This is a genomic window from Actinoplanes sp. NPDC051388 (assembly GCF_055586225.1).
In genome coordinates this window covers 1-55,301 of sequence record NZ_JBVJIP010000004.1, presented here as the reverse complement: position 1 = coordinate 55,301, position 55,301 = coordinate 1, and the positions used below count along the sequence as shown (strand labels likewise).

Genomic DNA, 55,301 nt, shown 5'->3' with positions numbered 1-55,301 from the left:
GGTGCCGTCCGGGGTGAGCCGCGACCGCAGGAACTCCCGGTACGCGTCCGGCAGCGTGCGCCAGCGCACCTGCAGGGAAACCGTGGCGCCGCACAGCGATCCGCGCAGCACGGGATCGTGCACCTGACGAACGGTGACCTGCGGATTGCGGGCGAGGATGCGTTGCGCGAGCCGGGTTCCCCAGTCCATCGCCGCGATCCAGTTCCCGGCCCCGCCGCCCGGCCACCGGACGCTCAGCGTGAAGGACGTGGGCAGCCAGGCCGCGCCGCAGGCGGCCGCCAGGTGCACGGCCGCCCCGTGCGGGGAGCCGAGGATCACCGCCGGGTAGGTGGGATCCGGGTAGTGCTGCACGATCCAGCGGGCGACCGCCTCGGCGTCGATCCGATCGACCTGCGCCAGCGGCACCGCGTCGCCGGTGGCGTGGGCCGCCAGCACCTCGCGGCGGCGTTCGTCCGGCAGGTCCCCACGACGGCCCAGCAGCGGGACCCGGCTGAGCGCGTCGCCGGTGCGCCGGTCCGGCGGCACCGCCATCGCGAGCAGCGTTCGGCCCGTGCTCTCGGGGCACATCACCCGGTCCACCGGCGTGGCGGCGTCGAGGTTGGAGGTCATGCAGCAGCACCGCCGTACGTCTGGAGAAGGCCGGGATCGTCACCGCGGGCCGCCTACCCGCTGTCCCTGCGGGCAAACGGAACCGACCTGTCGTGGTCTCAGTTCGCGGCGCTGCTCGCGTCCACATAGCGCAGGACCGCGCCGACGCCGTGCTCCAGGGCGCCTCGCCGGGTCCGATCAGGACCAGGCTCGCCCCGGTGCCGGCGATCGCACGCACCAGTGCGGCGTCGGCCCGGAGCTGCTGGCACCAGTGGGGGCCGCCCAGGGTGCGCGCCGCTTCTTGACGCCCGATCGATGCGCCTCTCGGAGGCGCGAACGGGCTGTACCCGGTCTGCCGGGTGATACACGAATCGCACGATGTCGATCACTGGTGGTCGCCTCTTCGAGTCAGAGCAGCCGGGGCGTCGAGTCCGGGCGGGCGAGCGCGGGAGCCGAGGCGCGCCGCAGCCGGCGGTCGCGGAGCAGGGGGACCGACCACACCGCGGTGATCGCGGCGGCCAGCAGGCCGGTGGCCAGGTCCGCGCGACCGTTGAGCATCAGTGCGAGCAGGTAGGCCGCGGTCACGGCGGTCCGGGCGAGCAGTGCGATGGACATGGCGATGATCCTTTCGCGGGTGGGCGTCGGTCGATCGGGGGTTGCCAGGGGTCAACGGCGAGGCCGGGCCAGGGTCACCTCGACGGCCACCCCTCGCGGGGCCAGCCGGCGGGCGCGGATGGTGCCACCGTTGGCGGCGACGAGTTGGCGCACCACCCACAGCCCCAGACCCTTCTCGCCGGCCGGGGGGACGGACCGGCGCAGCGATCGGGTCAGGTCCGGGGTCAGGGTGCCGGCGTCGGTGACGGTCAGCTTCAGCCGGCGCCGATGGGTGTCGGCCTCCAGGTGGATCGGCTCGCCGGGCGGGCTGTGCCGATCGGCGTTGGTCAGCAGATTGATCAGGATCTGACCGGCGTGCTGCCGGTGCACCGGATGCTCGCCGGCGGTCCGGCCGACCCGGATGACGAGGCGGTCGGCGGGGACGACCGCCGCCACCATCGGCAGGATCCGGTGGAACGCGACCGGCGGGGTGGTGGCGCCGGTCAGGCCGTACGCGGCCGCGGCGGCCTGCCGGAGGACCGCCTCCGCGTAGGCGACGTGTTCGCCGGCCAGCCGTGCCAGGTCCGCGCGGGCCGGCTCGGACGGGTGCGTCCCCAGCGCCTGCATCAGTGAGGTGAGTGTGGACACCGGAGGCCTCAACTCGTGACAGACACTGCGCAGCAGGAGCAGGCCGGGGTCGGCCGGCCGCGGCCGGTGCGTCATCCGCCATCGCCGGCTCAGAAGGGACATGGCGTGCTCCGGATCGGGCAAGTAGCGAACATGCTGAACGGTCGTGCCGTCGGAGTCGCCCTGGTCGATGACCACCCGTTGTTCGTCCGCGGGCTCGAACTGCTGCTTCCCGAGGTGAGCGGCGGGCAGTTCACCGTGGTCGCCTCGACCGGGGACGCCTCGGCTGCGGCGAGCATGGTCCGGCGCGTGGTGCCCGACCTGGTGCTGGTGGACCTGCACATGCCGCCGCCCGGCGGGGTGCGGGCGGTGGCCGCCATCCGGCACGCCGCGCCCCGCGTGCGAATCGTGGCGATGTCCGGCGACGACGACCCGCGGCCGGCGCTCGCGGCGTTGCGGGCAGGCGCCGAGGGCTTCCTGCCGAAGAGCAGCGAGGCCGCGGACCTGCTGCAACCGTTGCTCGCGGTGCTGGGCGGCTGGTCGGTCCTGCCGTCCGGCCTGCTCGCCACGCTCCTCGCACCGGCCCGGGGAACCCGCCCGGCGCCCGCGGACCTCGACGAGTCGGAACGCCGCCTGCTGCATCTCATCGCGGCCGGTGCGACCACCGGCACCATCGCGGCCGAGCTGCACGTCTCGGAACGTACGGTCAAGCGGCTGACCGCGACGCTGCTGCGCAAGCTGCGGGTGTCGAGCCGGACGGAGGCCGCGGCGCTGGCCGGGAGCGCCGGGATCCTCTGAGATCGGCGGATCGTCGTCATCTCACTCCTTCGATGCCTGCGGAGCCCGGCGACTTCCCGCACATCGCCGGACCAAACCGTCATCCGGCGACGGTGTGCAGGACCAGCACGACGTTCAGCGCGATGATCAGTGCCGCCACGGCGGTGGCGGTCGCGGTCACCGCCGGGCTGTTCGTGTGCTCGCCCATCACGTCGCGGCGCCGGGTCAGCCAGATCAGCGGGACGAGCGCGAACGGGACTCCGAAGGACAGCGCCACCTGGGACCACACCAGTGCCTCGGTCGGGTCGACGCCGAGCAGCAGCACGATCATCGCCGGCGCCATCGTGAGGATGCGGCGCACCGACAGCGGGATGCTGCGCCCGATGAAGCCCTGCATGACGACCTGTCCGGCATAGGTTCCGACACTCGAGGACGCCAGGCCGGAGGCGAGCAGGGCGACGGCGAACGCCAGTGCGGCGTACCGGTCGAGGGTCATCCCCAGGCCGGCGTGGATGCCGTCCAGGGTGTCGGTGCCGGGGATGCGGGTTCCGAAGAAGAGCTGGGCGGCGATGACCAGCATGGCCAGATTGACCAGCCCGGCGGCGCCGAGCGCGACGAGGGTGTCGACCCGCTGGCAGCGCAGTGCCCGCCGGCGCTCGTCCGGGCCGGCGGCCATGACCGTCCGCGACTTGGTCAGCGCCGAGTGCAGGTAGATGACGTGCGGCATGACGGTCGCGCCGAGAATGCCGGTGGCCAGCACCAGGCTGTCCGTCCCGGACAGGGAGGGGACCATGCCGGTGGCGAGCGCGCCGGTGTCGACGCCCGCGCGCAGAGTGTCGTACAGGAAGCCGAGCAGGATGACGCCCAGCAGCCCGGCGATCACCGTCTCGAAGCGGCGCACCCCACGGCGCTGAAGGGTCAGCAGCGCGAACGCGACCACGCACGTGATCAGGCCACCGATCGGCAGCGGGACCTGGAACAGCAGGTTCAGCGCCAGAGCGCCACCGATGATCTCGGCGAGGTCGGTGGCCATGGCCACGAGCTCCGCCTGCACCCACAGGGCCCGGTTGAGCGGACGGGGAAAGCGGGCCCGGCAGAGCTGCGGCAGGTCGAGGCCGGTGACGAAGCCGAGCTTGGCGGACAGCGACTGGATCAGCATGGCCATCAGGTTGGCGGCGACGATCACCCAGACCAGCTGGTAGCCGAAGGTGGCGCCGCCGGTGAAGTTGGTGGCGAAGTTGCCCGGGTCGGCGTAGGCGATCGCGGCCACGAAGGCCGGACCGAACCACGGCGCCATCCGGGCGATGCGCCGCCGCAGGGGTGGCGACACCGCGACCGGTGCGGGTGTGTCGACGGCCATGAGTCTCTCCCCGGGTGCGCGCGGCGATGCTGCCGGACACATGCCCGCGGCGGTGACCTGGCCGGGCCATCGCTGGCCCGCCGGGGCCACGACGCCGGGTAGCCCACCGTCGTGCCCATCCCGTCAGCATGGAGGCTCTGATGTTCAAGCACGTCGATTACCTGCAGTTCCAGGCCAAGCCGGAGAAGCCGGACGCCCTGCTCGCCGCGAAGATGCAAGAGCTCGTCGGCGGTCAGTTCGGGGAGATGACCGTGATGATGCAGTACCTGTGGCAGGGCTGGTCGTGCCGGGTCCCGGGCAAGTACAAGGACATGATCATGGACATCGCGACCGAGGAGATCGGCCACGTCGAGATGCTCACGACCATGCTGGCCCGGCTGCTCGAGGGCGCGCCCGGAGAGGCGACCGAGAAGGCAGCGGCCGCGAACCCGCTGCTGGCCGCCGTGCTCGGCGGCATGAACCCGCAGCACGCCATCGTCACCGGCGGCGGCGCGCTGCCGCGCGACGCGGCGGGTGTGCCGTGGAACGCCGGCTACATCGTCGCCAGCGGGAACCTGCTGAGCGACTTCCGGTCCAACGTCGCCGCCGAGGCGCAGAGCCGGCTGATGACCAGCCGGGTCTACAACATGACCGACGACCGCGGGGTCAAGGACATGCTGCAGTTCAACCTGGCCCGGGACACCTGGCACCAGCAGCAGTGGCTGCTCGGCATCGAGCAGCTGATCGCCGACGGCTTCACCGAGACCGGCATCGAGGACTCCAACGGCGAGGACGAGAACCAGGACGCCAACCACACCTTCTACAGCTTCGATCCGGAGAGCACGGCGGGTGAGGGCCGCTGGGCGCAGGGCCCGACCCTGGTCGGTGGCAAGGAGATCGTGTACGTGCCGGACGCGCAGCCGCTGACCGACGACAAGCCACTCGGGCCGGCGCCGGACCCCAAGTTGTTCGTGACCTACGACGGCGCGATGGGCAAGGGCAAGCCGGGCACCGGGGCGGGAGCCCACGCCCAGGGCGTCGCCAACGTCGTCAACAAGATCAAGGGCGCGCTCGACTGACGATCATCGCGCTCGGGAGCGAGGCCGGCCCCGCTCCCGAGCGCGCCGCAGGTGGTTGCAGATCTCGATGGACAGCGGCCGGTCCGGGACGCCGACGTGGACGCGGCTCTGCCCGCGCACCGACTCGGGGAGGGCGCCCAGCACCTTGCCGGCCAGCGGCGCGTTCTCGCCGCCGGCCGGATCGAGGAGCAGGAACTCCTCCTCGACGCCCAGGGTGTGGCCGCTGACCTGCCCCGGAGCGCTCACTGCGGACGGGTCGCGGTCAGCACCACGATCGCGACCCGTTCGGCGTGCTGGTAGGCGTCGTCCAACTCCTCGCTGTACACGTCGGGATCCACCTCGCGGTAGGTCCACGTCAGACCGGTGCCGGCCAGCCGGCGCTGTGCGGCTTCGCGGAGCGGATCCCGTCCTTCGACGACGCCCGTTCCGCTGAACAGCACCAGCGAACCGCCCGGCGCCAGCCGCTGCGTCGCGGCGTCGAGGACCGCGAGGGAGAGTGCGTTCCCGTGCGGTCCGCCGCCGTCGCGGTAGGTGCGCCGGGCCGGGTCGATCATGAACGGTGGGTTGGAGATGATCAGGTCGAAGGCGCCGTCCACGCCGTCCAGCAGGTCGCTGTGGCAGAGCCGGACCTGCCCGGCGCCGGCCAGCTCGGCGTTGATCCGGGCGTACCGCAGGGCGGTGTCGTTGATGTCGACACCGATGACCTCGGCCTGCGGCGCCCGCTTGGCGACGGCGATCGCCCCGGCCGCGGTGCCGCAACCGATGTCCACGGCCCGGCGGACCGGCGTCGCCCGCGCTCTGACGTGCGCGACCGCGGCGTCGGCCATCCGGTACGTGTCCGGGCCGAGGAAGACGGCGTCGGCGGCTGCCGTGGGGAAGGCGGAGTGCAGGAACAGCTCGTCGTCGTAGGAGGAGAACCGGACCCGGCTCCGCCAGCCGTCACCGTGGCGCTCGAGGGCGCCGGCGTCGTCGAGCAAGGTCATCAGGTCGTCCGGCAGCACTCCGGCCCGGAACGGCCGGCTCCAGCCGAGGACGTCGCGCACGTCGGTCGCCCAGGCGTTCTCGGGACGCCGGTTGATTCGCTCGTGGGTGGCCGGGGTGACCGTGGTGAACCGGTAGCCGAGATCCTGAAGTGCCCGGCCGAGTCGAAGAAGTGCCTGGTCGGCCGGGGCTTCGAGCTGCGCGGATGCGGCCGGTGCGGCCGTGCCGGTCGTCGTCATGGCGGCCGCTTTCCCCGCCGCACGCCGCCTATTCGTCATCCATCAGAAATCGGTGGAACGCCGCTGCGACGACCACGCCGCACGGCTGGAACCGTTCGCGCGCAGATATCCCTCCTCGAGGTCGTCATCACCTGCGAGGGCGAGACCGCGCTGCAGCTCGACTGGTTGCGCACGCGGATGAAGCAGGCCGCTCCGCAGGCCCTGGTCGTGGCCGACTGAGCTCACATTGGCAGGTCCGACCGCGCTTAGCGGCGCCGTGGCGGGGTAGGCGGCGGTTACCACCGAGAGAAAGGAAGGCTGACCGATGACCACCGCCCGCGAGATCATGAGCACCGATGTCACCTGCGTGGGGGAGAAGGAGACTCTGGCCGATGCGAGCCGGAAGATGGCCGACCTGGACGTCGGGTCGCTGCCGATCTGCGGCGAGGACAACCGGCTCAAGGGGATGATCACCGACCGCGACATCGTGCTGAAGGCGGTCGCCCAGGGTCGTGACCCCGGCCAGGTGACGGCCGCCGAGCTGGCACAGGGCAAGCCGGTCACGATCGGCGCCGACGACGAGGTCGCCGAGGTCCTCAGCACCATGTCCAAGCACCAGGTGCGCCGCCTGCCGGTGATCGACGGACATCAGCTCGTCGGCATCGTCGCCCTCGCCGATGTGGCCAAGGCCCTGCCGGACCGGCCGGTCGGCGACCTGATCGACGCCCTCACCCGCTGATCGTGGTGAACGCGGCCGCGCTCGTGCTGGCCGCCGGTGGGACGGCCGCGCTCCTCGTCCGGCTGGCGCATTCGCGCCATCGCCGGTCGCTGCACCCCGACGGTCGCTCGTTCGCCGGCGAGTTGCGGGTGGACGGCCTCGACGTGCCGGTCGGCTCGGACCTGATCGACCGGCCCGGCCGTTATCCGGTCACCGTCCGGGTCTCCAAGGGGATCGGAACCCGGCCGGGCCGCCGGGACATCCGGGGAGTGGCGATCCGGGTGGACGGCGCGGATCTGCTGCTGTCCAGTGTGGGCGGCGGTCGCCTCACCTCCTATCTGCCCGCGCCGCGGAGCAGCTTCGACACGCGGTACGGCACGATCACCGCCTACCGCACGGGCACCGGCCGCAAGGTGCGCCTCGCGGCCGGTCCGGATCCGGGCGGGGTGCCGCTCGGCCGGACACTCGAATCCGTCGTGGCCGCGGCCGGGACCGGACGCGGGCGGCTGGTGCTGTACGCCGAGCACGACGGCACCACCCGCGCGTTCGGCCTTGTCGTCCTGGGATCCGCCCTCCCGCCCGCGGAGGACGCCGCGCTGGCCTTCGACCCGGTCCGCCGCTCGACGCCGGGGCTGCATCCGAGCGGCGCGGTCCACGGCGTCCGGGCGTTCGCCTATCGGCTCAGCCAGCGATGGCGGGGAGCGACGCCGGCCCCACCCGATCCGGCCGCGGTGGCCCGCACGGTGGAGCACCGCTGACCTCCCGGCGGCCGGGAAGTAGACGTCACCAGCCGGTCGGCGGGGCCTGCAGGTGCACGGCCTTCGTGACGGTCAGTTCGTCGAGCAGCTCGGGCCCGTACCCGAAGCCGTCTCCGCTGCCGCGACGCGGCTGCGCGGCACCACCCGGAGCGCCGCCGAAGACCGCGTTGATCTTCACGGTCCCCACCGGCAGCTCCCGCCAGGCCTGCTGGGCGTGGCTCATCGAGGCGGTGAGCACGGTCGCGGCCAGGCCGAACGGGGAGTCCGTGGCCCGGCTCAGAGCCTCCTCGAAGGACTCCACCACCACGACCGGCGCCACCGGGCCGAACGTCTCCTCGCGGACCACCCGCATCGCGTCCGTGCAGCCCGTGAGGACCGTCGGCGGGTAGTGCGCGCCGGGCCCGTCCGGAACCGTGCCACCGGTCAGCGCCGTCGCCCCCGCGTCGATCGCCTCGCCGACCTGGGCGTGCACCTCGTCGCGCAGCCGCCGGTCGACCAGCGGGCCGATGTCCGTGGCCCACTTCTCCGCCTCGGTGACCAGCGCGGCCAGGAACGGTTCGGCGAGGTCACGGTGCACGTAGACGCGTTCCACCGACGTGCAGATCTGGCCGGAGTTCGCATAGGCGCCCAGCGCGGTCTGCTGAGCCGCCCAGGCCGGGTCGACGTCGGCGTCCACGATCAGCGCGTCGCTTCCGCCGTTCTCGAGGAGCGCCTTCGCCCCGGTGCGCGCGCAGGCCGCCGCGATCGCCCGGCCGGTCGCCGTCGAACCGACGTGCGCGACGACGTCCACCTCGGCGCCGGCCAGCGCCGCACCCACCTCGCCGTCGCCGCTGAGCAGCGAAAACACCCCGTCCGGAAAATGCGGGGCGAGGATCTGCGCGAGACGCCACCCGGTGCCGGGGGTACGCTCCGACGGCTTCGACACGACGGTGTTGCCGGTGACCAGTGCCGCGCCCAGCAGCCCGCAGGAGACGGCGACGGGGTCGTTCCACGGGGTGATCACCGCGACGACGCCCCGCGGGCCGAACGCCATCAGGTCCACCGCCTCGTGATCCCCGGCCAGGGCCTGGCCGCGATGCACCGGGCCTAGTTCGGCGTACTGGCGCAGGGTGCCGACGCCGGCGGCGATCGAGCCGGCCGCCTCGTCGACCGGCTTGCCCATCTCGGCGGACATCACCGCGGCCAGATCGTCGGTGGCCGCCTCGACGGCGTCCGCCGCCGCGCGCAGACAGGCCCCGCGTGCTCCCGGAGCGGTCCGCGCCCAGCCGGGCAGCGCGGCTCGCGCACCCGCTACGGCGGCGGTCACGTCGGCCGCCGAGGCGATGGAGACGCGGCTCACATCCGCGCCGTCCGACGGGTCCAAAATGGTCAGGTGACGGTCGCCGGAGCCCGTCGTCCAGGCCCCGGCAATGAGGTGTCCCACTTCCAGCATGGCGCGTAGTTTCCCCCCGGCAAGGACCGCAAACGCGCCCGCCGGACGTCAATAGCCGCAGTTCAGCGAGCCTTCTGAAGAAGTCCTATAGAAGTCGGTGATCTTTAGAATAAGACGTTGATCGTCGGGTACTCGGCCCGCCATGCGAGTCCTCGGTATCAATGCGATCTTCCACGATCCGGCCGCCGCACTGGTCGTCGACGGGCGCGTCGTGGCCGCCGCGGAAGAGGAGCGGTTCAGCCGCCGCAAGCACGGCAAGCGGCCGGTCGCGTTCTCCGCGTGGGAGCTGCCCGAACTGGCCGCCGCCTGGTGTCTCGAGTCCGCCGGACTGAGCCCCGGCGACCTGGACGCGGTCGCCTACTCCTTCGACCCGGCGCTCTGCCAGACCGCCGCTGAGCTGGGGCTCGGCGACCCCTGGGACCACCTGCGCGTCGACTACGCGCGCCGTGCCCCGCAGTTCCTCGCCACCGCGCTGCCCGGGCTCGACCCGGCACAGGTCCGCTTCGTCCCGCACCACGTCGCCCATGCCGCGTCCGCGGGCCTGGCGGTCGGCACCGACGCCGCCGTGCTGGTCCTCGACGGCCGCGGCGAGGCGGCCAGCCATCTGTCCGGCGTCTATCGCGACGGCGCCCTGGAGATCCTGGCCGGGCAGCGGCTGCCGCACTCGCTCGGGCTGCTCTATGAAGATCTGACCCGCCACCTGGGCTTTCAGCATTCGAGTGACGAATACAAGGTAATGGCGCTCGCCTCGTACGGAACGCCCCGATTCCTCGGCATGATGCGGGATCTGGTCCGGGCCGGCGAGGACGGCGGATTCACCGTCGAGCGCATCGACTGGGGCGCGCTGGCCAAGCCGCGCAGCGCCGACGGCGAGATGACCGAGGCGCACATGGACCTCGCCGCGAGCGTCCAGGTGCGGCTCGAGGAGGTGCTGCTGGACCTGGCGCGCTGGACGTACGCCGCCGCCGACGGGCCGTCGGTGCTGACGATGGCCGGCGGCACGGCGCTGAACTGCGTGGCCAACGCCCGCATCGCCGCCGAGGGACCGTTCGACCGGGTCTGGGTGCAGCCCGCCGCCGGGGACTCCGGCACGGCCCTCGGTGCCGCGCTGCACGTCGCCCGCACGGCCGGGCCGCTGACCCCGTTCGCCGGCGCCGACCTGGGCCGCGGGTGGAGCGACGACGAACTGGAGGCCGAGCTGCGCCGGGCCGCCCTGCCGTACACGCGGCCGGAGTCGATCGCCGCCGAGGCGGCCCGGGTGCTCGCCGCGAACGGCATCGTGGCCTGGTATCAGGGCCGCAGCGAGTACGGCCCGCGGGCGCTGGGCCACCGTTCGCTGCTGGCCCACCCCGGTGACCCGGACACCACCGCGCGGATGAACGACGTCAAGGGCCGCGAACAGTTCCGCCCGATCGCGCCGATGGTCCGCGCGGAACGCTTCGCCGACGTCTTCGACGGGGTCTACCCGAGCCCGTACATGCTCTTCGTGCACACCGTGAAGCCGGGCTGGCGCGACCGCATCCCGGCCGTCGTGCACGTCGACGGCACCGCGCGGGTGCAGACCGTGCACGCGGACACCGAGCCGCTGGTCGCAGCGATGCTCGGCGAGTTCGAGCGGCTCACCGGCCTGCCCGTGGTGGTCAACACGTCGCTGAACACGGCGGGGCGGCCGATGGTCGACACCCCGCGCGAGGCGATGGAGCTCTTCGGCTCGGCGCCGGTCGATCTGCTCGCGATCGGGCCGTTCGCCGTGCACCGCGCGAACGCGTTCGGCGGTGACCGGTGACGGCGCCGGGCATCTCGATCGTCATCCCCACGCTCGGCCGGCCCAGCCTGTTCGCCCTGCTCGACGTCCTGCTGGCGGGCCCGCGCCCGGCCGCTCCGGTCGAGGTTCTGGTCGTGGACGACCGCGGCGCCGAGCTGCATCTGCCCGCCGGTGTCCGACTGCTGGCGGGCCGCGCGGCGGGGCCGGCCGCCGCCCGCAACGTCGGCTGGCGTGCCGCCCGATACGACTGGGTGGCCTTCCTCGACGACGACGTGCTGCCGGACCCGGACTGGCTGCTCCGGCTGGCCGACGACCTGGCCGCGACGAGCTCCGGTGGGGTGCAGGGCAACCTGCGGGTGCCGCTGCCGCCGGGACGCCGCCCGACGGACTGGGAGCGGGCCACCGCCGCGCTGGCCGACGGCGAATGGATCACCGCCGACATGGCATATCGGCGAACGGCTCTGGCGGCGGCCGGCGGATTCGACGAACGGCTGCCGCGGGCCTTTCGCGAGGACGCCGAGCTGGCCTACCGCGTACGCCGGGCCGGCTGGTCGTTGGAACGGGGGACCCGGACCGTCACGCACCCGGTCCGGCCGGAGAGCCGCTGGGTCAGCGTCCGCACACAGCGGGGCAACGCCGACGACGCCCTGTTGCGGCGGATCTACGGCCCGGACTGGCGCCGCAAGCTCGGCGTGCCGGCCGGTCGGCGGCATCGCCACGCGGCCGTCACGCTCGCCGCGGCGGTCGCTGCCGGATGCGTCGCCACGGCGGGCCTGACCGGACGCCGGGGCTGGCTCGGCGCCGGGGCGGTCGCGGCAGCGCTCTGGGCGCTGGGCACCGCCGAGTTCGCCGCGGCCCGGATCGCCCCCGGACCGCGGGACCGGCGCGAGGTGACGACGATGCTGCTGACCAGCGCCGCCATTCCGCCGCTGGCGACCGCGCACTGGCTGCGGGGCCGGCTCCGGGCGCTCGACGGCAACGCACCCCGGCCGCAGTCCGGGCGGTTGCTCGCCGAGGTCGCCCGGTGACGCGTCTCTTCGATGCGGTGCTCTTCGACCGGGACGGCACCCTCATCGCGGACGTTCCCTACAACGGGGATCCGGCCTTGGTCACCGCGATGCCCGGGGCCCGGGGGGCACTCGACCGGCTGCGGGCCGCCGGGCTGCGCCTGGGCGTCGTCACAAACCAGTCGGGCCTGGCCCGCGGCAGGTTCACGGCGGACCAGCTGACCCGGGTCGACGCCCGGGTCGAAGAGCTGCTCGGCCCGTTCGACACCTGGCAGATCTGCCCGCACGACGACACCGCCGGCTGCGCCTGCCGCAAACCGGCGCCGGGGCTGATCGTGGCCGCGGCGACCGCGCTCGGGACGGCCCCGCACCGGTGTGTCGTGGTCGGCGACATCGGGCGCGACATGGTCGCCGCCGCCGCTGCCGGAGCCGACGGCGTCCTGGTGCCGACCCCGGTGACCCGGCCGGCGGAGGTGGCCGCCGCCGCGACGGTCGCCGGCGACCTGACCGCGGCCGTCGACGTGATCCTGGGCCGGGAGAGCCTGGTCGCCGCCGGGCCCCGCCCGCGGGCCGGCACGGTCCTGGTCGCCCGGTCCGATTCGATGGGCGACGTCCTGCTCGCCGGGCCGGCCGTCCGGGCGGTGGCGGCCGGCGCCGACCGGGTGGTCCTGCTGTGCGGCCCGCGCGGCCGGGCGGCCGCCGAACTGCTGCCCGGCGTCGACCGGGTGCTGTCCTGGCCGCTGCCGTGGATCGACGCCCGTCCGGCCGCGGTCGACGCCGCCGACATCCACGCCCTGACCGCCGCTCTGTCCGAGGTGGAGGCCGACGAGGCGGTCGTCCTCACCTCGTTCCATCAGTCGCCGCTGCCGCTCGCCCTGCTGCTGCGCCTGGCCGGGGTGCCCCGGATCACGGCGATCAGCGAGGACTACCCCGGGTCGTTGCTCGACGTGCGGCACCGGGTGCCGCCGGGTCTGCCCGAGGCTGAACGGGCGCGCAGTGTGGCCGCGGCGGCGGGCTTCGCTCTGCCGCCCGGTGACGACGGGCGGATGCGGGTCGACGCGCGCCCGTCCCGGCTCGGTGGCTACGTCGTCGTCCATCCCGGCGGGGCCGCGCCGGCCCGCACCTGCCCACCGGAACTGGTCCGCCGGATCGTCTCGGCGCTGACCGCGTCCGGGCATCGGGTGCTGGTCACGACCGGGCCGGACGACCCCGCACCGGGCGTCGGCGGCGAACCGGCCGGTCCGACCACGCTGGCCGGCCTGGCCGCGCTGATCGCCGGCGCCGACTGCCTGATCACCGGCAACACCGGCCCGGCGCACCTGGCGGCCGCGGTCGGCACGCCGGTGGTCAGCCTCTACGCGCCGACCGTCCCGTTCGGACAGTGGGGGCCCTATCGGGTGCCGCACGTCCGGCTGGGCGACGCCGCCGCGCCCTGCCGGGACAGCCGCGCGACGACCTGTCCCGTGCCCGGGCACCCGTGCCTGTCCGCCATCGATCCCGCCGAGGTCGTCGCCGCGGTCCGCCTGCTCGGCGGCGCCGCCCCGGCCCTGACCCAGGAGTACGCCGCGTGAACATCCTGCTGTGGCACGTCCACGGTTCCTGGACGACGTCGTTCGTGCAGGGCAAGCACCGCTATCTCGTGCCGGTGAACGCGCAGCGCGACACCTGGGGGAGAGGCCGCGCCCGCACCTTCGACTGGCCACCCACCGTCGAGGAGGTCGACCTGGCGCAGGTGCGGGACGTCGACGTGGTGATCCTGCAACGACCCGAGGAACTCGACCGGGTCGGCGGCATCCGGGCGCCGAAGATCTACGTCGAGCACAACACCCCGCGCGGCGACGTGCCGGACACCCGGCACCCGCTCGCCGACCGCGACGACGTGATCATCGCGCACGTCACCCACTTCAACGACCTGTTCTGGGACGTCGGCGCGACCCGGACCACGGTGATCGAGCACGGCATCGTCGCGCCGGCGGCCCGCTGGACCGGCGAACTCGACCGGCTCGCGGTGGTCACCAACGAACCGGTGCGCCGCGGCCGGGTCACCGGCACCGATCTGTTCCCCCGGTTCGCCGCGGTAGCCCCGCTGGACGTCTTCGGGATGGGCGTGACCGGCCTGGCGAGCGACCGGATCACCGTGCACGACGACCCACCGCAGGCGGCCATGCACGCCGAGGTCGCCCGGCGCCGCGCCTACCTGCACCTGTGCCGGTGGACCTCGCTCGGGCTGAGCCTGATCGAGGCCATGCAGATGGGCATGCCCGTCATCGGCCTGGCCACCACGGAGGCCGTCGCCGCCGTACCGGACGACGCCGGGGTGCTCGCCACCCGCACCGAAACCCTCGTCGAAGCAGCCCGCTGGCTGATCGACGATCCCGCATCCGCCCGCAGCCTCGGCGAACGGGCCCGTCAGGTCGCCCTGGCCCGCTACGGCCTGGACCGGTTCCTCGCGGACTGGGACCGCTTGTTGGAGGACGAGACATGCGCATCGCGATGATCTCCGAGCACGCCAGCCCCCTGGCCGCGCTCGGCAGCACCGACGCCGGAGGCCAGAACGTGCACGTCGCGGAGCTGTCCGCGGCGCTCGCCGCGCAGGGCCACGACGTGCGGGTCTACACCCGGCGCGACGACCCGGCGCCGGCGGTCACCGTCCGGACCGGCGACTACCTGGTCGTCAACGTCCCGGCCGGGCCACCCGAGCCCGTGCCCCGCGACGAGCTTCTTCCGTACATGGAGGCGTTCGGCACGTGGGTCGCCGGTGAGTGGTCGCGCGGCTGGCGGCCCGAGGTGGTGCACGCACACTTCTGGATGAGCGGGCTCGCCGCGGTCAGCGCCGTCCGCGATCTCGACATCCCGATCGTGCAGACCTTCCACGCGCTCGGCTCGGTGAAACGGCGCCACCAGGGCGCCGCCGACACCAGCCCGGAGCACCGCGTCGGATACGAGCGGGCGCTGGGCCGGCGGGTCGACCGGGTCATCGTGCAGTGCCAGGACGAGATCGGCGAGTTGCTGCGGCTCGGCGTGCCGCGGTCCGCCATGACGCTGGTGCCCTCCGGCGTCGACAGCGAGCGGTTCACCCCCGACGGCGACGCCGAACCCCGGTCCGGCCGGCGGCGCATCCTCAGTGTCGGCCGGCTGGTCGAGCGCAAGGGCTTCGAGGACCTGATCGCGGCGCTGCCGCTCGTTCCCGACGCCGAGTGCGTCATCGTCGGCGGCGGGGCGCAGGACGAGCCGTACGCCCGGCGCCTGCGCGAGCACGCCGAGCGCTGCGGGGTCGGCGACCGGGTGCGGCTGGCCGGCCGGGTGGGCGCGGCGGACATGCCCCGGTGGTACCGCTCGGCCGACGTGGTGGTCGCCGCGCCCTGGTACGAGCCGTTCGGCCTGACGCCGCTGGAGGCGATGGCGTGCGGTGTCCCCGTGGTGGCCACGGCCGTCGGCGGGCTGACCGACACCGTCGTCGACCGCGTCACCGGCGAGCTCGTGCCGCCTCGCGACCCGTACGCCCTGGGCACCACGCTGCGCAAACTGCTCGCCGACGACGTGCGCCTGTTCTCCTATGCGGCGGCCGCCACGGACCGGGCCCGGCTGTCGTACTCGTGGCGCCGGATCGCCACCCTGCTGGCCGGCGCCTACCGGTCCGTGACCGGCGTGGATGTGGCCGGGGACCCGGCTCAGGAGGCGGTCGCGTGATGTCCCAGCAGTCCCCCCTGGACCGTCACGTCGGCGCGATGGCCGCGGCACTGGCGCCGTACCGGTCGGCGGCCGAGCCGCTGGCCCGCTGGGGCCGGGAACTCGCCTGGCATCTCGGCCGTGGCGGCCGGTTGCTGGTCGCGGGCAACGGCGGCAGCGCGGCCGAAGCCCAGCATCTGGCCGCCGAACTGGTCGGACGCCTGCGCGACGAACGGGCGCCGCTGTCCGCCATCGCCCTGAACACCGACTCGTCGGCGGTCACCGCGATCGCCAACGACTACGGCTTCGACGAGGTCTTCGCACGCCAGGTGCGCGGCCACGGCCGTCCCGGCGACGTGCTGCTCGTGCTCACCACCAGTGGGCGCAGCGCCAACCTGGTGGCCGCCGTGCGGGCGGCCGCGGAGACGCGGATGCGCACCTGGGCCCTGACCGGCGCGGAACCCGGCCCGGTGGGCGACGCCTGCGACGAGGTCCTGCGCTGCCCGTCGCCGGACAGCCAGGTCGTGCAGGAGCTGCACCTGATCTCGGCGCACCTGCTCTGCGAATACGTCGACCTGGAACTCGCGGCGGTCCGCGCCGCGGTCCCCGACTCCCTGGGGGTGCCCGCATGAACCGCCCACTGCTGGTCGTCGTCGGCGACACCCTGCTGGACCGCGACGTCGAGGGCAGCGTGCACCGGATCGCTCCGGACGCCCCGGCCCCGGTGCTCGACGAGGAGTCCACCCTGGACCGCCCCGGCGGCGCCGGGCTGGCCGCGGTCCTGGCCGCCGGTGACGGCTGCGACGTGGCGCTGGTGACCGCGCTGTCCGACGACGACGGCGGCGCCCGGCTCAGCCACCTGCTCGGCGCCGCCGGCGTCCAGGTCTTCCCGATCCCGTTGCCCGGCGCCACCCCGGAGAAGATCCGGCTGCGCGCCGCCGGTCAGGTGCTGCTGCGTCTCGACCGCGGCGGCACCGAGCCCACGCCGCCGGGGGAGCCGTCCGCGGCCGCGCTCGAGGTGCTGGGCCGTGCCTCGGCGATCCTGGTCAGCGACTACGGCCGGGGCGTGACCCGCCTGCCACGGCTGCGCGAGGCCCTGGAGAACGCCCGGGCGCCGATCGTCTGGGACCCGCACCCGAAGGGGCCGGCGCCGGTCCGCGGTGTCCGCCTGGTCACCCCGAACGAGTCCGAGGTCCGGCTGTTCAGCGGCGACGCCGGCGGGGGAGCGGCGCTGTCCACCGCCCGCCGCGCCGGCTACCTGCTGCGGCAGCGCTGGCAGGCCGACGCGGTCGCGGTGACCTGCGGGCCGCGGGGCGCGGTGCTCTGCCACGCCGGACCTACACCGCTGGTCGTCCCGGCGCCGTCCGAAGCCGACGGTGACACCTGCGGGGCCGGCGACCGCTTCGCCGCCTCGGCCGCGCTCGCCCTGGCCGGCGGCGCCCTGGTCTCCGAGGCCGTGCAGGCGGCGGTGTCGGCGGCCACGGCGTTCGTCGCCGGCGACCGGAACACCGCCCGGCCGGAACCGGCCGCCGAACCGGAGAACGTCGGCGAGCTGCTCGCTCGGGTGCGGGCCGGCGGCGGCACCGTGGTCGCCACCGGAGGCTGTTTCGACCTGCTGCACGTCGGTCACCTCGCCACGCTGCGAGCCGCCCGCAGCCTCGGCGACTGCCTGGTCGTCTGCCTCAACTCCGACGATTCGGTGCGCCGGCTCAAGGGCCCCGAACGGCCCCTGACCACCGAGCAGGACCGCCGCCGGATGCTCGAAGCCCTGCAGTGCGTCGACGCCGTCGTCGTCTTCGACGAGCCCACCCCGGAGGCGACGCTGACCTGGCTGCGGCCGGACGTCTGGGTCAAGGGCGGCGACTACGCCGACGGCGGCCCGGGGCTGCCCGAGGCCGGGATCGTCGAACGCTGGGGCGGCCAGACCGTCATCGTGCCCTACCTCAGTGGACGTTCCACCACCAACACCATCGCGGCCGTCCGCGGCCGACAGGAGGAGATGTCATGAAGGTGCTCGTCACCGGTGGATCGAGCGGTCTGGGCGCCGCGGTCGTGGACGCCGTCACCAAGGCCGGCGGAACCGCGTACGTGATCGACCGGCAGCCCCCGCGGGACGGTGTGGCCTGGGTCGAGTGCGACCTGGCGGACACCCGGGCGGCGGAGGAGGCCACCCGGCGGGTGATCGGCATGGCCGGCGGCCTCGACGGCGTGGTCACCGCCGCCGGCGTGGACGTGCCCGGCGCGCTCGTCGACATCCCGGCCGAGGTCTGGGAACGGATCGTCACCATCGACCTGTTCGCCACCGCGGCCGTCATCCGTGCGGCGATCCCCGCCCTGAAGGAGTCGCACGGAACCGCCGTCACCGTCTCGTCGACCCTCGGCGTGAAGGCGGTCGGCGACGCGACCGCGTACTGTGCCGCCAAGTTCGGGGTGGTCGGCTTCACCCGCTCGCTCGCCGCCGAGCTGGCCGGCCAGGTCGGCGTCACGCTGGTCATCCCCGGCGGGATGCGGACCCGGTTCTTCGACGACCGCGACGATCAGTACAAGCCCGGCCCGGACGCGATCCTCAACGACCCGGCGAACGTCGCCGCGGCGATCCTGTTCGCGCTCGGGCAGCCGGCCGGGTGTGCCGTCCGGGAGCTGGTGGTCGCCGCCGAGACCGAGACGTCGTACCCGTGATCCTGGTTCTGCGCGCCCTCGGGCTCGGCGATCTCGCCACCGCGGTGCCCGCCCTGCGCGGGCTGCGCGCCGCGTTCCCCGGCGAGACGCTGGCCCTGGCCGCATCGGCCGCGCTGACCCCGCTGATCGACCTGATCGGCGGCATCGATCGCGTGGTCGACACGACCGGGCTGGGTGCGCCGATCTCCGGCGTCGACCCTCCGCGGCTGGCGGTCAACTTGCACGGCAGCGGTCCCGAGTCGCACCGGCTGCTGGCCGCCACCGAACCGGGCGAACTGTGGGCCTACGCCAACGCGGATGCCGGGCACTCCGCCGGTCCCCGCTGGGCGGCGGACGATCACGAGGTGCATCGCTGGGTCCGCCTGCTGGGCCATCACGGCGTGCCCGCCGACTCCGGCGATCTGTCGCTGGCGATTCCGCCGCGCCCGGCCCGGCCCGGGCTGACCGTCATCCATCCGGGCGCGAAGTCACCGTCGCGGCGCTGGCCGGCCGAGCGCTACGCGCACGTCGCCAAAACCCTGGCCGCCGCGGGCCATCATCCGGTGGTCACCGGCTCGGCCGGCGAGACCGATCTCGCGGTACGGGTGACCCGGCTCGCCGGCCTGCCCCCGAGCGCCGCCCTGGCCGGCCGCACCGGAGTCGGCGAGCTGGCCGCGATCGTCGCCCACGCCCGGCTGGTGATCAGCGGCGACACCGGCATCGCCCACCTGGCCACCGCCTACGGAACACCGTCGGTGGTGCTGTTCGGCCCGATGCCGCCCAGCCGCTGGGGGCCGCCGCCGGATCGGCGCCACCACCACGCCATCTGGCACGGCGTCCGGGCCGAACCCGGCGACGCGCCCGGCCCGGCCGTGCACCCGGCCCTGCTGAAGATCACCGCCGCCGAGGTCCTGGCCGCCGCGGCCCGGGCAGGCCGTGGCCGGCCGTTCGGGAAAGGCGTTTCGGTCCGCGGCGGCGGTTGACTGCGACTACTCTGGTTCTCGGGTCAAGCCGTGTGCCCGTCAGTGTCCTGACGATGGCGGAGGCGCCCGGTGACCAGATTGCCTTTCGAAACCGCGCAGATGACCGGGCTGCTGGCGGACCGGCTGATCGGATTGGCCGGCACACCGGACGACGACGCGCTGGTCAGCACCCACCTGATCGTCATCGCCCAGCTCGCCGCGGCGCGGATCACGACGGTCGAGGCGGCGTCGGTGACCAGCCGGTGCCCGAGCGGCCCCGCCACGGTGGCCGCCAGCGACGACGCCGCGGTCGCCGTCGATCAGGCCCAGTACGACCACGACGCGGGTCCCTGCCTGCAGGCGCTGTGGACCGGCAACCCGACCGCGGTCGGCGAGATCGCCGCCGTGACGACCTGGCCGGCGTTCCGCGCCACCGCACTCTCCCTGGGTCTGCGAACGTCCCTGTCGATCCCGGTGTTCACCGGTTCCGGCGCGGTCGTGGCCGCCCTCAACCTTTACGGCCGGCAGCCCGCCGCGATGCGGACGCTGAGCGAGGCGGTCTGCGACGCGTACGGCCCGGACTCGGCCGGTGACTGGGACCACGGCGATCTCGAGGCCGGCGGCCGGGAGCTGACGGCCGGCCTGATCAGGGCCCTGGCCATCCGTTCGATGATTCAGGAGTCGATCCGGGTTCTCCGGTCGGTGCCGCGGCCGACGCCCGCAGCGCCTACCTGACTCTTCTCGCGCGGGCAGCCGACGCGGGTGCCGGTCTGGTCGAAACCGCCGCGAACCTGATCGAGCGGAACCAGCCCGGACAGTGATCGCAGGCGATGTGCACGTCACCCGATTCACTGATGGAAATCGGGCCTCGGCCGGTTAGGCTCAGAGCCGGGTCAAGCCGCGCGCCCGCCAACTCGTTGATGGTGGGTGGGCCATGACCGTGTCAGGTTCGCGGCGTCCCCGGTCTGCTGTGGCCGGCTGTCTGGGCGCCCTGGTCGTCACGCACTCGGTGGAGCCGGCCGACGGCGACGGCGTTTTCGTCGTCGCGATCGCGGGTGACATCGACTTCGACACGGCGCCCGCGGTGCTGGCGGCCCTGACGCAGGTGATCGGCCGTGGCCGTCGGGTCTGCTGTGATCTGAGTGCGATCGGATACTTCGGCGCCGAAGGTGCGGACATTCTCGCCGTCGCCCACCTGCTCGCCGCCCAGGAGCGGGGGTCCTTCTCGGTGCGTGGGGTGCACGGGATCGCGGCTCGCGTTCTGGAGATCACCGGCCTCGCCGGCATCCTGTCGATCACCGCTTGAGGCGGGTGCGCCGGCCGCTCTGCTGGACCGGCGCACCCTGGCCACGCGCCCGCCCAGGTCGGCCACGCGGTTGTGCACAGCTAAGCCGATCCGTCCGCGCAGGGTGTGGCCGGTGTCCCGGAACCGCGACGTTTCGCCCGGTCGGGATCGGCCCTGTGCGCCACGAGGGCGGCGGCGACGTCGCGGAGCTTGCGGTTGGAGTCCTGCGAGAGCTTGATCAGGATGGCGAAGGCATCGTCGGGTGTGCACCGCCGCTCGGCCATGATGATGCCCTTGGCCTGCTCGATCACGGCGCGGTGCTCCATCGCCCGGCGCATGTGCTCGGCCAGGCCGGCGGTGGTGTCGTAGATATAGGCGTTGGCCAGTGCAGCGGTCGCGTACCCGGCGAACGTCTCGGTCAGCTCGATGGTGTCGTCGAACGCCCGGGGACTCTCGCTGTAGACGGTGATCGCTCCGGCGGCGGTGTCGTGCACCGGCAGGCCCACCGACAGAACACTGCGGATCCCGGCCGCGGCGGCATCCTGCATCCAATCGCGCCACTGGTCTTCGGCCGCGGTGTCGGGAACGTAGACGGTCAGGTTCTCGGCTGCCGCTCGCAGGGCCGGCCCGGATCCGTTGAGCCGTTCCGCCCGTGCACTGGTGAAGGCGGTCACCGGATCGCCCGCGTCACGGAGAACCATCATGGCTGCGTCGTCGGCATGCGGAATGGTCCGGCTCGCGATCTCGGTGGCACGCGCGCAGACGCCCTCGAGATCGGTCTCGCCGAGTTTGATGCGCCCCAGTTCCGCGAAGGCGCGCAGAAGGTCAGTGGGCTGGTGTGTCACCGTCAATTCCCTGCAGCGGGTGCGCTGCCGGAGGGACGGCTGCGCGGAGGCGGGTGTGGTGCTGCCCGAAGCCCGATGGGCACCCGGACCCGCGCCGCTGCTTGACGCCGGTGGACCGGTCACCTGGGTGGCCGGTCGCAGAGTGGTGATGTTACCCCGGTTCGTCCGGGGCATCGCCGCCGGGCACCTCACCAGCGCTGACCGGAGATGATCTGCTCGGCGGCCTCGACCAGCGCGACGTCGTTCTCCCTCGCCCGCCGGCACAACTGCTCGTAGGCGTCATCCGGGCCGGACGCGGTCAGCGCCATGACCACACCGATCGACTGTTGGAGGACGGCCCGGACGGCCAACGCTCCGATCAGACCCGCGACCAGTTCGTCACCGCCGGCGTCGAGTTTGCGCCGGCCTTCCGCGGGTGCGTCGCCGATCCCGAAGGCCGACTGCACCGACTCGGACAGTGCCCGCATCGTGCGCGGATGCCGGGCGTAGAGGTTGAGCGCCGCGATCGGGACACCACGCCCGGCGAACAGCGGAATCGACAGCGACGCGTAGAGGCCGAAACGGAGGGCCTGGCTGCGGAAGCCCGGCCAGTCCATGGTGGCGGAGATCTCCGCCACGGCCGTCGGTCGCCCGCTGTCGAGGGCTTCGAGGCAGGGGCCGGCGTTGTCCCCGTATTGCGCTTGATCGACGGCCGCCGCGATGGCGCTGGTCGCGGCCACTGTGACATGGCCCTTGTGGTCGTGCCGCGTCACCGATGCGTACGAGACGGCCGAGACCCGGTCCGTGGTCAGCTGGGCGATCGCGACGAGGTCGCCATCGACTGCGGCACTGCCGTCGGGGGTGCCGGCGAGCTTGACCAGGTGGTCACGCAGCGGCTGCGGGGTCTCCATGGGCGCACCAATCCATCGGCGAGCTGGCGGGCGCTCGGCTTGACCCGGCCTTGACGCTAGTCGGCCGGGGCGGCGACCGCCATCCGACCCCCGCAGCTGGGGTGTGGTCAGGTCTCTGGCTGCTGTCTCGAGCGACAGCGGAAGCCGGCGTGCAGCAGCGGCGCGGGTCTTGATGTCCCCTCCACGAGGTGTCGGCAGATGCCGATCCTCGGTGCGGGTGTCTGACGGCTGCACCGGCTGTATGGAAGCTGGTGGTCTTCGTGACCCCGGACCCGATCGATCCACAGAACGCCTTCGCCGAGCTGGGCGGATCAGACTCGACTCGATGGGCCTCGACGGCGTGCTGCGCCGCATTGCGGACCTGGCGAAGAACAGCGTGCCCGGCGCCGACGAGGTGTCGGTCACCCTGGTCCGGGAAGGCCGCGCACACGGCCGCGTTCACCGGCCCGATGGCTCTCGAACTCGACGAACGGCAGTACGAGCGCGGCGAGGGCCCGTGCCTGCAGGCCGCGGCCGAGCAGACCGCGATCTCGGTGCCTGACCTGGCCGAGGATGCTCGCTGGCCGAACTGGACACGAAAAGCCGTGGCGGCGGGAGCACACAGCTCCCTCTCGATCGGGCTGCCGGTCCAGGAAGGCGTGTCCGGGGCGCTCAACGTCTACGCCATGAAGGTCGAGGCCTTCGACGAGGACTCGCTGCTGCTGCTGCAGACGTTCGCCGGTTACGCCGCTGTCGCGCTGGCCAACGCCCACCTCTACGACACCACCGCCAGCCTCGCCGAGCACACGCGCCGGGCGATGGAGCACCGCGCCATGATCGAGCAGGCCAAGGGCATCATCATGGCCGAGCGGCGGTGTTCGGCGGAGGAGGCCTTCAAGATCCTGTCCCGGCTCTCTCAGGATGCCAACCGCAAGCTCAGGGACGTGGCCGCGACATTGGTCGCCAACGCCGCCGATCGGTCCGACGGCTCCTAGCGGGGTGTCATCAGCCTTTCGGGTTGGCGGCGGTCGGCTCTTCGGCTAGCATCTGCTCATCGGTCGAGAAGGGTGCCGAGATCCAGTTGTGTGCGGGTGAGCTCGCGCGATGGGTCCGACACCTTGAATCTTCGGGTGCATCCTCGGCGAACGCTCCGCCGCACCGCGGCGTTCGAGGAGGACCACATGCTTGCCGAGACCCAGGACGAACGCGCCGCCGAGGCGATTGCCGCGTTCGCGAGCCTTCCGCCCACCGATCCCGAGTGGCCGACCCGTCGTGATCGCGCCATCGAAGCCTGGCTGCCGATGGCCGAGCGTCTCGCCCGCCGCTACTCGGGGCGCGGCGAGCCGCTCGACGATCTCGTCCAGACCGCCACGATCGGCCTGATCAAAGCGGTCGACCGGTTCGATCCGAGTCGCGGCGCCGACTTCGTGGCGTTCGCGTTCCCCACGATCCTGGGCGAGATCAGGCGGCACTTCCGCGACCGCACCTGGTCGGTCCGGGTGCCCCGCCGCATTCAGGAGGCGTGGCTGGCGATCAACGAGGCCGCCGGTGCCCTTCAGGCGTCATTGGGCCGCACCCCGACCGTGCCGGAGATCGCCGCCTACCTGGGCGCCTCCCAGGAGGAGGTGATCGAGGGCCTGGAGGGCTCGCGTGCCTACCGGGCGACCTCGCTGTCCACTCCGGTCGGTGGTGAGGGCACCAAGGAGCTCGGCGAGACCATCAGCAGCGACGAGCCCGGCTACACGATCGTCGAGATGCGGCTCGACCTCGGACCGGCGCTGGCCTGCCTCTCAGAACGCGAACGGCGGATCGTCACGCAGCGCTTCTACGGCAATCAGACCCAGGCACAGATCGCCGAGCAGATAGGCGTCTCCCAGATGCACGTCTCGCGCCTGCTCGCCGGGAGCCTGGTCAAGCTGCGGCGGCACCTGGACCTCTGATCAGCCGCCGGGTCGGTCCCACCGGACCGACCCGGCCGGGCCGGCGGCGAGCGCGGAGCGGGCCGCTGTCACGGTCAGCGGTTCCGGCACGGGAAGCGGTTGCCGATGGCGCGCAGCGCCGGTCGGAACCGGAAGAACGTCAGCGGATCGTTCGGGTAGCGCTGCGGCGACACCCCGGCGAACGACCCAGCTGTGCGGGCGCGGCCGAGAAGTTTCCGCCACTGCTCGGCGGTCGCCATGCCGGCGGATTCGACGCCGTGGCAGAACAGGCCGAGGTGCAGATGGTCATAGGGGATCGGCCCGGTCCAGATGGGCGTGCATCAGGTCGAGCGACGGTTCGACCCGTGACCGGCCATCGTTGCCCGCATTCGGCGATGACGATGGTGCCGCCGGGTTCGAGGTGGTCGGTGAGAAAGCGTTCGTAGCCGCCTCCCAGACGGGTGCGCTTGACCCGGAAATAGGCCATCCGGCGCAGCGTCAGGCGGTCCTGGTCGGGGTCGTGCATGTGGTGCAGCACGAGATCGGGATTGCGGTCGAGAAACGTCCGGGCGGTGCCGTCGAAGGCATGTGCACGAGCGCGCCGCCGGACGAACCGATCACCACCGCGGGTTTTCGGCGCTTCGGATAGCCGGCGCCACCACCATCATGCCGGACGCCGAGTCGAATCCGGCGATCTCGCGGGGCAGTCTCATCGCACCTCCCGACCGGGTTCATGCCCGCTAGCTGCGGGTATGAACCTTCTCTGTGGACACCTCATTCCACGATGGCCCGCTCGGGCGGATGCGCAGCCGGTCGTTCGGTTCGCCCGGCGACGGCGTCCCCGAGGTCGTTGTCGTGCAGGGCATGGCGGTCGCCGACTACCTGATCCCCGGCGTTCGTGCTCTCGGTGGGTGGACCCGCGCCCATCTGCTCGAACTGCCCGGCCTGGCGGGCAGCGGCGAGCCGCCGCACGAGCTGTCCGTGGCCGAGTACGGGCAGGCGGTCGCCGAGTGGCTCACCGCCACCCGCACCGAGCCGGTGCTGCTGGCCGGGCACTCCAGCGGCACCCAGGTCGCGGCCGAAGCCGCTGCGGGCCACCCGATGGCGGCCGGACTGATGCTGGCCAGCCCGACGGTCGACCCGGCGGTGCGGCCGTTTCCGCGGCTGGCACTGCGTATCCTGCAGGACGGCCGCGTCGAGCCGCCCGGACTGACCCGCACCCATCTGCCCGAGTGGCGGCGCGCCGGCCCGCGCCGGCTGGCCCACCTGGTCCACGCCTGCCTGCGGCACGACATCGAGGCCGCCCTGCGCCGGCTCACCGTGTCGCTGCTGGTGCTGCGCGGCGCCGACGACGTGCTGAGCACCCCCGGCTGGGCCCGCCGCCTGGTCGCCACCGCCCCCGACGGCAAGTACGCCGAACTGCCCGGCGCGCACGGCTTCCCCTGGCTCGACCCGCACTCCTGGTCCGCGCCCGCGCACGAGTTCGCCCGCTCGCTGTGATGCGGCGCTTGACCGGCCGTTTCGCGGGTATCCGTCCGGGCATGCGAATCGGTTACTTCCTGTCCTGCGAGGAATACACCCCGGCCCAGCTCATCGAGCAGGCGCGGCTGGCCCAGGACGCCGGGTTCCAGAGTCTGTGGATCTCCGACCACTACCACCCGTGGAACGACGAGCAGGGCCAGAGCCCGTTCGTCTGGTCGATCATCGGCGCGCTCAGCCAGGTCGTCACGATCCCGGTCACCACGGCGGTGACCTGCCCGATCCAGCGGATCCACCCGGCGATCGTGGCGCAGGCGGCGGCGACCAGTGCGGTGCTGCACGAGGGGCGCTTCGTGCTCGGCGTCGGCACCGGGGAGGCGCTCAACGAGCACATCACCGGCGAGCGGTGGCCCTTCGCCGAGGAGCGCCTGGAGATGCTCGAAGAGGCGGTCGAGGTGATGCGCAAGCTGTGGGACGGCGATTTCGTGACCCACCACGGGCGTCACTACACGGTGGATCAGGCCCGGGTCTACACGTTGCCGGACTCGCCGCCGAAGGTCTACGTCTCGGCGTTCGGCCCGAAGGCCCTGGAGGTGGCGGCGCGGATCGGCGACGGCTACGTCTCGACCATGCCCGACGCGGACCTGGTGCGGCGGTTCCGCGAGCAGGGCGGCGGCGACAAGCCGGTGCAGGGCGGTTTCAAGGGCTGCTGGGCGCAGACCGAGGACGAGGGCGCGCGGATCGCGCATCGGTTGTGGGCCAACAGCGGCGTGCCGGGGGAGTTGTCCCAGGTGCTGCCCTCGCCGAAGCATTTCGAGCAGGCGTCCCAGCTGGTCACCGAGGACATGACACGCGAGGCGGTGGCCTGCGGGCCCGATCCGGACAAGCACGCGGCGCAGCTGCAGGCCTACGAGAAGGCCGGCTTCGACGAGGTGTACGTCGCCAACATGGGTCCGCACTACCGCGAGCTGACCGACATGTATCGCCGCGAGTTCTTCTGAGCCGGTATGTGCGCTTGAGATGTGCCGGTGTCGGGCATACTCAGCTCCGTGCTGAGGCTGAGATCAACGAGGATGTCGGTGGTGGTTCTGGCGCTGTGCGCGGCGGCCGCCGGCGGCTGCGCGTCCGTCGGTGACCGTGGTCGGGCCGCCGACGCGGCGGCGCAGCGGCTATTCGACGCGATCGGCGCGCAGGACGGTGTCGCGGCCTGCGCGGTGCTGGCGCCGGAGAGCGCGGCCGAGGTCGCCCAGTCGGCCGACAAACCCTGCCAGGAGGCGATCCTCGAGGAGGACCTGCCCGCGCCGGGCACGGTCACCGCGACCGAGGTGTACGGACAGTGGGCGCAGGTCCGCCTGACCGGCGACACGGTGTTCCTGGCCGTCTTCCCGGGCGGCTGGCGGGTCGTCGCGGCCGGCTGCGAGCCGCGCGCCGAGCGTCCCTACGACTGCGCGGTCCAGGGAGGCTGACGATGCGGGTGTTGTTCGTGCTGTTGCTCCTGGTCGTGACCGCCGGGCTGGTGTATCTCGCGACGCTGGGGGTGCTGCACCGGTGAAGCGCTTCCTGAAGGAGAACTCGCTGGGCCTGGTCTTCGGGGTCCTGTTCCTGATCGTGCTGGTGGGGCAGGCGTTCGCCGGGCACGCCGACTTCAATCAGCAGCAGCTGACCGAGGGCCTGCCACGGGTGTCGCTGGGCCGTTATCTGACGTCCGCCAGCTTCGCCACCGACGTGGCGGAGAACTGGCAGTCGGAGTACCTGCAGTTCTTCCTCTACATCTTCCTGACGGTGTGGTTGCTGCAGAAGGGATCGCCGGAGTCCAAGAGCCTGGACAACGCCGGCCTCGAGTCCGATCGCGAGCAGAAGGTGGGCGCGTTCGCGGACGAGCATTCGCCGCCGTCCGCGCGCGCCCGGGGATTTCGGTTGTGGGTCTTCTCGAACTCGCTGGGGCTCGTGATGGGGGCGATCTTCCTGGCCTCGTGGGCGACCCAGTCGATCGCCGGCGTGGCGGCCTTCAACGAGCGGCAGCTGAGCGACCTGCAGGATCCGGTTTCCTGGGCGCAATACCTCGGGGAACCCGACTTCTGGAACCGGACCCTGCAGAACTGGCAGTCCGAACTGCTCGCGGTCGCGTCGATGGCGATCCTCGCGATCTACCTGCGCCAGCGCGGCTCGTCGCAGTCCAAGCCGGTCGGCACCGCACACACCGCCACCGGCGTGGAAGGTTGAGAGGTGAGGCAATGATCGGCCGGCTGGAGAAGACCGTCCTCGATTGTCCCGATCCCGGGTCGCTGGCCCGCTTCTATGCGTCCGTGCTCGGCATGCGTGTCCACGAGGAGAGCCCGGACTGGGTGGTCATCGGCACCGCGCCCGGCGCGCGCGAGCTGGCCTTCCAGCGGTCGCCGGAGTGGACGGCGCCGACCTGGCCGGACCCCCACGGGTCGCAGCAGGCGCACCTGGACATCCGGGTCGAGGACGTCGACGCCGCGGAACAGGAGGTGCTGGCCCTCGGCGCCCGCCGGCTGCCCGCGGAACGCGAATCGGGTTTCCGCGTGTTCGCCGACCCGGCCGGCCACCCGTTCTGCCTGGTCTTCGGCTGATCATGCGCCGCGTGAGGGGCTGGACCGTCAGGACACGGGCGACGCTCGCCTGAAGAAGATCTGACCTGGTGCAAAATTGGGCCGTGACACGACTCGTAGCGGCCGTTGTCGGGCAACTCGCCCGCGACCTCGTCCTGACCGTCGACCACGCGCCCGAGGCCGGCGCGTCCGCTGATGCGACCGGCCGGCGCGAGCAGCTCGGCGGCAAGGGCGCCAACCAGGCGGTGGCGCTGGCCCAGCTCGGGGTGCGGCCGCGGCTGGTCGCGGTGGCCGGCGACGACGTGATCGGCGACGTGCTGCTCGACCAGGCCCGGCACGACGGCATCGACGTCGCCGCGGTGATCCGCCGCCGCGACACACTGACCGGGCTGATCGTCGAACTGCTCGACGCCGATGCCCGGTGGCGATACGTGCAGCACCTGCCGCCGCCGGTGCTGCTGACCGAGGCGGACGTCCTCGGCGCGCGCGACGTCATCGCCGGCGCCGACGCGGTGCTCGTCCAGCTCCAGCAGCCCGTCGAGGCGGCGCTGGCCGCGGCCCGGATCGGCCGGGAGGCGGGCCGGCTGGTCGTCCTGGACGGCGCGGTGACCGACCGGCGTCTGCTGGCATATGCCGACGTCGTCCGGGCCGACGAGCGTGAGGCGCAGGGCATCGACGAAACGGTGCTCGAGGACGGGCCGTCGCTGCTGGCGCTGGCGCAGGCCGACGCGAACCTCTTCATCTGGCGAGGCGGCCGGCTGCGCGTGCCGCTGACCGACGCCAAGGTCGTCGACACGACCGGCGGCGGGGACGCCTTCACGGCGGCGCTGACCGCCGCGCTGCTGCGAAAGCTCTCCTACGAGGAGGCGGCACACCACGCGACCGCGGCGGCCGGAGCGACGGTCACCCACGTCGGCGGCCGCCCGGCGCTGCGGGGCGGGCCGGCGTGAGCAGCTCGGCGGAATCCACCCGCGATGTGGTGCCGTTCCGGGAGGCCGTGCGGACCTGGTTCGGGATCTCGTTGCAGACCTTCGGCGGGCCGGCCGGGCAGATCGCGGTCATGCAGCGGCATCTGGTCGACGAGCGCCGGTGGATCGGTCAGCAGCGGTTCCTGCACGCGTTGAACTACTGCATGTTGCTGCCCGGCCCGGAGGCGCAGCAGTTGGCGATCTATGTCGGCTGGCTGCTCAACGGCATGCGTGGCGGGCTGGTCGCGGGCACGTTGTTCGTGTTGCCGGGGTTCGTGGCGTTGCTGGCGCTCTCGGCGGTGTATGTCGGCTTCGGTGACACCAGGGTGGTCGCGGCGGTGTTCGCGGGGCTGGCGCCGGCGGTGGTCGCGATCGTGGTGCAGGCGGTGTGGCGGGTCGGCCGGCGGGCCCTGACCAACCCGATGCTGGTCGGGTTCGCGGTTGCGGCGTTCCTCGCACTGGCCGTGTTCGGGATGCCGTTCCCGCTGGTGGTGGCCGGCGCGGCGGGGGCGGGCTGGGTGGTGCACCGGTGGCGGCCGGCGTTGATCACGGCCGCGGCCGGGCACGGGTCCGAGCCGGACGGGCCGCCGCCACTGGTCTCGGACGATGCGTTGCACCACGATCGGCCGTCTGCCCGGCGTACCCTGATGATCTTGGTGGTCGGGTTGCTGGTCTGGTTCGTGCCGGTGGCGGTGGTTGCCGTGACGACCGGTGTGGGCAGTGTGCTGACCCGGCAGGGCGTGTTCTTCTCGGGGACGGCGGTGGTCACCTTCGGGGGCGCCTATGCGGTGCTGGCCTATGTGGCGCAGCGGGCGGTGGAGGACTTCGGCTGGTTGTCGCCGGGTGAGATGGTGCGTGGGCTGGCTCTCGCCGAGTCGACGCCGGGACCGCTGATCATGGTGGTGCAGTTCGTCGCGTTCCTCGGCGCCTTCCACCATCCGGGTTCGCTGGATCCGTGGGTGGCCGGGGTGCTGGCGTCGGTGCTCACCTGCTGGGTGACCTTCGTGCCGTGCTTCCTGTTCATCCTGCTCGGTGCGCCCTATGTGGAGCGGCTGCGCGGCAATCGGTCGCTGTCGGCGGCGCTGACCGGCATCACCGCGGCGGTGGTCGGGGTGATCGCCAACCTGGGTTTGTATTTCGCGGTGCACACGTTGTTCGCGGGCAGCCGCACGGTCACCGCCGGGCCGCTGCATCTGGAGTTGCCCGACGTGACCGATGTGCGGGTGGTGCCGTGCGTCATCGCGGTGATCGCGGCCGTGCTCATCTTCCGGGTCAAGTGGTCGGTGCTGCGCGTGCTCGGGATCAGCGCGGTCCTCGGCCTGATCGCCGGTCTGGCCGGCCTGCCGGTCAGCTGACGGCTCAGGTGACGTCGCGGCGCACGGTGGTCAGCGTCGCGGCGACCGCGAACACGGCGGCATAGCCCGCCAGCGCGAGGCCGGCCAGCCATTGCACCGGCCCGTCCGATGCGGTGGGCAGCAGGTCGAGGGCGGAGCCCAGGGCGAACGGCAGCCACCGTGCGGCGTCGCCGACGAGCTGCCCGACCAGCCCCTCGATCAGCGCGAGCCAGGCCAGGGCCGTGGCGATCGCGCCGATCTGATTGGTGATCAGGGCGCCGACGCCGACGCCGAGGGCGGCGAAGACGGTGTTCCAGGCGATGCCGCCGGCGACCGTGCGCCAGAGCTCCGCGTTGTCGAGGTGGAACGTCTGCCCGCGCACCGCCAGCCAGAGCGCCGTCGAGCCGAGGGCGCTGACCGCCGCGCAGACGCCGAAGACGGCACCGGCCGCGGTGTGCACGACCAGTTTCGCCGCCACGATGCGGGCGCGGCGCGGCACCGCGAGGTAGGTGCCGGAGATGGTGCGGTGACGGTACTCGCCGGCCACCGCGGTGATGCCCAGGACCAGCGTGAACAGCGAGACCAGGCCGAGGTGGGCGACCGCCTGCTGCTGGGTGACCGGGTCGGCGAGGTCGTCGCCGCGCAGCATCAGGCCGCTGACGCCGAGCACGATGATCGCCTGGCTGGAGATCAGCAGCAGCCAGGCGCCGCCGGTGGTGCGCAGCCGCAGCCACTCGGCGCCGAGAATGATCGTCATCGCGGGCTCCCGGTGGTGACGCGCAGGAATTCGGCCTCCAGCGCGGCCGGCGATTCCAGGCCGTCCAGTGATCCGGTGAAGCGGACCCGGCCGTCGTGCACGATGATCACGCGGTCGGCGGTCAGCGCCACCTCGGCCAGCACGTGGCTGGACACCACGATCGTGCGGCCCTGCGCGGCCAGATCACGCAGCAGCCCGCGCAGCCAGGCCATCCCGGCCGGGTCGAGGCCGTTGGCGGGTTCGTCGAGGACCAGCACGGGCGGGTCGCCGAGCAGGGCGGCGGCCAGGCCGAGTCGCTGCCGCATGCCGAGGGAGTAGCCGCCGGTGCGCCGGTCCGCGTCGGTGGTGAGGCCCACCTCGTCGAGCACGGTCTCGACCCGTCTCGCGGCGACACCGCCGAGCCGGGCGTGAATCCGGAGGTGTTGCCGGGCGGTGCGACCCGGGTGCAGGCCGGAGGCTTCCAGCATCGCTCCGACCGTACGGATCGGATGGGTGAGATCCGCGTAGCGGCGGCCGTCGATCAGGGCCGAGCCGGCGGTCGGCCGGATCAGGCCGAGGATCATCCGGAGGGTGGTGGTCTTGCCGGCGCCGTTCGGGCCGAGGAATCCGGTGACTCCCGGCGTCAGGTCCACGGTGAGCCCGTCGACCGCGGTCACCCGCCCGAATCTCTTGGTGAGGTCGTTGACGACCACGTTGGTCATGGCATCTCCCGTGCTCGGTGGAAGACCCACTGTCGTGCCCGGACCGGATCCCTGTCGTCGCCTGTGCGCGTCAATCCCGGGATACCGCGACCGCGGTATGCCACTAATGCGCCGTGCGGGCGACGTGTTCCGGTCCGTCCGGGCCGTAGCGTGTGCGTGTGCACGTCATCGGTCACTTCCGGCACCTCGGCGATCTGATCGTGGCGGCGGTCATCATGCTCGCGACGCTGCTGACGACCACCGCGCCGGATCACCTGCGCGACGCTCCGGCGCTGATCGCCGCCGCGACGGCCTGCGGCGCGCTGCTGCTGCGGCGGCGACTGCCCTATGTCGCGCTGCTGATCAGCACGGTGGCGGCGGAGGTCTATCTGGCGCGCTACCAGAACCTCAACGGCACCCTGATCCTGGCGGCGCCGCTGTTCGCCCTCTACACCGTCGCGGAGCTCTCCGACCGGCGACGGGCCCTGCTCGTCGCCGGTCTGGCGGTCTTCGTCATCGGCGCTTTCCACACCTGGGCCGTGCCGTCCCGGTTGCTCGGCCCGGAGAACCTCGCGCTGGCCGCGCTGGGCGGGCTCGCGGTCGCCGCGGGTACGGCCGCCCGGCACCGCCGCGCCTACCTGGCCGAGGTGGAACGCCGCGCCCAGGACGCCGAACGGGACCGGGACACCGAGACCCGGCGCCGGCTCACCGAGGAACGTCTGCGCATCGCCCGGGACCTGCACGACAGCGTCGGACATCACCTGGCGCTGATCGCCGTCCAGGCCGGCGTGGCCGACCACACCACCGCCGACCCGGGGATGCACCCGACCCTCGCCGGCATCCGGGAGAGCAGCCGGGCGGCCCTCGAAGAGCTGCGGGTGTCCGTCGGCCTGCTGCGCGAGCCCGGTGAAGATCCGGCTCCCCGGCAACCGGCGATCGGGATGGCGGGGCTCGGCGATCTGCTGGACTCGTTCCGCGCGTCCGGGTTGGAGATCTCCTGCCGGATCGACGGCGACGACCGGGAGTTGCCCTGGGCGGCCGACCACACCGCATATCGGATCGTGCAGGAAGCGCTGACCAACGTGCGCAAACACGCCGGGGAGGTGCCGATCACGGTGGCACTGCGCCGCGACCCGGACGCGGTCACCGTCATCGTCGACAACGGCGGGCCGGTCGTCGCCCCGGTGGCGGAGAGCCGCACGCACGGCATCACCGGCATGCGGGAGCGGGTCACCGCCCTCGGCGGCACGCTGCTCGCCGGGCCGCGCCCGTCGGGCGGGTTCCGGGTCGCCGCCGTCATCCCGGTCGCCGGATGACGATCCGCGTGGTGGTCGCCGACGACCAGCCCCTCGTGCGCGCCGGGTTCACGACCCTGGTCGACTCCGCACCCGACCTGTGCGTCGTCGGCGCCGCGGGCAGCGGTGACGAGGTGCTGGAGATCGTGCGCCGCGTCGGCGTCGACGTCGTGCTGATGGACATCCGGATGCCCGGCCTCGACGGTCTCGAGGCCACCCGGCAGATCACCGCCGACCCGGCTCTGGCGTCGGTGCGCATCCTGGTGCTGACCACCTTCGAGATCGACGAGTACGTGTTCGCCGCGCTCCGTGGCGGCGCCAGCGGGTTCCTCGGCAAGAGCGCCGACCCGGCCGCCCTGCTCGACGCGGTCCGCGTGGTCCACCGCGGCGACGCGCTGCTCACCCCGGCGGCGACCAGGAGCCTGATCGCCCGCTATCTCACCCGCCCGGAACGCGCCGAACCACCGGACGGCACCCGGCTCGCCGCGCTCACCGACCGCGAACGCGAGATCCTCGCCGTGGTGGCGACCGGCCTCACCAACGACGAGATCGCCGACCGGCTGAGCCTCAGCCCGCACACCGTGAAGACCCACGTCAACCGGGCCATGGCCAAGCTGGGCGCGCACGACCGGGCGCAACTGGTGGTGATCGCCTACGAAAGCGGCCTGGTCCGGCCGGCCCGCGAATAGGCGTCAGCCGACCGACCTGGACCGGGGGCCGGATCCCGGGACGGCGAGCCAGGGCTGGACGCCCCGGCTCGCCGTACGGAAGGAATCAGTTGATCTTTGTCATGGTGTTCCAGCCGCTGCCGATGACGTCGGGCGACGCCGGGTTGAGCCAGCCCCCTTGCCCGTTGCCGCGGTAGAGCCAGAGTTTGCCGTCGCTGCGGCGGGTGATGACGTCGACGTGCCCGTCGCCGCTGAAGTCGCCGGGTGAGAAGACCGCGGTGTGCGAGTTCCACCCGGTGCCGATGACGTCGGGGTGCGTGCCGTTGAGCCAGCCCCCCTGCCCGTTGCCGCGATAGAGCCAGAGCTCGCCCGCGTTCACGTCGCTCGCCTGGCGGACGGCCATCACGTCGGTGTGGCCGTCGCCGTTGAAGTCGCCGCCGGAGAAGATCCGGGAGAAGCCGTTCCAGCCGGTGCCGACGATCTCCGGGTTGTTGCCGTTGAGCCAGTTCCCGGCGCCGTTGCCGCGGTAGAGGACCATGTCGCCGTCGGGCCGCCGGGCGATCACGTCGGTGTTGCCGTCCTCGTTGAAGTCACCCGGCGAGAAGATCGCGGTCAGGCTGCTCCAGCCCTGGCCGATCAGCAGCGGGCTGCCGCCGTTGATCCAGCCGCCGGCGCCGTTGCCGCGGTAGAGCCAGGTGGTGCCGTCCGAGGCCCGGCGGGCGGCCAGGTCGAGGTGGCCGTCGTTGTCGAAGTCGCCCGGCGAGAACATCAGGTTGTGGTTGTTCCAGCCGCTGCCGATGGTGCCCATGCCCGGCCGGAAACCGCCGCCGCCGTTGCCGCGGTAGAGCAGCAGCCGGCCGTCGCTGTGCGAGGCGAAGACGTCGGTCTTGTTGTCACCGTCGAAGTCGCGGATGTTCGGGTTGCCGTCGTCGTAGATCACCGTCGAGGCGTACGTGTGCACCTCGGCCACGTCGCCTTGGAGGAAGCCGGCGGTCGCGGCGTTCGAGGCCCCGTGCGCGCCGATCCGGAAGATGCCGGTCGCCTTCCACGGCGTCAGGAACACCGCGCTCCCCGCGTCCTTGCCGTTGACGTGCAGGTCGACGAGGCCGGTCGAGCGCCGGTAGCTGGCGCTGACGTGGGTCCACACACCGGCCACCGCGCTGTTCTTGCGGGCGATCGCGTGCGTCCAGGTCGGGCCGGCCACGTTGGCGCTCGACATCGAGAACCGCCAGCTGGAGTCGCTCGGCTCGATCCACAGCCGGAAGCCGGAGTGGTAGCTGCCGTCCTGGGACAGGACCGTGCCGCTCAGCCGGGTCGGTTTGACCCAGGCGCTGACCGTGAAGTCGGCGTCGGTGGTGACCGCCGGGCTGGCCGTGGTGAGCAGCGCGTTGGTGCCGTTCAGGCGGACGCTCGGGTCGAACAGGCCGCCGGTGTTCCACGCCGCGCCGCCGACGCCGGTGACCGGGAAGGTCCCGACGCTGTCCTTGCCGATCGCGGCGCCGGTGACCGGGCCGTCCTCGGCGTCGTTGAGCAGCCAGGCGTGGCTGGCGGTGAGCACCGTCTGCTGAGCCGCGGCGGTGAGGCCGGTGTCGCCCACCAGATAGGCCGTCGCCTTCGCGTTGGCGCCCACGGACCACAGGTCGGCGCGGCCGTCACCGTCGGCGTCCGCCGCGTACGGCGTGACCGCCTGCCCCGCGTTCCACGAGCCGGACAGCTCCGCCTGCTGGAAGGTCAGCGTCCCGGTGAGGGTGTCGAACGCCAGGTTGCGCCACGCGTAGAGCTTCCCGCTCGACTTCTGCCACAGGAACATCGTGGCCGTGCCGGCGGCGTCCGGCGTGCTCGCCAGCGTCCAGGTGTTCCAGTCCAGGCCGCCGGTGGGCGTGGTCTGCGCGGGCAGCGAGTTGACCATGCCGTAGCCGCCGATGTACCCCATGTTCGGGTAGTGGTTGAGGTAGTAGCCGGTGTCCGCGGTGCCGGCGATGCCGAGCAGGTCGGGGTGCGCGTTGCCCGGGGTGTGCCCGGCGTTGACCAGCTGGGACGGGTCGAGCGTGTTGTAGTCCCAGAACGTGCCGGCGTTGATGCCCTCGTAGGTGCCGTCCAGCTGGCTCTGGATCGGTGAGCCGTCGCCGTTGCCGCGCAGGATCACCGCCATGCCGGCGTGCGCGCCGCTCGGGTAATAGGCCAGCACGTCCTGGAATCCGGTGCCGCCGAACCGGCCGGCCACGATCTGCGCGCCGGTGAAGTCCGCCGGGGTCTTGTCGAAGACGCCGTTGCCGCGCGCGCCGATGTTGACCGCCGCGGGCGCCAGCTTGCCGTCGTCCGCACCGGCCGCGAACCACAGGCCCGGCGCCAGGTTGTTCTGCCCGCCGGGGGTGACCAGGTCGGTGAGGTCGTCGCCGTCGAAGTCGCCGTCGATCGCCAGCGCGGCCGGGTTGGAGTTGAAGGTGACCGTCGCGGTGTCCCCGATGTTGCCGCCGGGGGAGAGCCCGGTCAGGGTGACCGAGTTGGTGAACCGGCTCGGCGTGATCCGCACCGCGGCGCCACCTGCGGTGTCCGCGGTGATCTTGCCGTACGGCCCGCCGTTGAGCTGGTAGAGGTAGGCCGACGGGACGGTGCCGGTGGTGGGCTTACCGACCGCGATCTCCAGGGTGTCGCCGATGGTCGTGGTGTTGTCGGCCGGCGGCGCGACCACCGGCGGGCCGGTGCGGGTCGGGTCGAACCGGAACCGGCAGGTGCTCGACCAGTCGCTGGCGAGGTTGAAGTCGGTGCCCTGCACCTTCCAGGAGAACTCGGTGATCGCGTTGCCCGCGGCGGCCCGCAGCGTCGCCACCGGCACCCGCAGCACCGAGGTGGTGCCGGAGCGGTAGGTGAGCAGGTTCGGGTTCGACGAGGAGACGATGGTGCCCGGCGTGGCGCTCTTCCACAGGTTGAAGGTGACCCCGAGGACGCTGCCGTTACGGTCGGACACCGGCGCGTAGAGGATCACGTCGCCGTCACCGACGATGGTGGTGGTGGCCGCGCCGCACGCGGTCGGCGGTGAGGTGGTCATGCCGGTCGGCTTGTTCGGCTTGTGGTTGTAGGTGATCTCGATGGACGGGCTGGTCTCGAGGAACTCCTTCCAGCCGTTGTCCGAGTCCTCGTCGGCGGCGACCAGCGCGAAGGTCTGGGTGGTCTTCTTGGCCGCCACGTCGGCCTGCACCGCGCTCTTGATGTCGAAGGAGATGGCGGCGGCCGGGCAGCCTGAGTAGCCGTGCGCCTCGGTCTTGTTGTCGACGATGGAACCGAGGTTGCGGTCCTTCCACGAGTTCCAGGTGGCGTTGCCCGAGGTCAGCGTGGTGGACGGGGCGTACAGGTTGATCCGGCTGGCGGTGCACGACCAGGCCCGGGTCTGGGTGATCTTGAAGGTCGCGGTGTTGATCACCGCGCCGGCCAGCGTGGACGCGGCGATCGGGAAGTTGACGAAGGTCCGCGAGGTGATCTCGTTGTTCGGGTTGCCGACCTGCATCCGGCCCGCCGGGTCCGGGGTGTCCTTCCAGTAGTTGGTGCTCGGGAAGTCCCGCGGCAGGGTCGCCCAGCCGTTGTTCTTCGCGCCGACCGAGGCCCAGGTGAAGGTCGGGTCGATGTAGACCGGGTAGCGGGTCGTGGCGCCGGTCAGCAGCTTGCGGTCCGGGGTGAGCTCGAGCCGGTCGGCGGTCGCCTTCACCTTGACCGGGGCGACGCGGGCGCTCGCGCCGGGGCCGCGGAAGGTCGAGGCGGCGGCCGCGGCGGTGCGCTTGCGGGCGTCGGCCGGCGCGGTCGAGTCCCACATCAGCGGGGCCGGTGAGGTCAGCACGGTGCCGCCGGTGCGGTCCCGGCCGGTGATGTTCCCGGCCGCGTCGGCGGCCAGCGCGATGCCGGAGAGCTTGGTCGGCAGCACCAGCGTGGCCAGGTCGGGGTTGCTCGCGGCCCGCTCGTCGTGCACCACGAGCACCTCGGCGAAGCCGCCGTCGGTCTTCGCGGTGACCCGCAGGTCGACGCCGGGCAGCACCTGCGCGTAGGTGGCGGTGTCGCCGGTGACCTGCGGTGCGGGCAGCGGCGCCGGCGGGACCACCCCCGCGGTGAGCCCGCCGTGCTCCATCAGGGCCATCGGGCCGGAGCCGCCGCCGGAGAGCGTCAGGCGGGCGCTGCTGACCCGCGGTGACCAGGTGCCGTCGGGGTTGGACACGAGCGTCGCGTCCAGCGTCTGCCACTGCCCGGCGACCCGGGTGCGGGTCGGTGCGGCGGTGCGGGTCAGCGTGATCAGCCCGTCGGGCTTCGCGACCAGGGTGTCGGTCTCGGTGGCGGCCTGGGTGGCCTCGACCGCCCGGCCGGTCTGCCGGGCCTGCGTCACGGCCTGCTCGGCCGACAGCAGGCCGGGCGCGGGCGGGGGTGGTGGGGGAGGCGGATCGGCCGCCCGGGCCGTTTCCGGCGCCACCAGGGCCGCCGAGCCGATTGCGAGCAGCGTAGTGAAAGCCGCGGCCGTTTTACGGCCGCGCCTGAAAATCCCCGTCATGTACCGACCGCCTCAGCGACAGATTTTGGTTGATCGATGGCTGACTCTAGGCGCTCGCGGCTCCGGCATGCGAGAGTCCTTCCGGATTCACCGCACAGCTAACGGGGAGCAACACACTGTGGACGATCCACGCCGGACGCGTTTGTCCAAAATTCGTCGCATTCTGATCTCGGTCCTGGTCGCGACCGTGGCATCGTCCCTGGTGGTGAGCGCGCCGGCATCGGCCGCGCCCGATCCCGTCCCGAGTCATCCAAAGCCCTCGCCGGGCCGTTCGGTGAACGGCGTGAAGGCCGCGCCGACCAACTTCCAGACCCCGCGCGACGCGGCCGGATCCAGCTACCGTCCGTCGGCGACGGTCTGGCCGGCGGCCGCCGAGTCGGTGCTCACCCTCGAGGGCTCGCGGTCCACGGTGGCCGGTTCGCCGGTGTCGCTGACCGGTGGGCGCGGCTCCGCCCGGGTCCGCGTCGCCGATCGCGCGACCACCGAGAAGGCCGGAGTGCGCGGCCTGCTGGTGTCGGTCGCGCCGGGTGCGGCGAGCGCCGGCAAGAGCCGGGTCGCGGTCGACTACAAGGGCTTCGCCGAGGCGTACGGGGGCAACTACGGCGCCCGCCTCCGGCTGGTGCGGATGCCGGCGTGTGCGGCCACCACCCCCGATGTCGAGGCGTGCCGGGTGCGCACCGCGCTGCCGTCCACCAACGACGTGGCGGCCCGGTCGGTGTCGGCCGAGGTGCCGGTCGGCGGCGACGCGTTCGTGGTGGCGGCCGAGCCCGATCCCGGCTCCGGCGGCGGCAAGTTCGGCACCTACGCGGCGACCGAGCTGAAGGCCTCCGGCTCGTGGTCGGCCGGCGGCAGCTCCGGCGCGTTCAGCTACAGCAACCCGATCACCATGCCCCCGGGCGTCTCGGACCTCGCGCCGGAGCCGTCACTCTCCTACGATTCCGCCGCCGTGGACGGTCAGACCACGTCCACCCAGGCGCAGAGCTCGTGGGCGGGGGACGGCTGGTCGACGCCGCGCTCGTACATCGAGCAGACCTTCACCTCGTGCCGCAGTGAGCCGGAGGGTCAGGCCTCGCCCAAGGCCACCGACGACCTTTGTTTCGCCGGGCCGATCCTGACGCTGTCGCTCAACGGGTCGACCACCGCCCTGGTCTGGGACGAGGGTCAGGACAAGTGGAAGCCGGAGTCGGACAACGGCGAGGTGATCACCCGGGCGCCGGCCGGCACGGACAACGGATCCGGCGCCAACGACCCGCGCTACTGGCAGGTGACCACCCGGGACGGCACGGTCTACCAGTTCGGCCGCAACAAGCTGCCGGGCTGGAACGCCGACCGGCCGCTCACCAACTCGGTCGACACGGTGCCGGTCTTCTCGCCGCGGTCCACCGGTCCCTGCTACAAGTCCTCCGGCTTCGCCGACTCGGTCTGCACGATGGCCCAGCGCTGGAGCCTGGACTACGTCGCCGACCTCCACGGCAACGCGATGACGTTCTACTACAAGCAGGAGACCAACCGGTACGGGCAGAACCAGGGCGCCACCGACGTCTCCTATGTGCGGGACAGCTGGCTGGAGCGGATGGAGTACGGCTTCACCGGCGGCAACGTCTTCGCCACGGCGCCCAACCGGGTGCAGTTCACGGTCGCGAACCGCTGTGACCCGGCCTGCGGCGCGCTCAGCGAGAGCACGAAATCGTCCTACCCGGACGTGCCCTTCGACATGGTCTGCGCCAGCGGCGACTGCCCGGTCTGGGGACCGTCGTTCTTCTCCACCAAGCGCCTCGCCTCGATCACCACCGAGCAGCGCGTCGGCAGCGTCTGGGCGCCGGTCGACCGATATGTGCTGACCCACCGGTTGCCGGCCACCGGCGACGGCTCCTCACCGACACTGTGGCTGGCCTCGATCCAGCGCACCGGATTCGCGTCGCCGGACAAGGGCACCTCGCTCACCCTGCCGGCGGTCTCCTTCACCAGCGTCAAGCTGCCCAACCGGGTGGACCTGGTCGATGGCCTGCCGTCGTTCTACCGGCACCGCCTGGAGTCCGTCACCACCGAGACCGGCTCGGTGATCACGGCGTCCTACGAGCGGCCGAACGTCTGTGGCTCCACGAAACCCGCGCCCGCCTCCAACACCACGTCGTGCTACCCGGTGAAGTGGACGCCGGCCGGATACACCGAGCCGACCATGGACTGGTTCAACAAATATGCGGTCACCCGGGTCACCGCGACCGATCCGACCGGCGGCGCGGCGGCCACCTCGACCAGTTACTCCTATCTGGGCGGCGCGGCCTGGCACTACGACGACAACGAGCTGGTCAAGGCCAAACACCGCACGTACGGCCAGTTCCGCGGCTACGGCAAGGTGCAGACCTTCACCGGTGACGGGGTGAACGACCGGCGCACCAAGTCGGAGACCACCTATTACCGCGGCATGTCGAAGAACAACAACACCACGGTCGTGAACGTCACCGACTCGCAGGGCGGCGTGCACGAGGACAAGCCCGAACTGGTCGGAGCCACCCTGGAGACCACGTCCTACAAGGGCGAGGGCGGCGGGATCGACAGCTCCACGGTGAGCGCGTACTGGGTGTCCGGCGCCACCGCCACCCGCACCCGCACCGGCCTGCCGTCCCTGACCGCCAACCGCGTCGCGCCGGCGCTGACCTACGGCCGCAACGTGGTCGTCAGCGGCGGATCGACGACCTGGCGGGCCACCCAGACGGACAGCTCCTACGACGCCGACGTGAGCTCACCGACCTTCGGCGTGCTCAAGGCCACCTACACCCACACCGTCCCGGCCAACGCGGCCAACGACCAGTGCATGATCAACACCTTCGCGCCGGTCAACGCCACCAAGAACCTGGTCGGACTGATCAGCCAGGCCGAGACGCTCGCGAAGGCCTGCGGTGGCTTCACGGCCGGCAGCCCGCCGACCGAGCCCGGCTCGCTCAACACGCTGACCGCCCCGGCTTCGGTGAACCGGCCGGCCCAGGTCGTCTCGGCCGGCCGCACCTTCTACGACGACCAGAACTGGTCGACGACGTTCCCGCAGACCACGGCCCCGAGCCGCGGGCTGGCCACGATGTCGCGGGGAGCGCAGGACTACGTCAACGGCGCCTACGTCTGGCAGACCGCCGGGCGGTCCACATTCGACTCGGTCGGCCGCGAGGTCGACGAGTACGACGCCAACGGCAACAAGACGACGACCGCGTACGCGGTGAACGCGGCCGGCCTGCCGACCGGTTCGACGGTGACCAACCCGCTCGGCCACCAGAGCATCTCCACCACCGATCCGATGCGCGGCACGGTGCTGACCAGCACCGCCGCGAACGGCGAGAAGACCACTCAGGACTACGACGCCCTCGGCCGGGCGACCAACGTGTGGCTCAACTCGCGGGCGACGACCGCCGCGCCGCACGTGAAGTACGGCTACGTGGTGTCGAAGACGGGCATCACGTCGACCACCACCGAGACCGCGAACGACTTCGGCGGCTACCTGAAGTCGATCACCCTCTTCGACGCACAGCTGCGGCCGCGGCAGACGCAGGCCGGCACGCCACAGAGTGGGCGTCTGGTCACCGACACTTTCTACGACACCCGGGGCTGGACGCGGTCGACCTACAACGGCTGGTGGGACTCGGCCAACGAGCCGAGCGCGGCGGCCATCGCGACGGCGACCGCCCTGCCGTCCAAGGTGCCGAACCAGACCTTCAACACCTACGACGGCCTGGGCAACGCGGTCATCGTCGAGGAGGCGAAGGACGGCGTCGTCCAGTCCAAGACGGTCACCGTCGCGCAGGGTGACCGGGTCACGATCGTCCCGCCGGAGGGCAGCACGGTCACCACGACCGTCAGCGACCAGATCGGCCGCAAGGCGAGCCTGCTGCAATACACCAGCCGGCCCAGTGTCGGCACGCCGTCCGACACCTTCACCGGCCACTTCACGGTCACCGGTGGCGCCACGACGGAGAGCAGGTACTCGTACGACGCGCACGGCAACCAGGACAAGATCACCGACGCGGACGGCAACTCGTGGACCGCCGAGTTCGACCTGCTCGGGCGGGTCGTCAAGAAGACCGATCCGGACGCCGGCGTCACCACCGGCATGACCTATGACGGCAACGGCAACCTGACGCAGAGCACGGACGCCCGGCTCAAGACGACGTCGGTCAAGTACGACGCGCTCAACCGGAAGACCGCGGTCTACTCGGTGCCGACCGCGGACCAGACGGACGCCAAGCGGACCGCGTCGTGGGTCTACGACAACGCCGACAATGCGGTGCTGAACATGCCGTTCGCCAAGGGCCGGCTCACCTCCAGCACCGCGTACTGGGAGGGGCGCGCCTACAAGACGCAGGTGAAGGGCTACAACGTCTTCGGCGCGTCGACCGGCGAGAGCATCACCATCCCGGCCGAGGAGGGCGGGCTCGGTGGCACGTACGACTTCACCCGGCAGTACACGCCCAACAACGGCCTGCTGCTGAAGGAGTTCCTGCCGAACAAGGGCGGCCTGCCGGCCGAGACCACGCTGCGCGGCTACGACAACTTCGACCAGCCCAGCACGCTGGGCGGGCTGAACGGTCTGGCGCAGGGTGTGGTCAGTGACGCGTACGGCCGGATCACCTCCGCCACGATCGGCAGCAACCCGAACTCGGCCGCGATCACCAACACCTACGACGAGCACACCGGGCAGCTGACGAGCCGGCTGGTGACGCGCACACCCACCACCCCGGGCAACGTCGACAAGCAGGACTTCGAGTACGACAAGTCCGGCAACATCCGGTGGCAGAAGAGCACCCGCTCGGCCGCCGGGGACGTGTCGGAGACGCAGTGTTACCGGTACGACGAGCTGCGTCGGCTGACCGAGGCGTGGACCGCGACCGACCAGTGCGCGACCCAGCCGACCACCACGAACCGCGGCATGGTGGGCAACACCATCGGCGGTAACAGCGCCTACTGGACCAGCTGGTCCTTCGACGCCATCGGCAACCGGGTCGCGGAGATCCAGCGCAACCTCTCCGGCGGCACCGACAGGACGACCGACTACCACTACGACGGCAACGGAAAGAACCAGCCGCACACCCTGACCGGCACCACGAGCACCGCGCCGAGCCCGGCGACCTCGTTCAGCTATGACGCCGGCGGCAACATGGTCGGCCGCAACGCGGGCCAAGGCCAGCAGACCCTGGACTGGAACGAGAGTGGCCAGCTCACCAAGGTCAGTGGCCCGTCCGGCACGAGCACGTCGATCTACGACGCCGAGGGCAACCTGCTGCTGCAGAAGGACCCGGGCACCACGACGCTCTACCTGCCCGGTCAGCAACACGTGCTGAACACGGCGACCGGCTCGGTCAGCGGCACGCGTTACTACGCGTTGCCGGGCGGCGGGTCGGTGGCCCGCAACGGCGCCGGCAGCAACTACACGTTCGTGCTGACCGACGGCCAGGGCACGCCGACGCTCTATCTCAACAACACGGCGCAGAGCCCGACGTGGCGCCAGTTCACCCCGTACGGCGGGCCGCGCGGCGCGGCCGGCTCCTACCCCGACAACCGCGGTTTCCTGAACAAGCCGGCGGATGCGGTGACCGGCCTGACCCGGATCGGCGCTCGCGACTACGACCCGGTGACCGGCCACTTCATCTCGGTCGACCCGTTGCAGGACCGGGGCAACCCGCAGCAGTGGCAGGGCTACACCTACGCGGGCAACAACCCGATCACCTTCAGCGACCCCGACGGCAAGATGCTGACGATCGACGACCGCGGCACCACGTACACGCCCCCGCCCAAGCAGCAGGCCACCGTCTCGGCCTCGGCCCACAAGACCAAGAGCAGCTCCAACAAGCGGTTCTGGAAGACGATGTGGAAGGACGCCAAGGACACGGTCGTCGGCACCGGGAAGATGGCCTGGGACAGCAACCAGTGCTCCTTCGGCAAGTGGAACCACTGCAAGAAGCTGTGGGGTTCCGTCAAGGAGCAGGCTGCCTTCGCCGTCGACATCTCCCAGTGCGGCGGCGTCCTGATGGTGCTGGGTGATCCGTTCGGCGGCTGCGGAAAGGCCTCGGAGAAGCTCGGTTGCCCGCCCAACGGCGGCTTCACCGCCGAATGCGCCGGCCACCTGACGTTCTTCGTCGCCAGTGTGGTGCTGACCAGAGGTCCCGGAAAACTGGCCAAGCTGCCACCCCGGGCGCCGAAGGTCCCGATCCACAACCCCGCGCCCAAGAAGCCGGCCGTTCCCACGGGTTGCCACAGCTTCGCTGCCGGCACGCTGGTCCTGATGGCGGACGGCTCCAAGAAGCCGATCGAGGACGTCGAGATCGGCGACAAGGTCGTGGCGACCGACCCGGAAACCGGCGAGACCACCGAGCGAGAGGTTCTCGTCCTCTTCGAGAACGATGACTTCGATCTGACGGATCTCACCCTCGAGACCCCGGACGAAAAGCCGGTGACGGTCCACACCACCCAGCACCACAAGTTCTGGAGTGCCTCTCGCGACGATTGGGTCGACGCGGGTGAGCTCGCCAAGGATGAGCGACTCAGCTCGGACGACGGCAGCACGGTGGTCGTCCGGGAGGTCCGGAACTTCACGCTCCACCGGGTGATGCACGACCTCACCGTCGCCGAGGTGCACACCTACTACGTGCTGGCCGGCACCTCGCCGGTGCTGGTCCACAACTGCAAGACCCGGTTGACTCAGGGCCAGCTCGATTCTCTGCGGCCGGGCCCCCACGCGGTCGATACCGGCATCACCACGACCAGCGCCGAGGTCACGGCCGCCGAGAAGGCGGCGATGCAGGGGGAGGCCTGTCACACCTGCGGCACGTCCGGCGTCACGATGGCCGGCGACCACCAGCCGCCGTCCGGGCTGTCGCCGATCGGTAGCGAGCGGCGAATCCTTCCGCAATGCCTCGACACCTGCAGCACCGGGGTGCAAGCGGGAGCCGTCTCGAAGGGGCAGCAGATTCTCCGCAACCATGGCCACTACGACCCCAACGCGCCTGGCGCATACGAATACCTGATGAGCATCGCGGATGAACACGTGGAGTGATCGTTGATAGCCTTCGGTCCGTCAAGATGATCCATCGGGGGGCCGAGTGAAACTGGGTTCGGTTGACGTCTACGCCAATCACGGGATGGTGGCGTTGGGCTCCGGCACCGAGATCGAGGGTGACCTGGAGTTCGACGGCCACCCCGTGGTGGTCTGCGGCTCGCACATCCTGGTGGCGACCCGTGGTCAGGCCGGGCTGGTGCGTGTCTCGCTCTGGCGAAATGTCGCGCTGATCAGCGGGACGGAGCTGCTGGCGACCTCGATCACCCTCGACGATCAGTACCTTTCCGTCTTCGACATCGAGCGGCTCGGCATCTGGTCACGGGCGATCGGGCCGGCCGGAGAGCATCGCTGCCGGATCTTCGTCGATGATCCCGGGGCGGCGTCGAGGGTGGACGTCGTGTTCGTCGGCGACGCCGAGGTCTCGCCGGTGGCCGGCAGCGACCTGTTCGAGGTGATCGGCACGGCCGGTGTGCCGGTCGACCCATCGGACCGGCTCGACGTGATCCTGTCCGGACACGACGTGCCGGTCGCCCGGCTCGCCGCTGCACTCAGGCTGATGTCCACGGCGCCCGGCATCTCCCCGGCGGTCTACTCCTTCTGGTGCCGCCTCGTCGGAGAATGGGCGCGATGGCTGATCCCTGGACACTCCCTCGACGTCCTGGAGAAGGTGGCCGGCGCGATGTTGCGAGCCGGCGAGACCTTGTCCGCGGATGCCGATGAGGATGAGATCTTCGAGGTGTCCAGGCAGACGCTGCGCCAGGTGCACGCCATCGACTGAGCCGGCTTCGCGCTGGGCCGGCTTCGCGCTGGGCCGGCTTCGCGCTGGGCCGGCATGGTCAGCGCGCGGCTGCCCACTGCTCGAAAGTGATCTTTCCGCTGTGGAAGTCGCCGGTGGGCAGGACGCCGCCGCCGGCCATCGCCTTGCCGGCGGGGACCGTCAGCACCAGTTTGCCCTTGGCCAGGCGGCGCATCATCGATGCGACCTTCAGCACCTCGGGGCCGGCCAGCTCGGTCGCCCGGCCCTGCGCCGGCCCCTCGGCCAGGCGCACCAATTCGGCGGCGACCTCGGCGGCGGCGACCGGCCGGCTCAGCATCAGCGGCGCCACCTTCACCGGGCCGGGCACCCTGTCGAGCAGCTGCGCCGCGAACTCGTGGAACTGTGTCGCCCGCAGGATCGTGGCCGGGACCGGACCGGCCAGCGCGAGCTCCTCCTGGCGGCGCTTGCCGATGTAGTAGCCCGTGTCGACCCGGTCGACGCCGACGATCGACAGCACCACGTGATGACGCACTCCGGCCTGCTCCTCCGCCGCCAGTAGGTTGCGCGTCTCGGTCTCGAAGAACGCCACCGACGCCTTGCGGCCGAGCGTCGTCACGTTCGCCACGTCGATCACCACGTCCACACCGCGCAGCGCCTCGACGAGACCGTCCCCGGTCAGCAGGTCGATGCCGGCCGATCGGGAGATCACCACCACGTCGTGGCCCTGTTCGCGGGCCCGCTCGACCACCAGCCTGCCGGCCCAGCCGGTTCCCCCGGCAACTGCCATCCTCATGGTTCCGATCCTCTCCTCGACTCGTAAGCAGGACGAGGGCGAGGAGCCTGACGTGACAATCAGCGCGGACCGGGGGTCGAGCAGGCGGAGAGCTCGGGTGCCGCCGCTCGCCGACGAAATGCCGGCCGCGCTGCACGTGCTCGCGCTTGGGGTGGCGGTCTCGCGCATCGCCGGCACCACCGGCCCGCCGGTGAACCCGCTGGCCGTCGTCCAGGGATTGCCGGAAATCACGGCCGCGGGCGACACTGTCCACGACGTGCATGGTCAGCTTCACGGACGCCGTCGCGGCCTGCGGCACGACGCGGTACGGCCAGTTGCGCGATCCAAGGCGGCTGAGTCGAGTCGGCCTTGGTCAGCGCTTTTCGAGCGCGCGGACCAGCTCGGACTTGGTCATCGTGGATCGACCCGGGATGTCGCGCTTCTGGGCCTCCGAGTAGAGCTGCTTCTTCGAGCGCTCCTTGTCCGAGGACTTCCGGCCGGCGCTGGGCTTTCCCAGCTCTTTCCAGCTGGTCTCGGTCATCTCGATGCCGAACTTGCCGGCCGCCCGCTTGATCCGCCGGAACGCCTCGTCACGCTCCTTGTCGGAGACGTCGCGAACCTGGTCGAACCGCGCGATCGCGTTGCGGACGTGCCGTGCGTCGTTGAGCGGTTCCTTGCGCACCCGGGGGAACGCGAAGGTGCTGTCGGACATGGCGTTGCGCTCGGCCGCGTCCAACTCGTTCGAAGTCTGCTTTCGAGTAGCCATGATCGCCGTTTACCCGGTCCGGCACCGCTCATGCACACGTCGCCGGATCGTTTGGGCCCGCTTGGTAACGGGGACTGACCGGTTACACGTTCCCTCACGATTCGGAGATCTCGTCATGGCCGACAACGAGCACGATGTGAACCGCAGCGCCAGCACCGGCAAGTTCGTCAAGGACAGCACGGTCGAGCGCCATCCGAGCGAGACCACCACCGAGAGCGTCGGCGGCGACAAGAGCGGCGGCGAGGTCAACCGCAGCGCCAGCACCGGCAAGTTCGTCAAGGAGAGCACCGTCGAGCGGCACCCCGAGACGACGGAGACCCAGCAGGTCTAGAGAACTCGCCGCCGGCGCGCTCGGGTCGGTGGGGCTGGTCGGCATTTTGTTCGGCGCCCTGCTGGCGGGGCCGAGCGCCGACAGTCGCGGGCGCCGGCCGGTGCTGGTGGGCGGCGTGGTGCTCTTCAGCCTCGGCACGCTCGTGTGCGCGGAGGCTGGTTGCTCGGCGACCGGTTGCCGATGGCGGCGGGCTTCTACGGGCTGGCCCTGCCGGCGCTGCTGGCGGCGGTCGTGGTGGTGGGTTTCCCGGTGCTCCCGCGCCAGTCCTATCCGAACGTGAAGGCGTAGGCCTCGGCGCCGGGATCGGCGAACACGATCTCGAAGGTGCGTCCGGTGATCGGCCCATGCTGCCGGACGAGCTGATGGAGACGCTGCTCGCCGAGCGTGCCGGCGCCGTGCTCGTCCACGTCGGTGCCGTGATCCGGGCCGGGCGGCTTGCCGTCGATGAGCACCCGGAACGGCACCGACGCTCCCGGCGTGGCCGGTCCCATCACCAGGTTGAGGTCGCGCGCCTGGAACCGGCAGGCGATCCGCCCGCCGCCGGCGCCGAGCCGGGCGGCCTGCTCCGCCACGGTCCAGGTGCCGGACAGGGCCCAGTGGTTGAGCCGCAACTCGGCCGGAGCGGCGTACCGGTGTGGCCGGCCCGGCAGGACGCCGCCGGGAGAGGCGAAATTCGCGGTACGCGCGTAGCCGGTGTAGTTTTCCGGCGACCGCAGGGTGGCCCAGTCGGCCGGCGCTTCCACCCCCACGGCCTCGACCGGCGAGAGCTCGTGGTCGTGGTTGGTCGTGCCCGCCTCGACCAGCAGCCGCTGGATGACCATCTCCGAGCGCTCGTATTCGCCCTCGCCGAAGTGGTGATGCCGGATGCGGCCCCGGGAATCGGCGAAGTAGAGCGCCGGCCAGTAATGGTTGCCGAAGGCGTTCCAGATCGCGTAGTCGTTGTCGAGCGCTATCGGGTAGTCGATCCGCAGGTCGTGCGCGGCCCGCCGGACGTTGTCCGGGTCGTGCTCGAACGGGAACTCCGGGGTGTGCACCCCGACCACGATCAGCTCGTGATCGGCGTACTTCTCCGCCCACACGCGCAGGTAGGGGAGCTGGCGGAGCCAGTTGACGCAGGTGTAGGTCCAGAAGTCGACGACGACGATCTTGCCGGTCAGCTCGGCGGCGGTCAGCGGCGGTGTGTTGAGCCATCCGGTCGCGCCGTCGATTGCGGGCAGGGTGCCCTCGACCGGCAGCGCGGCCGAGGACGTGTGGAGACCGGCGGGTGCCGGTCGGCGCTTCGACATGACAGGTCCCTTCGTGATCCCGACGGGCCGGGCGGCTCGCGCTGAGCCACCCGGTCCACCGGTCGGCTAGCGCAGTGACCGGATGCGGCGCGGAGTTCGGCGGAGAACAGCGCCGGCTCCCGGCGCTCAACCCGAACACGATCTGCCCGGCCTGCCGCTGCGGCGCCGGCAGCCGCACCGCGCAACACCAGAGACCTGCCCTGGCCACCGCGCACCGCCGAGACCAGGTCGTCGAGCCGCGCGCACTCGCTCGCCCGGCCGCGCAGCCGGGAGCCTCCACCCGCCCGGGAGGACCGGCCGCCCATCAGCGAAGGCCGCTCAAAACGCCGCGGCCTTCATCGGTCTGTCGACAGTGGCGCGTTCGTGCGCCGGTCGCCCCGATTCCACGCGGCCGAGGCTACGCCGCCTCGATCAGCGTGTCGATGTGCGGCCGGTGCCGCGCCGGAGGCCGGATTGGACGGCGGTTGACAACCATCTGACCTGGAGACCGGGAGCCGGTCCGGCGGAGTCTGGGCGCATGGCACAGATAGTGGTTCTCGGCGCAGGCATGTGTGGCCTGTCGACCGCAATGTTGCTGGCCCGCGACGGTCACCAGGTCACCGTCCTGGAACGTGATCCGGCTCCGCCGTCGGCGGCCGCTCTGCTCTGGGAGACCTGGCAGCGGCCCGGCGTCCGTCAATTCCGTCATCCGCACCTGATGCTGCCGCGGTGGCGGGCTCAGATGGAGCTCGAGCTGCCGGAGGTGCTGCGCGAACTCGAAGACCTCGGCGGAGCGCGGCTGAACCTGCTGGCGATGCTGCCGGCGGGCCGGCGAGACCCGCTCCGCGACGGCGACGAGCGTTTCGAGACCGTTGCCGCGCGGCGGCCCGTGCTGGAGGCCGCGCTGACCACGGTCGCGGCCGCCACGCCCGGCGTCACCATCCACCGTGGCGTCACCGTCATCGGCCTGCTGACCGATCCGTCCTCGGGCGATGCGGTGCCGCGGGTCACCGGCGTACTCGTCGCCGGCGGCACGCCGAGGCGAGCCGATCTGGTGGTCGACTGCGGCGGGCGCCGGTCCGCCCTCGCCTCCTGGCTGCAGGCGGCCGGAGCCCGGCGCCCGGCGGAGGAGCGCGACGACTCCGGGTTCGCCTATTACGGGCGGCACTTCCGGAGCCGCGGCGGAGGTCTGCCGGAGGGCCGCGCCTACCTCCAGCAGCGGTACGATTCGATGACCATCCTGACCCTGCCCGGTGACAACGACACCTGGAGCGTCGCCCTGGTCATCAGCAGCCGGGACCGGGCGCTGCGCGCGCTGCGCGATCCGGACCGCTGGAACGCCGCTCTGGACCGCTATCCGCTGGCCGCGCACTGGCGCGACGGCGAACCCATCTCCGGGGTCGACGTCACCGCGGGCATCGAGGACCGCTACCGCACGTTCGTCGTGGACGGTGTCCCGGTGGCCACCGGTGTGGTCGCCGTCGGTGACTCGTGGGCCTGCACCAACCCGTCGCTCGGGCGGGGCGCCTCGATCGGCCTGCTGCACGCCTGCGGCCTCCGCGACGCGCTGCGCGACACCGGCGTCGACGACCACGACAAGCTGGTCCACCGATTCCACGAGTGGACCACCACGGTCCTGGGACCGCTGTACCGGGCCACCCTCTGGTACGACCGGCACCGGCTCGCCGAACTGGACGCGGACGCCGCGGGTGTGGCGTACCGGCCCGGCGACCCGCACTGGGCGCTCGCGCTGGCCACGGTCGCGGCCGGCCTCACCGATCCGGAGATAGCCCGCGCCTACCTGTCGCTGGCGTCGTTGCTCACCACGACCGAGGCGCTGTTCGCCGATCCGGGGCTGGCGGCGAGGGTCAGCGAGCTCGGTGGGCGGTCTCCGAACTACCCGCTGCCCGGACCGCGGCGGTCCGAGCTGATCGCCGCCGTGGGCGGCTGAACGCGATGGAGTTCAGCAATCGCCGGCTGGCGCTGATCGCTCTCGTCCTGATCGCCACCGCGCCGGCCGAGGCGGTGCGACGGCTCACCCGGTGGGTGCGGAGTCACCCCGCGAACTGCGTGACTTCCCGCGAGTCGACCCGCCGGGCGTTGCCGCAGTGCGCGCACACCAGGTGATGGGAGCTGGGCTTGACCGGGAACAGCGGGACGAAGAACAGCGTGAACTTCGTCGACCGCCGCACCAGGGTCTGAGCGGCGTCGGCACCACAGATCTCGCAGATCATCCGGCGCCGCGAGACCACCTTGTCGCGGGTGCGGAACCCGAAGAGCAGGAACACGGCGTCAGCGCCCCGCGCCGAAGCCGCGCCGCCGGTGCTGCCGCCCGAAGCGGCCCTGCAGCGTGTCCGCACCCTGGCGGAGCAGGCGGGTGCCGCGACTCGGGCCACGCTTGGCCTCGACCATCGCGCTGAGCTTGCGGGCGCCGGCCGCGGCGAGCGGAACGGCGATCGCCATCACGACGGTTCGCCGGATCAGGTTGAACAACATGTCCGTGTCATGCCCGATATCCCGTGACTCAACCCCGGCTGAGTCCGTCCACCGCCGCGCTCATGGTGCCGATGACGGCGGTGGGCTCGGTGATCCTGCTGGCATACACGTAGAGCGCCGTGTAGCCCAGCTAGGGCGGGGCCCAGGGCGGCCGGGCCGCCACTCCAGGTGAAGTCGGCGATGTGCAGGCCCAGTTCCATGGAGTCCTCATCTCGGTCGGAGGTGATCTCCATCTGATGATCGTTCGCGCCGGCCCGCTCGGCGAGCGAACCGGGCGCCCGGCGGGTGAGCCTGACCGCCTCCGGCTGGTGGGCGATCGACACGGGCGAGCAGGTGATCGGCGACTTCGACCGCTGGCTGGGCGACGTCCTCGGCGCCGACTTGGTCGTGCAACTGCGCCGCGCCCTCGACCAGATCATCGCCACCGACCCCGCCGACCGGAACGCCCGGCGATGATGAAAGGCCCGTCGATTACAGGACACGGCGATACTCGTTGTTTAGCTCGGGCTATAGTTGAGCCATGCCTGAGAGTTCGCCGCGTCGCTGGTCAATCAAGACCACGGGTGACGTGCGGGACTGGCTGCGAGCGCTGCGCCAGTCGGACCCGGAGGTCTACCACTCGGTGAATGTCGCCATCGACATGCTTGCCGAGATCGGGCGACTGGACCGGGTGGTACAGGACAGCGATTCCGCTCGCCGAAGCGGCGTATGACGGTTGGCTTGCTGTGGAGAGAAAGCGGAGGGAGAACTCATGAGCGAGTTCCATGACCGGGATGACCTCCGTGCGGAGCTGCACGACGGGGACGACGACGCTCTTGCCGCCGAGCGCGCTCGGACCGAAGCCTGGGTCAGTGCCTTCCACCTGGCGGAGGAACGCAAGCGGCTCGGGCTGACTCAGCGGCAGGTGGCCGACCTCATGGGTGTCTCACCCGGGCGGGTGAGCCAGATCGAGAACGGCGATCTCGATGCCAATGAGGTGGCGACGTTGAGTCGATATGCGCGGGCGTTGGGTGCTCGGATGCGGATCATCTTCGACTACGGCAACGATCTCCGGCAGATCGCGTGAGCCGGAACCGGCTTCTGTGCCCCCTGCGTCGGCGATGCGACGGTGGAGTGATCGGCCTTCGGCGCGCCGCCGCCTAGGCTCGCGGTATGCGGCTGGCCCATGTCACCGATCTGCACTTCGGCGCCGAGGACCCCGCCGTTGTCGAGGGGCTGCGGGCGGATCTGGTCGCGCAGGACGTCGAGCGGGTGCTGGTCGGTGGCGATGTGACCATGCGGGCAAGGGTGGCGCAGTTTCGGGGCGCCCGGTCGTTGCTCGAGTCCGTCGGCCGGCCGTGGACCGCGGTGCCGGGGAACCATGATGTGCCGCTGTTCCGGGTGCTCGGCCGGGTGGGCTGGCCGCTGCGGGCGTACCGGAGGCACTTCTCGGTGGAGACGGAGCCTCTGGTGCGTACCGGAGGATTGGTCCTGCTGGGGTTGAGCACGCCGCGGCGTGGGCTGTGGAAGGGCGGGCGGATCGGCGCGGGGCAGGTGGCGCGGATCGGTGCGGCATTCGGCGGGCCCGCTCGGCTCAAGGTGCTGATGGTGCATCACCCGGTGTTCCGGCCGGCGCAGCGGCCCCGGGAGACGCTGGTGATCGGGGTGGATCGGGCTCTGCGGGGGGCCGCCCGCGCCGGGGTGGACGTCGTCCTGTGTGGACACGGGCACGTGCCGGCGCAGGTCGATCTGTCGGCGACAAGGCCGGAGCTCGGGCGGCACCTGATCGGGCTGATGAGCGGGACGGCGTGTTCGCGGCGGACTCGCGCGGACGAGAGCCAGTCCTACACGATTCTGGATCTCTTCGACGACGACCGGTTGCGCCTGCAGGTTCGGCATTGGCGCGACGGCCGCTTCCGGACGCAGTTCGAAAGCGTGTGGCACCGAACCTCGGACGGCTGGCACCTAGCGTGAGAGAGCGCGCCCGGAGGCGATCCGGGCCAGGGCGGTCAGGTCGCCGCGGGTGGGCACGGCGTTGCGGCGGGCCTCGCGGGCGGCGAGGCCGTGGCGCGGCATCCGGACCCGCAGCGCGCCGGGCAGCGAGCTGAAACGCAGCGGCGGGGTCAGCAGCAGCGCCTCGCCGTCCAGGCCGACCGGCACCGGCGCGGCCGACCGCACTTCGAAGCCGGGCGTCGACCAGTCCCGCACGTCGGCGAAGCGGCGCAGCGGATGTCCCTGGTCGTCGGCCGCGCCGCCGCGCACCCGGGCGGTCAGGACGCCGAGCCGGCCGGTGTCCAGTCGCGGCCGCCCGCCGGTGCGGCCCAGACGGGACAGGCGGTAGGGGTTGTTCGAGATCAGCACGACCGACATGCCGGTGTAACGGCGCGCGTCGGGGCCCTCGAACTCCAGGTCCGGCGGCGCGGCGGCCGGTCCGAGCAGGTCCGGCAGCATGCGACCGAACGTGCGCAGCTTGGCGCCCCGATAGGAGCCGGACCGGACCACCTCGGCGTAGACACCGAGCGACGCGTTGTTGACGAACACCCGATCGTTGACCATGCCCAGGTCCACGACGCGCTCCACGCCGTCGGTGAACGCGTCCAGGGCCCGCAGCACGTCGCCGCGGTCCAGGCCCAGGTCGAGCGCGAAGTGGTTGCGGGTGCCGGAGGGGATGCAGGCGTACGCGATGCCGTGCCGCACGGCGGTGCCCGCCACGATGGCCTGCGACCCGTCGCCACCGGCCATGCCCAGCACGTCGGCGCCGTCCGCGACCGCCTGCTCGGCGAGTGCGGCCAGGTCGTCGCCGGGCCCGAGAGTGATCACCTGGATGCCGCGCCCGGCGGCCACCGCGGCCAGATCGAGGCGGATCGCCACGCCGTCGCCGGACCGCGGGTTGACGATCAGCACCCCGTGCCGGGCGGCGCCGACGGGATGGGCGCGTCCGCCGGAGGTGGGCAGGTCGCCGGTCTCGTCGCCCAGGGCGTACCGGCCGGCGGCGGCGAACAGGATCAGCAGAAACAGCTGCAGAAGCAGCACCGACAGGCTGGCCAGCAGCACGAACAGGGCCGCGACGACGGCCGTCGTGATGGCGAGGATCCGCAGGATGCCGCGCCTGGTCAGGGCGTACCAGACGGCGACGGTGACGATCGCGATGGACACCACGAGCGTGGCGAGGTTGCTCGGATGCCGGAACGAGGTCTCCAGAACGGCGGTCAGCGCGACCACCGGCGCGGCGAGGGCGATCAGCGCGGCGAGGCGGCGGACCGGGCCGGGCCGGGTGGGCGTGCGGACCTGGGTGCGCATGGTGTCCCACGCTGTCACGGCCCACTCGAATCTGTCGATCCCGGCCGGCCCGGTTACCGGGCGTACGGCGAAGTCCGCCACCCGAACCGGGTGGCGGACTCCGGAGGGCGGGCCTAACCGCCCGTGATCACCTTCTGGTCGTCGTGCGATCGGCCGACTACGTTGATCTTGCGGGGCTTGGCTTTCTCGGCGATCGGGATGCGCAGGACCAGTACGCC

The 55,301-nt window shown here is 72.0% G+C and carries 56 protein-coding genes and 1 pseudogene (1 of these 57 running past the window's edge); 37 read left to right on the top strand and 20 right to left on the bottom strand.

Features of this window, described 5'->3' with window-relative positions; all coding sequences use genetic code 11:
* The 3 genes from ACZ6TI_RS12175 to ACZ6TI_RS12165 all read right to left on the bottom strand — a co-directional run.
* Window positions 1–609, bottom strand: the beginning of a protein-coding gene (locus tag ACZ6TI_RS12175; protein WP_465345060.1) for a hypothetical protein. 774 nt of this gene lie to the left of the window's left edge; 609 of the gene's 1,383 nt are visible here — the first part of the coding sequence; the start codon lies at window positions 607–609; its stop codon lies beyond the left edge, outside the window.
* A 387-nt stretch (window positions 610–996) separates the two neighbouring features.
* Window positions 997–1,203 (bottom strand): hypothetical protein, encoded by a 207-nt coding sequence (locus tag ACZ6TI_RS12170; RefSeq protein ID WP_465345059.1) that lies wholly within the window; start codon window positions 1,201–1,203, stop codon window positions 997–999.
* 51 nt (window positions 1,204–1,254) lie between these two features.
* Window positions 1,255–1,932, bottom strand: a complete 678-nt coding sequence (locus ACZ6TI_RS12165; protein ID WP_465345058.1) for a sensor histidine kinase — start codon at window positions 1,930–1,932, stop codon at window positions 1,255–1,257.
* A gap of 30 nt (window positions 1,933–1,962) precedes the next feature.
* On the opposite strand from ACZ6TI_RS12165, the gene ACZ6TI_RS12160 reads away from it, so the two are divergent.
* On the top strand, window positions 1,963–2,607 hold the full coding sequence (locus tag ACZ6TI_RS12160; RefSeq protein WP_465345057.1) for a response regulator: 645 nt from the start codon (window positions 1,963–1,965) through the stop codon (window positions 2,605–2,607).
* A 79-nt stretch (window positions 2,608–2,686) separates the two neighbouring features.
* Here the strand turns inward: ACZ6TI_RS12160 and ACZ6TI_RS12155 are convergent, their stop codons facing one another.
* Window positions 2,687–3,946 (bottom strand): Nramp family divalent metal transporter, encoded by a 1,260-nt coding sequence (locus ACZ6TI_RS12155; protein WP_465345056.1) that lies wholly within the window; start codon window positions 3,944–3,946, stop codon window positions 2,687–2,689.
* Window positions 3,947–4,086: 140 nt separating this feature from the next.
* Between ACZ6TI_RS12155 and ACZ6TI_RS12150 the strand changes: the two genes are divergently transcribed.
* Window positions 4,087–5,004, top strand: coding sequence for a manganese catalase (locus tag ACZ6TI_RS12150; protein ID WP_465345055.1), 918 nt, complete (start codon window positions 4,087–4,089; stop codon window positions 5,002–5,004).
* A 3-nt stretch (window positions 5,005–5,007) separates the two neighbouring features.
* Here ACZ6TI_RS12150 and ACZ6TI_RS12145 read toward each other — a convergent pair whose 3' ends face one another.
* From ACZ6TI_RS12145 to ACZ6TI_RS12135, 3 genes are read right to left on the bottom strand one after another with little or no spacing between them, the layout of a single operon-like run.
* Window positions 5,008–5,250, bottom strand: coding sequence for a hypothetical protein (locus ACZ6TI_RS12145; RefSeq protein WP_465345054.1), 243 nt, complete (start codon window positions 5,248–5,250; stop codon window positions 5,008–5,010).
* Window positions 5,247–6,224: a methyltransferase gene (locus ACZ6TI_RS12140; protein WP_465345053.1), complete on the bottom strand. Its 978-nt coding sequence runs from the start codon at window positions 6,222–6,224 to the stop codon at window positions 5,247–5,249. The genes ACZ6TI_RS12145 and ACZ6TI_RS12140 overlap by 4 nt, the downstream gene beginning before the upstream one ends.
* Before the next feature lie 42 nt (window positions 6,225–6,266).
* The gene (locus tag ACZ6TI_RS12135) at window positions 6,267–6,557 is read right to left on the bottom strand and encodes a hypothetical protein (protein ID WP_465345052.1); all 291 of its coding nucleotides are present in this window, start codon (window positions 6,555–6,557) and stop codon (window positions 6,267–6,269) included.
* Between ACZ6TI_RS12135 and ACZ6TI_RS12130 the strand changes: the two genes are divergently transcribed.
* Together ACZ6TI_RS12130 and ACZ6TI_RS12125 are read left to right on the top strand one after the other, a co-directional pair.
* Complete coding sequence (locus ACZ6TI_RS12130; protein ID WP_465345051.1) at window positions 6,529–6,942, top strand: CBS domain-containing protein; 414 nt, start codon at window positions 6,529–6,531, stop codon at window positions 6,940–6,942. The two genes, ACZ6TI_RS12135 and ACZ6TI_RS12130, sit on opposite strands and share 29 nt — an antisense overlap.
* 2 nt (window positions 6,943–6,944) lie before the next feature.
* On the top strand, window positions 6,945–7,679 hold the full coding sequence (locus ACZ6TI_RS12125) for a hypothetical protein (RefSeq protein WP_465345050.1): 735 nt from the start codon (window positions 6,945–6,947) through the stop codon (window positions 7,677–7,679).
* 25 nt (window positions 7,680–7,704) lie between these two features.
* Here ACZ6TI_RS12125 and ACZ6TI_RS12120 read toward each other — a convergent pair whose 3' ends face one another.
* Window positions 7,705–9,111, bottom strand: coding sequence for an aldehyde dehydrogenase family protein (locus ACZ6TI_RS12120; RefSeq protein WP_465345049.1), 1,407 nt, complete (start codon window positions 9,109–9,111; stop codon window positions 7,705–7,707).
* 142 nt (window positions 9,112–9,253) lie between these two features.
* On the opposite strand from ACZ6TI_RS12120, the gene ACZ6TI_RS12115 reads away from it, so the two are divergent.
* The 11 genes from ACZ6TI_RS12115 (at window position 9,254) to ACZ6TI_RS12065 (ending at window position 20,478) form a co-directional block, all read left to right on the top strand.
* A complete protein-coding gene (locus ACZ6TI_RS12115; protein WP_465345048.1) occupies window positions 9,254–10,897 on the top strand; it encodes a carbamoyltransferase family protein in 1,644 nt (547 codons plus the stop codon).
* The gene (locus ACZ6TI_RS12110; protein ID WP_465345047.1) at window positions 10,894–11,904 is read left to right on the top strand and encodes a glycosyltransferase; all 1,011 of its coding nucleotides are present in this window, start codon (window positions 10,894–10,896) and stop codon (window positions 11,902–11,904) included. The genes ACZ6TI_RS12115 and ACZ6TI_RS12110 overlap by 4 nt, the downstream gene beginning before the upstream one ends.
* Window positions 11,901–13,454: an HAD-IIIA family hydrolase gene (locus tag ACZ6TI_RS12105; RefSeq protein WP_465345046.1), complete on the top strand. Its 1,554-nt coding sequence runs from the start codon at window positions 11,901–11,903 to the stop codon at window positions 13,452–13,454. Before ACZ6TI_RS12110 ends, ACZ6TI_RS12105 begins: the two co-directional genes overlap by 4 nt.
* Window positions 13,451–14,380, top strand: coding sequence for a glycosyltransferase (locus ACZ6TI_RS12100; protein ID WP_465345045.1), 930 nt, complete (start codon window positions 13,451–13,453; stop codon window positions 14,378–14,380). The genes ACZ6TI_RS12105 and ACZ6TI_RS12100 overlap by 4 nt, the downstream gene beginning before the upstream one ends.
* Entirely contained in the window at window positions 14,365–15,573 is a 1,209-nt protein-coding gene (locus ACZ6TI_RS12095; RefSeq protein WP_465345044.1) for a glycosyltransferase, read from the top strand. Before ACZ6TI_RS12100 ends, ACZ6TI_RS12095 begins: the two co-directional genes overlap by 16 nt.
* On the top strand, window positions 15,570–16,184 hold the full coding sequence (locus ACZ6TI_RS12090) for a D-sedoheptulose-7-phosphate isomerase (RefSeq protein ID WP_465345043.1): 615 nt from the start codon (window positions 15,570–15,572) through the stop codon (window positions 16,182–16,184). The genes ACZ6TI_RS12095 and ACZ6TI_RS12090 overlap by 4 nt, the downstream gene beginning before the upstream one ends.
* Window positions 16,181–17,560 (top strand): PfkB family carbohydrate kinase, encoded by a 1,380-nt coding sequence (locus tag ACZ6TI_RS12085; RefSeq protein WP_465345042.1) that lies wholly within the window; start codon window positions 16,181–16,183, stop codon window positions 17,558–17,560. The genes ACZ6TI_RS12090 and ACZ6TI_RS12085 overlap by 4 nt, the downstream gene beginning before the upstream one ends.
* Window positions 17,557–18,231, top strand: a complete 675-nt coding sequence (locus ACZ6TI_RS12080; protein WP_465345041.1) for an SDR family oxidoreductase — start codon at window positions 17,557–17,559, stop codon at window positions 18,229–18,231. Before ACZ6TI_RS12085 ends, ACZ6TI_RS12080 begins: the two co-directional genes overlap by 4 nt.
* Window positions 18,228–19,193: a glycosyltransferase family 9 protein gene (locus ACZ6TI_RS12075; RefSeq protein WP_465345040.1), complete on the top strand. Its 966-nt coding sequence runs from the start codon at window positions 18,228–18,230 to the stop codon at window positions 19,191–19,193. Before ACZ6TI_RS12080 ends, ACZ6TI_RS12075 begins: the two co-directional genes overlap by 4 nt.
* Before the next feature lie 69 nt (window positions 19,194–19,262).
* Window positions 19,263–19,907, top strand: coding sequence for a hypothetical protein (locus ACZ6TI_RS12070; RefSeq protein ID WP_465345039.1), 645 nt, complete (start codon window positions 19,263–19,265; stop codon window positions 19,905–19,907).
* A 199-nt stretch (window positions 19,908–20,106) separates the two neighbouring features.
* Window positions 20,107–20,478 (top strand): STAS domain-containing protein, encoded by a 372-nt coding sequence (locus ACZ6TI_RS12065; protein WP_465345038.1) that lies wholly within the window; start codon window positions 20,107–20,109, stop codon window positions 20,476–20,478.
* A gap of 80 nt (window positions 20,479–20,558) precedes the next feature.
* Here the strand turns inward: ACZ6TI_RS12065 and ACZ6TI_RS12060 are convergent, their stop codons facing one another.
* Window positions 20,559–21,302 carry a GAF and ANTAR domain-containing protein gene (locus tag ACZ6TI_RS12060; RefSeq protein ID WP_465345037.1) on the bottom strand — a complete coding sequence of 248 codons (744 nt, stop codon included), beginning with the start codon at window positions 21,300–21,302 and terminating at the stop codon, window positions 20,559–20,561.
* A 188-nt stretch (window positions 21,303–21,490) separates the two neighbouring features.
* On the bottom strand, window positions 21,491–22,192 hold the full coding sequence (locus ACZ6TI_RS12055) for a GAF and ANTAR domain-containing protein (RefSeq protein ID WP_465345036.1): 702 nt from the start codon (window positions 22,190–22,192) through the stop codon (window positions 21,491–21,493).
* A 449-nt stretch (window positions 22,193–22,641) separates the two neighbouring features.
* Here ACZ6TI_RS12055 and ACZ6TI_RS12050 point away from each other — a divergent pair, with 449 nt between their 5' ends.
* Together ACZ6TI_RS12050 and ACZ6TI_RS12045 are read left to right on the top strand one after the other, a co-directional pair.
* Window positions 22,642–23,166, top strand: coding sequence for an ANTAR domain-containing protein (locus ACZ6TI_RS12050; protein ID WP_465345035.1), 525 nt, complete (start codon window positions 22,642–22,644; stop codon window positions 23,164–23,166).
* A 186-nt stretch (window positions 23,167–23,352) separates the two neighbouring features.
* On the top strand, window positions 23,353–24,111 hold the full coding sequence (locus ACZ6TI_RS12045; protein ID WP_465345034.1) for a SigB/SigF/SigG family RNA polymerase sigma factor: 759 nt from the start codon (window positions 23,353–23,355) through the stop codon (window positions 24,109–24,111).
* A gap of 74 nt (window positions 24,112–24,185) precedes the next feature.
* On the opposite strand, the gene ACZ6TI_RS12040 is transcribed toward ACZ6TI_RS12045, so the two are convergent.
* Window positions 24,186–24,350 carry a hypothetical protein gene (locus ACZ6TI_RS12040; protein WP_465345033.1) on the bottom strand — a complete coding sequence of 55 codons (165 nt, stop codon included), beginning with the start codon at window positions 24,348–24,350 and terminating at the stop codon, window positions 24,186–24,188.
* Window positions 24,351–24,469: 119 nt separating this feature from the next.
* Between ACZ6TI_RS12040 and ACZ6TI_RS12035 the strand changes: the two genes are divergently transcribed.
* The 8 genes from ACZ6TI_RS12035 to chrA all read left to right on the top strand — a co-directional run bounded on the left by ACZ6TI_RS12035 (window position 24,470) and on the right by chrA (window position 30,465).
* The gene (locus ACZ6TI_RS12035) at window positions 24,470–24,739 is read left to right on the top strand and encodes a hypothetical protein (RefSeq protein ID WP_465345032.1); all 270 of its coding nucleotides are present in this window, start codon (window positions 24,470–24,472) and stop codon (window positions 24,737–24,739) included.
* Window positions 24,740–24,855: 116 nt separating this feature from the next.
* A complete protein-coding gene (locus tag ACZ6TI_RS12030) occupies window positions 24,856–25,590 on the top strand; it encodes an alpha/beta fold hydrolase (RefSeq protein ID WP_465345031.1) in 735 nt (244 codons plus the stop codon).
* Between the two features lie 41 nt (window positions 25,591–25,631).
* On the top strand, window positions 25,632–26,570 hold the full coding sequence (locus ACZ6TI_RS12025; RefSeq protein ID WP_465345030.1) for a TIGR03557 family F420-dependent LLM class oxidoreductase: 939 nt from the start codon (window positions 25,632–25,634) through the stop codon (window positions 26,568–26,570).
* A 72-nt stretch (window positions 26,571–26,642) separates the two neighbouring features.
* Entirely contained in the window at window positions 26,643–27,035 is a 393-nt protein-coding gene (locus ACZ6TI_RS12020; RefSeq protein ID WP_465345029.1) for a hypothetical protein, read from the top strand.
* A gap of 82 nt (window positions 27,036–27,117) precedes the next feature.
* The gene (locus ACZ6TI_RS12015) at window positions 27,118–27,792 is read left to right on the top strand and encodes a DUF6766 family protein (protein ID WP_465345028.1); all 675 of its coding nucleotides are present in this window, start codon (window positions 27,118–27,120) and stop codon (window positions 27,790–27,792) included.
* Window positions 27,793–27,803: 11 nt separating this feature from the next.
* Window positions 27,804–28,163: a VOC family protein gene (locus ACZ6TI_RS12010; RefSeq protein WP_465345027.1), complete on the top strand. Its 360-nt coding sequence runs from the start codon at window positions 27,804–27,806 to the stop codon at window positions 28,161–28,163.
* Between the two features lie 83 nt (window positions 28,164–28,246).
* Window positions 28,247–29,092, top strand: coding sequence for a PfkB family carbohydrate kinase (locus ACZ6TI_RS12005; protein WP_465345026.1), 846 nt, complete (start codon window positions 28,247–28,249; stop codon window positions 29,090–29,092).
* Window positions 29,089–30,465, top strand: a complete 1,377-nt coding sequence (chrA, locus tag ACZ6TI_RS12000; RefSeq protein ID WP_465345025.1) for a chromate efflux transporter — start codon at window positions 29,089–29,091, stop codon at window positions 30,463–30,465. Before ACZ6TI_RS12005 ends, chrA begins: the two co-directional genes overlap by 4 nt.
* A gap of 4 nt (window positions 30,466–30,469) precedes the next feature.
* Here chrA and ACZ6TI_RS11995 read toward each other — a convergent pair whose 3' ends face one another.
* Window positions 30,470–31,201, bottom strand: coding sequence for a hypothetical protein (locus tag ACZ6TI_RS11995; protein WP_465345024.1), 732 nt, complete (start codon window positions 31,199–31,201; stop codon window positions 30,470–30,472).
* The gene (locus ACZ6TI_RS11990) at window positions 31,198–31,902 is read right to left on the bottom strand and encodes an ABC transporter ATP-binding protein (protein WP_465345023.1); all 705 of its coding nucleotides are present in this window, start codon (window positions 31,900–31,902) and stop codon (window positions 31,198–31,200) included. Before ACZ6TI_RS11990 ends, ACZ6TI_RS11995 begins: the two co-directional genes overlap by 4 nt.
* Before the next feature lie 158 nt (window positions 31,903–32,060).
* Between ACZ6TI_RS11990 and ACZ6TI_RS11985 the strand changes: the two genes are divergently transcribed.
* Entirely contained in the window at window positions 32,061–33,197 is a 1,137-nt protein-coding gene (locus ACZ6TI_RS11985) for a sensor histidine kinase (protein WP_465345022.1), read from the top strand.
* Window positions 33,194–33,865 (top strand): response regulator transcription factor, encoded by a 672-nt coding sequence (locus tag ACZ6TI_RS11980; RefSeq protein ID WP_465345021.1) that lies wholly within the window; start codon window positions 33,194–33,196, stop codon window positions 33,863–33,865. Before ACZ6TI_RS11985 ends, ACZ6TI_RS11980 begins: the two co-directional genes overlap by 4 nt.
* 85 nt (window positions 33,866–33,950) lie before the next feature.
* Here the strand turns inward: ACZ6TI_RS11980 and ACZ6TI_RS11975 are convergent, their stop codons facing one another.
* Window positions 33,951–38,297, bottom strand: coding sequence for an FG-GAP-like repeat-containing protein (locus ACZ6TI_RS11975; protein WP_465345020.1), 4,347 nt, complete (start codon window positions 38,295–38,297; stop codon window positions 33,951–33,953).
* Between the two features lie 361 nt (window positions 38,298–38,658).
* On the opposite strand from ACZ6TI_RS11975, the gene ACZ6TI_RS11970 reads away from it, so the two are divergent.
* The gene (locus tag ACZ6TI_RS11970) at window positions 38,659–45,414 is read left to right on the top strand and encodes a polymorphic toxin-type HINT domain-containing protein (RefSeq protein WP_465345019.1); all 6,756 of its coding nucleotides are present in this window, start codon (window positions 38,659–38,661) and stop codon (window positions 45,412–45,414) included.
* Between the two features lie 46 nt (window positions 45,415–45,460).
* The gene (locus ACZ6TI_RS11965) at window positions 45,461–46,195 is read left to right on the top strand and encodes a hypothetical protein (RefSeq protein WP_465345018.1); all 735 of its coding nucleotides are present in this window, start codon (window positions 45,461–45,463) and stop codon (window positions 46,193–46,195) included.
* Between the two features lie 58 nt (window positions 46,196–46,253).
* Here ACZ6TI_RS11965 and ACZ6TI_RS11960 read toward each other — a convergent pair whose 3' ends face one another.
* Both ACZ6TI_RS11960 and ACZ6TI_RS11955 read right to left on the bottom strand, forming a co-directional pair.
* Window positions 46,254–46,967 carry an SDR family oxidoreductase gene (locus ACZ6TI_RS11960; RefSeq protein WP_465345017.1) on the bottom strand — a complete coding sequence of 238 codons (714 nt, stop codon included), beginning with the start codon at window positions 46,965–46,967 and terminating at the stop codon, window positions 46,254–46,256.
* A gap of 352 nt (window positions 46,968–47,319) precedes the next feature.
* A complete protein-coding gene (locus ACZ6TI_RS11955; protein ID WP_465345016.1) occupies window positions 47,320–47,712 on the bottom strand; it encodes a DUF6582 domain-containing protein in 393 nt (130 codons plus the stop codon).
* 115 nt (window positions 47,713–47,827) lie between these two features.
* On the opposite strand from ACZ6TI_RS11955, the gene ACZ6TI_RS11950 reads away from it, so the two are divergent.
* From ACZ6TI_RS11950 to ACZ6TI_RS11940, 3 genes and pseudogenes are all read left to right on the top strand, one after another.
* Entirely contained in the window at window positions 47,828–48,043 is a 216-nt protein-coding gene (locus ACZ6TI_RS11950; protein WP_465345015.1) for a hypothetical protein, read from the top strand.
* Between the two features lie 10 nt (window positions 48,044–48,053).
* Window positions 48,054–48,182, top strand: a pseudogene (locus ACZ6TI_RS11945) (hypothetical protein); the annotation flags it as partial.
* A gap of 20 nt (window positions 48,183–48,202) precedes the next feature.
* The gene (locus tag ACZ6TI_RS11940) at window positions 48,203–48,331 is read left to right on the top strand and encodes a hypothetical protein (RefSeq protein ID WP_465345014.1); all 129 of its coding nucleotides are present in this window, start codon (window positions 48,203–48,205) and stop codon (window positions 48,329–48,331) included.
* Here ACZ6TI_RS11940 and ACZ6TI_RS11935 read toward each other — a convergent pair.
* Window positions 48,310–49,329, bottom strand: a complete 1,020-nt coding sequence (locus ACZ6TI_RS11935; protein ID WP_465345013.1) for a redoxin domain-containing protein — start codon at window positions 49,327–49,329, stop codon at window positions 48,310–48,312. The two genes, ACZ6TI_RS11940 and ACZ6TI_RS11935, sit on opposite strands and share 22 nt — an antisense overlap.
* A gap of 517 nt (window positions 49,330–49,846) precedes the next feature.
* On the opposite strand from ACZ6TI_RS11935, the gene ACZ6TI_RS11930 reads away from it, so the two are divergent.
* Window positions 49,847–51,259, top strand: a complete 1,413-nt coding sequence (locus ACZ6TI_RS11930; protein ID WP_465345012.1) for an FAD-dependent oxidoreductase — start codon at window positions 49,847–49,849, stop codon at window positions 51,257–51,259.
* Window positions 51,260–51,362: 103 nt separating this feature from the next.
* On the opposite strand, the gene ACZ6TI_RS11925 is transcribed toward ACZ6TI_RS11930, so the two are convergent.
* Window positions 51,363–51,596 carry a zinc-ribbon domain-containing protein gene (locus ACZ6TI_RS11925; protein WP_465345011.1) on the bottom strand — a complete coding sequence of 78 codons (234 nt, stop codon included), beginning with the start codon at window positions 51,594–51,596 and terminating at the stop codon, window positions 51,363–51,365.
* A 4-nt stretch (window positions 51,597–51,600) separates the two neighbouring features.
* Window positions 51,601–51,804, bottom strand: a complete 204-nt coding sequence (locus tag ACZ6TI_RS11920; RefSeq protein WP_465345010.1) for a hypothetical protein — start codon at window positions 51,802–51,804, stop codon at window positions 51,601–51,603.
* A gap of 285 nt (window positions 51,805–52,089) precedes the next feature.
* Here ACZ6TI_RS11920 and ACZ6TI_RS11915 point away from each other — a divergent pair, with 285 nt between their 5' ends.
* From ACZ6TI_RS11915 to ACZ6TI_RS11900, 4 genes are all read left to right on the top strand, one after another.
* The gene (locus tag ACZ6TI_RS11915; RefSeq protein WP_465345009.1) at window positions 52,090–52,260 is read left to right on the top strand and encodes a hypothetical protein; all 171 of its coding nucleotides are present in this window, start codon (window positions 52,090–52,092) and stop codon (window positions 52,258–52,260) included.
* A gap of 64 nt (window positions 52,261–52,324) precedes the next feature.
* A complete protein-coding gene (locus ACZ6TI_RS11910) occupies window positions 52,325–52,516 on the top strand; it encodes a hypothetical protein (protein WP_465345008.1) in 192 nt (63 codons plus the stop codon).
* Between the two features lie 39 nt (window positions 52,517–52,555).
* Window positions 52,556–52,870 carry a helix-turn-helix domain-containing protein gene (locus ACZ6TI_RS11905; protein ID WP_465345007.1) on the top strand — a complete coding sequence of 105 codons (315 nt, stop codon included), beginning with the start codon at window positions 52,556–52,558 and terminating at the stop codon, window positions 52,868–52,870.
* Window positions 52,871–52,956: 86 nt separating this feature from the next.
* Window positions 52,957–53,757 carry a metallophosphoesterase family protein gene (locus ACZ6TI_RS11900; RefSeq protein WP_465345006.1) on the top strand — a complete coding sequence of 267 codons (801 nt, stop codon included), beginning with the start codon at window positions 52,957–52,959 and terminating at the stop codon, window positions 53,755–53,757.
* On the opposite strand, the gene ACZ6TI_RS11895 is transcribed toward ACZ6TI_RS11900, so the two are convergent.
* Window positions 53,749–55,164 (bottom strand): diacylglycerol/lipid kinase family protein, encoded by a 1,416-nt coding sequence (locus ACZ6TI_RS11895; protein WP_465345005.1) that lies wholly within the window; start codon window positions 55,162–55,164, stop codon window positions 53,749–53,751. The genes ACZ6TI_RS11900 and ACZ6TI_RS11895 overlap by 9 nt on opposite strands.
* Between the last annotated feature and the right edge of the window lie 137 nt (window positions 55,165–55,301).

Excerpts from the sequence above, each read along its gene's own strand:
- ACZ6TI_RS12170 (WP_465345059.1), bottom strand. The coding sequence starts at position 1,203 with ATGTCCATCGCACTGCTCGCCCGGACCGCCGTGACCGCGGCCTACCTG.
- ACZ6TI_RS12165 (WP_465345058.1), bottom strand. The coding sequence starts at position 1,932 with ATGTCCCTTCTGAGCCGGCGATGGCGGATGACGCACCGGCCGCGGCCG.
- ACZ6TI_RS12160 (WP_465345057.1), top strand. The coding sequence starts at position 1,963 with ATGCTGAACGGTCGTGCCGTCGGAGTCGCCCTGGTCGATGACCACCCG.
- ACZ6TI_RS12155 (WP_465345056.1), bottom strand. The coding sequence starts at position 3,946 with ATGGCCGTCGACACACCCGCACCGGTCGCGGTGTCGCCACCCCTGCGG.
- ACZ6TI_RS12150 (WP_465345055.1), top strand. The coding sequence starts at position 4,087 with ATGTTCAAGCACGTCGATTACCTGCAGTTCCAGGCCAAGCCGGAGAAG.
- ACZ6TI_RS12140 (WP_465345053.1), bottom strand. The coding sequence starts at position 6,224 with ATGACGACGACCGGCACGGCCGCACCGGCCGCATCCGCGCAGCTCGAA.
- ACZ6TI_RS12130 (WP_465345051.1), top strand. The coding sequence starts at position 6,529 with ATGACCACCGCCCGCGAGATCATGAGCACCGATGTCACCTGCGTGGGG.
- ACZ6TI_RS12120 (WP_465345049.1), bottom strand. The coding sequence starts at position 9,111 with ATGCTGGAAGTGGGACACCTCATTGCCGGGGCCTGGACGACGGGCTCC.
- ACZ6TI_RS12115 (WP_465345048.1), top strand. The coding sequence starts at position 9,254 with ATGCGAGTCCTCGGTATCAATGCGATCTTCCACGATCCGGCCGCCGCA.
- ACZ6TI_RS12095 (WP_465345044.1), top strand. The coding sequence starts at position 14,365 with ATGCGCATCGCGATGATCTCCGAGCACGCCAGCCCCCTGGCCGCGCTC.
- ACZ6TI_RS12085 (WP_465345042.1), top strand. The coding sequence starts at position 16,181 with ATGAACCGCCCACTGCTGGTCGTCGTCGGCGACACCCTGCTGGACCGC.
- ACZ6TI_RS12080 (WP_465345041.1), top strand. The coding sequence starts at position 17,557 with ATGAAGGTGCTCGTCACCGGTGGATCGAGCGGTCTGGGCGCCGCGGTC.
- ACZ6TI_RS12065 (WP_465345038.1), top strand. The coding sequence starts at position 20,107 with ATGACCGTGTCAGGTTCGCGGCGTCCCCGGTCTGCTGTGGCCGGCTGT.
- ACZ6TI_RS12055 (WP_465345036.1), bottom strand. The coding sequence starts at position 22,192 with ATGGAGACCCCGCAGCCGCTGCGTGACCACCTGGTCAAGCTCGCCGGC.
- ACZ6TI_RS12050 (WP_465345035.1), top strand. The coding sequence starts at position 22,642 with ATGGCTCTCGAACTCGACGAACGGCAGTACGAGCGCGGCGAGGGCCCG.
- ACZ6TI_RS12045 (WP_465345034.1), top strand. The coding sequence starts at position 23,353 with ATGCTTGCCGAGACCCAGGACGAACGCGCCGCCGAGGCGATTGCCGCG.
- ACZ6TI_RS12040 (WP_465345033.1), bottom strand. The coding sequence starts at position 24,350 with ATGGCGACCGCCGAGCAGTGGCGGAAACTTCTCGGCCGCGCCCGCACA.
- ACZ6TI_RS12025 (WP_465345030.1), top strand. The coding sequence starts at position 25,632 with ATGCGAATCGGTTACTTCCTGTCCTGCGAGGAATACACCCCGGCCCAG.
- ACZ6TI_RS12020 (WP_465345029.1), top strand. The coding sequence starts at position 26,643 with ATGTCGGTGGTGGTTCTGGCGCTGTGCGCGGCGGCCGCCGGCGGCTGC.
- ACZ6TI_RS12010 (WP_465345027.1), top strand. The coding sequence starts at position 27,804 with ATGATCGGCCGGCTGGAGAAGACCGTCCTCGATTGTCCCGATCCCGGG.
- ACZ6TI_RS11995 (WP_465345024.1), bottom strand. The coding sequence starts at position 31,201 with ATGACGATCATTCTCGGCGCCGAGTGGCTGCGGCTGCGCACCACCGGC.
- ACZ6TI_RS11990 (WP_465345023.1), bottom strand. The coding sequence starts at position 31,902 with ATGACCAACGTGGTCGTCAACGACCTCACCAAGAGATTCGGGCGGGTG.
- ACZ6TI_RS11980 (WP_465345021.1), top strand. The coding sequence starts at position 33,194 with ATGACGATCCGCGTGGTGGTCGCCGACGACCAGCCCCTCGTGCGCGCC.
- ACZ6TI_RS11960 (WP_465345017.1), bottom strand. The coding sequence starts at position 46,967 with ATGAGGATGGCAGTTGCCGGGGGAACCGGCTGGGCCGGCAGGCTGGTG.
- ACZ6TI_RS11955 (WP_465345016.1), bottom strand. The coding sequence starts at position 47,712 with ATGGCTACTCGAAAGCAGACTTCGAACGAGTTGGACGCGGCCGAGCGC.
- ACZ6TI_RS11950 (WP_465345015.1), top strand. The coding sequence starts at position 47,828 with ATGGCCGACAACGAGCACGATGTGAACCGCAGCGCCAGCACCGGCAAG.
- ACZ6TI_RS11935 (WP_465345013.1), bottom strand. The coding sequence starts at position 49,329 with ATGTCGAAGCGCCGACCGGCACCCGCCGGTCTCCACACGTCCTCGGCC.
- ACZ6TI_RS11930 (WP_465345012.1), top strand. The coding sequence starts at position 49,847 with ATGGCACAGATAGTGGTTCTCGGCGCAGGCATGTGTGGCCTGTCGACC.
- ACZ6TI_RS11920 (WP_465345010.1), bottom strand. The coding sequence starts at position 51,804 with ATGTTGTTCAACCTGATCCGGCGAACCGTCGTGATGGCGATCGCCGTT.
- ACZ6TI_RS11910 (WP_465345008.1), top strand. The coding sequence starts at position 52,325 with ATGCCTGAGAGTTCGCCGCGTCGCTGGTCAATCAAGACCACGGGTGAC.
- ACZ6TI_RS11905 (WP_465345007.1), top strand. The coding sequence starts at position 52,556 with ATGAGCGAGTTCCATGACCGGGATGACCTCCGTGCGGAGCTGCACGAC.
- ACZ6TI_RS11900 (WP_465345006.1), top strand. The coding sequence starts at position 52,957 with ATGCGGCTGGCCCATGTCACCGATCTGCACTTCGGCGCCGAGGACCCC.